This window comes from Caballeronia sp. AZ1_KS37, from assembly GCF_023631165.1.
Lineage (GTDB): Bacteria > Pseudomonadota > Gammaproteobacteria > Burkholderiales > Burkholderiaceae > Caballeronia > Caballeronia zhejiangensis.
The window spans coordinates 56,452-114,122 of the sequence record NZ_JALQDP010000040.1 but is presented as its reverse complement, the minus strand read 5'-3'; the positions used below and the strand labels follow the sequence as shown (position 1 = coordinate 114,122).

48 protein-coding genes, 1 tRNA gene and 2 pseudogenes (1 of these 51 running past the window's edge) are annotated in these 57,671 nt (G+C 63.4%); 38 read left to right on the top strand and 13 right to left on the bottom strand.

What is annotated here, in order from left to right:
* The first annotated feature begins 86 nt into the window (after positions 1-86).
* From tssF to NCS00_RS28030, 5 genes are all read left to right on the top strand, one after another.
* Positions 87-1,775, top strand: a complete 1,689-nt coding sequence (gene tssF / locus NCS00_RS28050) for a type VI secretion system baseplate subunit TssF (protein WP_350029736.1) — start codon at positions 87-89, stop codon at positions 1,773-1,775.
* A 99-nt stretch (positions 1,776-1,874) separates the two neighbouring features.
* Positions 1,875-2,795 carry a LysR family transcriptional regulator gene (locus NCS00_RS28045; protein WP_175981393.1) on the top strand — a complete coding sequence of 307 codons (921 nt, stop codon included), beginning with the start codon at positions 1,875-1,877 and terminating at the stop codon, positions 2,793-2,795.
* A 112-nt stretch (positions 2,796-2,907) separates the two neighbouring features.
* Complete coding sequence (locus NCS00_RS28040; protein ID WP_250441553.1) at positions 2,908-4,011, top strand: tartrate dehydrogenase; 1,104 nt, start codon at positions 2,908-2,910, stop codon at positions 4,009-4,011.
* Positions 4,012-4,013: 2 nt separating this feature from the next.
* A complete protein-coding gene (locus tag NCS00_RS28035) occupies positions 4,014-5,462 on the top strand; it encodes an aldehyde dehydrogenase family protein (RefSeq protein WP_250441552.1) in 1,449 nt (482 codons plus the stop codon).
* A 23-nt stretch (positions 5,463-5,485) separates the two neighbouring features.
* Positions 5,486-6,316: a Rossmann-like and DUF2520 domain-containing protein gene (locus tag NCS00_RS28030; protein WP_008347056.1), complete on the top strand. Its 831-nt coding sequence runs from the start codon at positions 5,486-5,488 to the stop codon at positions 6,314-6,316.
* A gap of 9 nt (positions 6,317-6,325) precedes the next feature.
* On the opposite strand, the pseudogene NCS00_RS28025 reads toward NCS00_RS28030, so the two are convergent.
* Positions 6,326-6,451, bottom strand: a pseudogene (locus tag NCS00_RS28025) (short-chain dehydrogenase/reductase); the annotation flags it as partial.
* A 491-nt stretch (positions 6,452-6,942) separates the two neighbouring features.
* Between NCS00_RS28025 and NCS00_RS28015 the strand changes: the two are divergent.
* Together NCS00_RS28015 and NCS00_RS28010 are read left to right on the top strand one after the other, a co-directional pair.
* The gene (locus tag NCS00_RS28015) at positions 6,943-7,308 is read left to right on the top strand and encodes a BON domain-containing protein (protein ID WP_250437445.1); all 366 of its coding nucleotides are present in this window, start codon (positions 6,943-6,945) and stop codon (positions 7,306-7,308) included.
* A 33-nt stretch (positions 7,309-7,341) separates the two neighbouring features.
* Positions 7,342-8,940, top strand: a complete 1,599-nt coding sequence (locus tag NCS00_RS28010; protein ID WP_008347047.1) for an MFS transporter — start codon at positions 7,342-7,344, stop codon at positions 8,938-8,940.
* Positions 8,941-8,969: 29 nt separating this feature from the next.
* On the opposite strand, the gene NCS00_RS28005 is transcribed toward NCS00_RS28010, so the two are convergent.
* On the bottom strand, positions 8,970-9,332 hold the full coding sequence (locus NCS00_RS28005) for an NUDIX hydrolase (RefSeq protein ID WP_250441551.1): 363 nt from the start codon (positions 9,330-9,332) through the stop codon (positions 8,970-8,972).
* A gap of 187 nt (positions 9,333-9,519) precedes the next feature.
* Here NCS00_RS28005 and NCS00_RS28000 point away from each other — a divergent pair, with 187 nt between their 5' ends.
* The 4 genes from NCS00_RS28000 (at position 9,520) to NCS00_RS27985 (ending at position 12,817) form a co-directional block, all read left to right on the top strand.
* Positions 9,520-10,332, top strand: coding sequence for a CHAD domain-containing protein (locus NCS00_RS28000; RefSeq protein ID WP_008347044.1), 813 nt, complete (start codon positions 9,520-9,522; stop codon positions 10,330-10,332).
* 41 nt (positions 10,333-10,373) lie between these two features.
* Complete coding sequence (locus NCS00_RS27995) at positions 10,374-11,123, top strand: DUF2278 family protein (protein WP_034470221.1); 750 nt, start codon at positions 10,374-10,376, stop codon at positions 11,121-11,123.
* Between the two features lie 141 nt (positions 11,124-11,264).
* The gene (locus NCS00_RS27990) at positions 11,265-12,503 is read left to right on the top strand and encodes a multidrug effflux MFS transporter (protein WP_175981403.1); all 1,239 of its coding nucleotides are present in this window, start codon (positions 11,265-11,267) and stop codon (positions 12,501-12,503) included.
* A 104-nt stretch (positions 12,504-12,607) separates the two neighbouring features.
* On the top strand, positions 12,608-12,817 hold the full coding sequence (locus NCS00_RS27985) for a hypothetical protein (RefSeq protein WP_008347038.1): 210 nt from the start codon (positions 12,608-12,610) through the stop codon (positions 12,815-12,817).
* A 16-nt stretch (positions 12,818-12,833) separates the two neighbouring features.
* Here NCS00_RS27985 and NCS00_RS27980 read toward each other — a convergent pair whose 3' ends face one another.
* Positions 12,834-15,020 (bottom strand): hybrid sensor histidine kinase/response regulator family protein, encoded by a 2,187-nt coding sequence (locus NCS00_RS27980; protein ID WP_250441550.1) that lies wholly within the window; start codon positions 15,018-15,020, stop codon positions 12,834-12,836.
* A 171-nt stretch (positions 15,021-15,191) separates the two neighbouring features.
* Between NCS00_RS27980 and NCS00_RS27975 the strand changes: the two genes are divergently transcribed.
* Both NCS00_RS27975 and NCS00_RS27970 read left to right on the top strand, forming a co-directional pair.
* Positions 15,192-15,458 (top strand): YlcI/YnfO family protein, encoded by a 267-nt coding sequence (locus NCS00_RS27975; RefSeq protein ID WP_033536447.1) that lies wholly within the window; start codon positions 15,192-15,194, stop codon positions 15,456-15,458.
* A 6-nt stretch (positions 15,459-15,464) separates the two neighbouring features.
* Entirely contained in the window at positions 15,465-16,448 is a 984-nt protein-coding gene (locus tag NCS00_RS27970) for an FkbO/Hyg5 family chorismatase (RefSeq protein ID WP_250441549.1), read from the top strand.
* On the opposite strand, the gene NCS00_RS27965 is transcribed toward NCS00_RS27970, so the two are convergent.
* Positions 16,440-17,309, bottom strand: coding sequence for a LysR family transcriptional regulator (locus tag NCS00_RS27965; RefSeq protein ID WP_008347029.1), 870 nt, complete (start codon positions 17,307-17,309; stop codon positions 16,440-16,442). The genes NCS00_RS27970 and NCS00_RS27965 overlap by 9 nt on opposite strands.
* A 156-nt stretch (positions 17,310-17,465) precedes the next feature.
* On the opposite strand from NCS00_RS27965, the gene NCS00_RS27960 reads away from it, so the two are divergent.
* Positions 17,466-18,314 (top strand): DMT family transporter, encoded by an 849-nt coding sequence (locus tag NCS00_RS27960; RefSeq protein WP_250441548.1) that lies wholly within the window; start codon positions 17,466-17,468, stop codon positions 18,312-18,314.
* 10 nt (positions 18,315-18,324) lie between these two features.
* Here the strand turns inward: NCS00_RS27960 and NCS00_RS27955 are convergent, their stop codons facing one another.
* On the bottom strand, positions 18,325-19,230 hold the full coding sequence (locus NCS00_RS27955) for a LysR family transcriptional regulator (protein ID WP_175981409.1): 906 nt from the start codon (positions 19,228-19,230) through the stop codon (positions 18,325-18,327).
* 125 nt (positions 19,231-19,355) lie between these two features.
* Here NCS00_RS27955 and NCS00_RS27950 point away from each other — a divergent pair, with 125 nt between their 5' ends.
* From NCS00_RS27950 to NCS00_RS27930, 5 genes are all read left to right on the top strand, one after another.
* Positions 19,356-21,485 (top strand): 3-hydroxyacyl-CoA dehydrogenase NAD-binding domain-containing protein, encoded by a 2,130-nt coding sequence (locus tag NCS00_RS27950; RefSeq protein WP_250441547.1) that lies wholly within the window; start codon positions 19,356-19,358, stop codon positions 21,483-21,485.
* A 35-nt stretch (positions 21,486-21,520) separates the two neighbouring features.
* Positions 21,521-22,711, top strand: coding sequence for an acyl-CoA dehydrogenase family protein (locus NCS00_RS27945; protein ID WP_250441546.1), 1,191 nt, complete (start codon positions 21,521-21,523; stop codon positions 22,709-22,711).
* Between the two features lie 12 nt (positions 22,712-22,723).
* Positions 22,724-23,863 carry an acyl-CoA dehydrogenase family protein gene (locus NCS00_RS27940; RefSeq protein WP_250441545.1) on the top strand — a complete coding sequence of 380 codons (1,140 nt, stop codon included), beginning with the start codon at positions 22,724-22,726 and terminating at the stop codon, positions 23,861-23,863.
* Between the two features lie 120 nt (positions 23,864-23,983).
* On the top strand, positions 23,984-25,507 hold the full coding sequence (locus NCS00_RS27935) for a sensor domain-containing diguanylate cyclase (RefSeq protein ID WP_051996395.1): 1,524 nt from the start codon (positions 23,984-23,986) through the stop codon (positions 25,505-25,507).
* A gap of 127 nt (positions 25,508-25,634) precedes the next feature.
* Positions 25,635-27,287 (top strand): ATP-binding protein, encoded by a 1,653-nt coding sequence (locus NCS00_RS27930; protein WP_250441544.1) that lies wholly within the window; start codon positions 25,635-25,637, stop codon positions 27,285-27,287.
* A gap of 13 nt (positions 27,288-27,300) precedes the next feature.
* Here the strand turns inward: NCS00_RS27930 and NCS00_RS27925 are convergent, their stop codons facing one another.
* The 3 genes from NCS00_RS27925 to NCS00_RS27915 all read right to left on the bottom strand — a co-directional run bounded on the left by NCS00_RS27925 (position 27,301) and on the right by NCS00_RS27915 (position 31,262).
* Positions 27,301-28,248: an amino acid ABC transporter substrate-binding protein gene (locus NCS00_RS27925; RefSeq protein ID WP_008347016.1), complete on the bottom strand. Its 948-nt coding sequence runs from the start codon at positions 28,246-28,248 to the stop codon at positions 27,301-27,303.
* 12 nt (positions 28,249-28,260) lie between these two features.
* Entirely contained in the window at positions 28,261-29,565 is a 1,305-nt protein-coding gene (locus tag NCS00_RS27920) for a dicarboxylate/amino acid:cation symporter (protein ID WP_008347015.1), read from the bottom strand.
* Between the two features lie 164 nt (positions 29,566-29,729).
* On the bottom strand, positions 29,730-31,262 hold the full coding sequence (locus NCS00_RS27915; RefSeq protein WP_033536446.1) for a complex I subunit 4 family protein: 1,533 nt from the start codon (positions 31,260-31,262) through the stop codon (positions 29,730-29,732).
* 349 nt (positions 31,263-31,611) lie between these two features.
* On the opposite strand from NCS00_RS27915, the gene NCS00_RS27910 reads away from it, so the two are divergent.
* Complete coding sequence (locus NCS00_RS27910) at positions 31,612-31,860, top strand: adhesin (protein WP_175981421.1); 249 nt, start codon at positions 31,612-31,614, stop codon at positions 31,858-31,860.
* A gap of 7 nt (positions 31,861-31,867) precedes the next feature.
* On the opposite strand, the gene NCS00_RS27905 is transcribed toward NCS00_RS27910, so the two are convergent.
* Complete coding sequence (locus NCS00_RS27905; protein ID WP_008347009.1) at positions 31,868-33,220, bottom strand: NAD(P)/FAD-dependent oxidoreductase; 1,353 nt, start codon at positions 33,218-33,220, stop codon at positions 31,868-31,870.
* A 112-nt stretch (positions 33,221-33,332) separates the two neighbouring features.
* Between NCS00_RS27905 and NCS00_RS27900 the strand changes: the two are divergent.
* Positions 33,333-34,262: pseudogene (locus tag NCS00_RS27900) on the top strand (LysR family transcriptional regulator); the annotation flags it as partial.
* A gap of 50 nt (positions 34,263-34,312) precedes the next feature.
* On the opposite strand, the gene NCS00_RS27895 reads toward NCS00_RS27900, so the two are convergent.
* Positions 34,313-34,397: transfer RNA gene (locus tag NCS00_RS27895), tRNA-Leu, on the bottom strand.
* Positions 34,398-34,549: 152 nt separating this feature from the next.
* Here NCS00_RS27895 and NCS00_RS27890 point away from each other — a divergent pair.
* Positions 34,550-35,758 carry a mechanosensitive ion channel family protein gene (locus NCS00_RS27890; protein ID WP_034470218.1) on the top strand — a complete coding sequence of 403 codons (1,209 nt, stop codon included), beginning with the start codon at positions 34,550-34,552 and terminating at the stop codon, positions 35,756-35,758.
* Here NCS00_RS27890 and NCS00_RS27885 read toward each other — a convergent pair.
* Positions 35,747-36,721, bottom strand: a complete 975-nt coding sequence (locus NCS00_RS27885) for a LysR family transcriptional regulator (RefSeq protein ID WP_250441543.1) — start codon at positions 36,719-36,721, stop codon at positions 35,747-35,749. The two genes, NCS00_RS27890 and NCS00_RS27885, sit on opposite strands and share 12 nt — an antisense overlap.
* A gap of 96 nt (positions 36,722-36,817) precedes the next feature.
* Between NCS00_RS27885 and NCS00_RS27880 the strand changes: the two genes are divergently transcribed.
* Positions 36,818-38,845, top strand: a complete 2,028-nt coding sequence (locus NCS00_RS27880) for an oxidoreductase (RefSeq protein WP_502801605.1) — start codon at positions 36,818-36,820, stop codon at positions 38,843-38,845.
* A gap of 51 nt (positions 38,846-38,896) precedes the next feature.
* Positions 38,897-40,474: an ABC transporter substrate-binding protein gene (locus NCS00_RS27875; protein ID WP_008347001.1), complete on the top strand. Its 1,578-nt coding sequence runs from the start codon at positions 38,897-38,899 to the stop codon at positions 40,472-40,474.
* Between the two features lie 7 nt (positions 40,475-40,481).
* Here the strand turns inward: NCS00_RS27875 and NCS00_RS27870 are convergent, their stop codons facing one another.
* The gene (locus NCS00_RS27870) at positions 40,482-41,354 is read right to left on the bottom strand and encodes a GNAT family N-acetyltransferase (RefSeq protein ID WP_008346999.1); all 873 of its coding nucleotides are present in this window, start codon (positions 41,352-41,354) and stop codon (positions 40,482-40,484) included.
* Positions 41,355-41,598: 244 nt separating this feature from the next.
* Here NCS00_RS27870 and NCS00_RS27865 point away from each other — a divergent pair, with 244 nt between their 5' ends.
* The 11 genes from NCS00_RS27865 (at position 41,599) to NCS00_RS27815 (ending at position 54,001) form a co-directional block, all read left to right on the top strand.
* Positions 41,599-43,077 (top strand): aldehyde dehydrogenase family protein, encoded by a 1,479-nt coding sequence (locus tag NCS00_RS27865; protein WP_250441542.1) that lies wholly within the window; start codon positions 41,599-41,601, stop codon positions 43,075-43,077.
* Between the two features lie 176 nt (positions 43,078-43,253).
* Entirely contained in the window at positions 43,254-43,922 is a 669-nt protein-coding gene (locus NCS00_RS27860; RefSeq protein ID WP_250441541.1) for a haloacid dehalogenase type II, read from the top strand.
* Positions 43,923-43,950: 28 nt separating this feature from the next.
* Positions 43,951-45,225, top strand: coding sequence for an NAD(P)/FAD-dependent oxidoreductase (locus NCS00_RS27855; RefSeq protein WP_250441540.1), 1,275 nt, complete (start codon positions 43,951-43,953; stop codon positions 45,223-45,225).
* Positions 45,226-45,305: 80 nt separating this feature from the next.
* Positions 45,306-46,928, top strand: a complete 1,623-nt coding sequence (locus tag NCS00_RS27850; RefSeq protein WP_008346991.1) for an ABC transporter substrate-binding protein — start codon at positions 45,306-45,308, stop codon at positions 46,926-46,928.
* An 80-nt stretch (positions 46,929-47,008) separates the two neighbouring features.
* Positions 47,009-47,965, top strand: a complete 957-nt coding sequence (locus tag NCS00_RS27845; RefSeq protein WP_008346990.1) for an ABC transporter permease — start codon at positions 47,009-47,011, stop codon at positions 47,963-47,965.
* The gene (locus NCS00_RS27840; RefSeq protein ID WP_250441539.1) at positions 47,962-48,894 is read left to right on the top strand and encodes an ABC transporter permease; all 933 of its coding nucleotides are present in this window, start codon (positions 47,962-47,964) and stop codon (positions 48,892-48,894) included. Before NCS00_RS27845 ends, NCS00_RS27840 begins: the two co-directional genes overlap by 4 nt.
* On the top strand, positions 48,891-50,738 hold the full coding sequence (locus NCS00_RS27835; protein WP_250441538.1) for an ABC transporter ATP-binding protein: 1,848 nt from the start codon (positions 48,891-48,893) through the stop codon (positions 50,736-50,738). Before NCS00_RS27840 ends, NCS00_RS27835 begins: the two co-directional genes overlap by 4 nt.
* A complete protein-coding gene (locus NCS00_RS27830) occupies positions 50,735-51,049 on the top strand; it encodes a (2Fe-2S)-binding protein (RefSeq protein WP_008346985.1) in 315 nt (104 codons plus the stop codon). The genes NCS00_RS27835 and NCS00_RS27830 overlap by 4 nt, the downstream gene beginning before the upstream one ends.
* The gene (locus tag NCS00_RS27825; RefSeq protein WP_250437415.1) at positions 51,034-52,422 is read left to right on the top strand and encodes an FAD/NAD(P)-dependent oxidoreductase; all 1,389 of its coding nucleotides are present in this window, start codon (positions 51,034-51,036) and stop codon (positions 52,420-52,422) included. Before NCS00_RS27830 ends, NCS00_RS27825 begins: the two co-directional genes overlap by 16 nt.
* A complete protein-coding gene (locus NCS00_RS27820; RefSeq protein ID WP_250441537.1) occupies positions 52,419-53,588 on the top strand; it encodes an NAD(P)/FAD-dependent oxidoreductase in 1,170 nt (389 codons plus the stop codon). Before NCS00_RS27825 ends, NCS00_RS27820 begins: the two co-directional genes overlap by 4 nt.
* Positions 53,585-54,001, top strand: a complete 417-nt coding sequence (locus NCS00_RS27815; protein WP_175981448.1) for a helix-turn-helix domain-containing protein — start codon at positions 53,585-53,587, stop codon at positions 53,999-54,001. Before NCS00_RS27820 ends, NCS00_RS27815 begins: the two co-directional genes overlap by 4 nt.
* Here the strand turns inward: NCS00_RS27815 and NCS00_RS27810 are convergent.
* Complete coding sequence (locus NCS00_RS27810) at positions 53,915-54,886, bottom strand: LysR family transcriptional regulator (RefSeq protein WP_250441536.1); 972 nt, start codon at positions 54,884-54,886, stop codon at positions 53,915-53,917. The genes NCS00_RS27815 and NCS00_RS27810 overlap by 87 nt on opposite strands.
* A 100-nt stretch (positions 54,887-54,986) precedes the next feature.
* On the opposite strand from NCS00_RS27810, the gene NCS00_RS27805 reads away from it, so the two are divergent.
* The 3 genes from NCS00_RS27805 to NCS00_RS27795 all read left to right on the top strand — a co-directional run.
* Positions 54,987-56,063, top strand: coding sequence for an ABC transporter ATP-binding protein (locus NCS00_RS27805; protein ID WP_008346979.1), 1,077 nt, complete (start codon positions 54,987-54,989; stop codon positions 56,061-56,063).
* Between the two features lie 72 nt (positions 56,064-56,135).
* Positions 56,136-56,849 carry an HAD-IA family hydrolase gene (locus tag NCS00_RS27800; protein WP_008346978.1) on the top strand — a complete coding sequence of 238 codons (714 nt, stop codon included), beginning with the start codon at positions 56,136-56,138 and terminating at the stop codon, positions 56,847-56,849.
* A 2-nt stretch (positions 56,850-56,851) separates the two neighbouring features.
* On the top strand, positions 56,852-57,671 hold the 5' portion of the coding sequence (locus NCS00_RS27795) for an NAD(P)/FAD-dependent oxidoreductase (RefSeq protein ID WP_250441535.1). It continues 494 nt past the right edge of the window; the window shows 820 of its 1,314 coding nt (coding positions 1-820); the start codon lies at positions 56,852-56,854; its stop codon lies beyond the right edge, outside the window.

Here is a 57,671-nt window from a genome sequence, read left to right as displayed (position 1 = left end):
GGTCGTGAAACAAATACCGATCAGCCGGGTTGACCTATTTGTGATGCAATCCTAAATTCATCGGTCCAAAGAAAAACGATTAATGCTTGAGTTCGTTGAACAGAATAAGGATCGCGGCGCGTCTACGTATGAAGCTCGATGACGGCGCTCCGGAATTCACGGAAACGCTGATCGACAACCTGTACGAACATGCGGCGCGCGCGATTCCATCGCTGTCGATCATCGAATGCACGCCGATTGGTCGCGGAGTTGCTTCGGCAACGCAGATTCCCGCGGGGGCCGCCGTGCGGTCGACGCCCGTCGGTCCGGATCAGATCAAGTGTCTCTATCGGACGACGCAGACGGTGAAGTTGTTGCCACTTTCGGTCGAAGATGCAGAGATCGCGGTCCGCGATGGCGGACGCACCGTGATTCGCCTTACGTTCCGGTTGTGGCTTGGCGAGCAACGCGAGGCGGTTGATTTGTCGCGCATCCGTCTTTACTTGCACGGCGACCGGCCTGCCGCCTCCGCGCTGTACGCGGCGCTGACGCGCCAAGTCGAATCGATCAGCCTGCGCCTGCCTACAGTGCGCGATGGCGAGTTGCAACCGCTCGAAGACGTGCGCTTCGAAGCGGCAGGCTTTGGTCCGTCCGCGCGGCTGTGGCCGGTCACGGAGCCCGAGCGTGACCGCGGGCTGGATCGCGAACAGACGCTGTTGGAATACTTCGTGTTCCCGCAGAAATTCAACTTCGTCGATCTATGCGGCTTCGATGCGTCGATGCTGCCGATGGGTGAATCGCAAATGACCTTCGAGATCGAACTGAACGCTCGCGTGCCTGGCGACTATCCGGTCAGTCGCGACAGCTTTCGTCTCTTCTGCACGCCCGTGATCAATCTGTTCGAAGTGGACGCGTTGCCGCTGCGGCCGACAGACCGGCATGACCGCGAGCATCGCGTACGTCTGCAGCAGGATGTGGCGGGGCACGTCGAGCCGTATCACGTGCTCGCGGTGACGGCGGCCGATCCGGAAGACAGCGCGCGCCACGCCTACGGCGCATTCACGAGCTTCCGCCATCGCGGCTGGACGCTGCGCTACGAGAAGCCTGAGCGGTATTTCCATACCTCGATGCGCTTTGGCGTAACCGGCCGCGAACTCTGGGTGACGCTTTCCGGTTCGCTCTGGGAGCGCTTCCATGCGGATACCCGACACGATGAGAATCGTCCAAAGCCGGACGGCTACCTGACGGTTCGCGCGCTCGCGAACAACGGACGCCTGCCGCGCATGGCGCTGTCCGAGGCGACGATCAACGAGACCGTGTCGGGTTTTACCGGCATCGCTTCCGTGCGCAATCTGACAGCGCCGACTTTGCCGCTCTATCCTCCGCGCTATCACCCGGAGTACGACTGGCGCGTGCTCGGGCACTACACGGCAGGCGGCGCGAATGAGTTGAACATGTTGGGGATGGGCGGCGCGGTGGTGCTCCGTGAGGCGCTGGAGCTCTACGACTGGTCACACGACGAAAGCATCGCGCGACGCATCGATGCGATTCGAGACGTGCGGCTGTCCGAGCATGAAAGCGTGGGAAAGGGGCCTATGCGCTTCGAGATTCGCGTTCACGTTCGGCTCGATGCGAGTGCGTTTGACGGACCCGGCGATGCGACGCTCTTCGGCGATGTGCTGAGCCGCTTCGTTGGCCGCTATGCAAGCTTCCATCACGCGACGCGGCTCGTGCTGAATATCGACGGCAAGGACACGCTTTTTCCGCTCATGGAATTCGAGGGTGCGCCTTTCTAATAGCCGCATCGCTCAGGGTTTTCCTGTATCCCTCCACGCCACAGCAACCCCAACTCAATGCCATACTCCCCGGAATAAACTTCCACGGAGCATCCGGTTTTGTTCGATCTCACGTCGCTGGCTCTCTTTCTGCGCGCCGTCGAAATGGGCAGCCTGTCCAAGGCGGCGCAGCAATCGCATATGTCGCTATCGACGGCGAGCCGGCGCATCGCGCTGCTCGAACATCACTTTCGCGTGGGGCTTCTGAATCGCACGTCGGCGGGTGTCGAGCCCACGCCGGCCGGCGAAGCGCTCGCGCGTCACGCCACGGAACTGCTGCTCAGGACCGACGCGATCTATAGCGAGCTATCCGATTACACCAAAGGCTCCGTCGGCCGCGTGCGCGTGTTCGCCAATATCTCCGCGATCAGCCAGGACTTGCCCGATCATCTGCGTGCGTTCTCCCAGCGCTATCAGGACATCAAGCTGCATATCAGCGAATTGCGCAGCATGGACATTCTTCAGGCGCTGCGCGAAGGGCGCGCGGATGTCGGCGTGGTGACGTCGCAGAGCGGCATGGAAGGCATTCGCCTCGCGCCATATTGCACGGATCGCATCAGCGTCGTCGTGCCCGAAGATCACGTTCTGCAAGGCGATCAGATCGATTTCGCCGCGCTGCTCGAGCACGATATCGTCGGTCTGGACGATAAGGCCGAAGTCACGCGCATGCTCGTCAAGGAAGCCGCGCTCGCGGGCCGCACGATCCGCTTTCGCGTACAGGTGCAAAGCTTCGAAGGCATGTGCAGGCTGATCGCGGCGGGGCAGGGCATCGGCGTGTTGCCCGAAGGCGCGGTGCGGCTCTTTCGCGAACCCATGCGTCTGCGCTTCATTCGCCTGACGAATCCGTGGGCCGAGCGCGTGATGTCGGTCGGCATACGCGTGGGCGCGGCGCCTTTGCCCGCGCGCAGGCTCTTCGATTATCTGAGCGGACTCGCGCCCGCATCGCTCGTCGCGCCCGGCGGGGAACGCGCCGCAAGCTGAGCCCTTGCGGATATTCGAAGACTCCCGTTTCTGGATTCGCACTTCCGCAGCAACAACGCCTCCGCTAGATTTCCCCTCAGATCAAACGTCGAAAACGAGGAGACAGAGCGCAATGGCAACGACACATCACATCGCCGTCATTCCGGGCGATGGCATCGGCAAGGAAGTCATGGTCGAAGGGCTGCGCGTGCTGAAGGCCGCCGCCGCGCGCTACGACATCGCGCTCGATTTCGACGAGTTCGCATCATGGTGCACCGAGCATTACGTCCAGCACGGCACGATGATGCCCGCCGACTGGGACAAGCAGATCGGCAAGCACGACGCGATCTTCTTCGGCGCGGTCGGCACGCCCGACATCGTGCCGGACCATACGGCGGTGTGGGAATCGATCATCAGGATTCGCCGCGAGTTCGATCAATACGTGAACCTGCGTCCCGTGCGGCTGATGCCCGGCGTGCCTTCGCCGCTCGCCAATCGCAAGCCCGGCGACATCGACTTTCTGGTCGTGCGCGAGAACACCGAAGGCGAGTATTCGTCGGTCGGCGGACGCATGTTCGAAGGCACGGAGCGCGAGTTCGCGACGCAGCAGGCGGTCTTCACGCGCACGGGCGTCGATCGCATTCTCGACTTCGCGTTCAAGCTCGCGCAGAGCCGTCCGAAGAAGCAGCTCACCGCCGCGACCAAATCGAACGGCATCTCCATCACGATGCCGTACTGGGACGAGCGCCTTGCCGAAGCGGCGAAGCGCTATCCGGACATCGCGATGAACAAGTTTCACATCGACATTCTGTGCGCCCATTTCGTGCAGCATCCTGACCGTTTCGATGTCGTGGTCGCGTCGAATCTCTTCGGCGACATTCTTTCCGATCTCGGTCCCGCATGCACGGGCACCATCGGCATCGCGCCTTCGGCGAACCTGAATCCCGAGCGGCGCTTTCCATCGCTCTTCGAGCCGGTACATGGATCGGCACCCGATATCGCGGGCAAGGGCATCGCCAATCCGATCGGGCAGATCTGGTCGGCCGCGCTGATGCTCCAGCATCTCGGACGCGGCGACGCGCGCTACGAAGCGGCGGCGAAGACCATCGTGTCGGCCATCGAAAGCGTGCTCGAAAACGGCCCGCGCACGCCCGACATGGGCGGCACGGCGAACACCATCGAAGTCGGCAAGGCGATCGCCGAAGCCGTCACCGAACATGCACTGATCACGGAGTAAGCATGGAATACCGTCACTTCATCGGCAACGCGTGGAAAGCGGGCGACAACGGCGAATCGCTCGATGTCATCGATCCGAGCACCGGCGAGCCGTTCGCGGCGATCGCACGCGGCAACGCCGCCGATATCGCCACGGCTGTCCACGCAGCGCGCAGCGCAATGGGCGATGCGCTCGACGGTCCGTGGGCGAAGCTCTCGCCTGTCGAGCGCTCGAACCTGCTGTTCGCCTATGCGAACGCCGTTCTCGAACACGCCGACGAACTCGCGCAACTCGAAGCGCGCGACACCGGCAAGGCGCTCAAGACCGCGCGCACCGATGCGGCCGTGCTCGCGCGCTATCTGCAGTATTACGCGGGTTGCGTCGACAAGCTGCACGGCGAAACGCTGCCCTATACGACCGGCTTTACCGTGCTGACGGTACGCGAGCCGATCGGCGTGACGGGCCACATCATTCCGTGGAATTACCCGATGCAGATCTACGGCCGCAGCGTCGGCGCGTCGCTCGCGGCGGGCAATGCGTGCGTCGTGAAGCCCGCCGAGGACGCGAGCCTGTCGATCCTGCGGCTCGCAGAAATCGCCGCCGACGTCGGCTTTCCGGCTGGCGCGATCAACGTCGTCACCGGACTCGGCAGCGAGGCGGGCGCGGCGCTGTCGGCGAACGAAGGCATCGGTCATGTCTCGTTCACCGGCTCGACCGCGACGGGCGCGCTCGTCGGACGCACGGCGGCGGAACGTCATTGCCCGAGCGTGCTCGAACTCGGCGGCAAGTCACCGCAACTCGTTTTCGACGATGCCGATCTCGACGAAGCCGTGCCCGTGATCCAGAACGCGATCGTGCAGAACGCCGGACAAACGTGTTCGGCGGGCAGCCGTCTGCTGGTTCAGCGCGGCATCTACGAAACCGTGATCGAACGTCTCGCGCAGCGTTTCGAAGCGCTGCGTTCCGGGCCGCCCGCGATGGACCTCGACATGGGTCCGCTCGTCAACGCGAAGCAACATGCGCGTGTGCGCAGCATCGTCGAGCAGGCGGAAGGTGAAGGCATTCGCGTCGCGGCGCGCGGCAAGATCGTCGTGGAAGCGTCGCGCAATGGCTTCTTCCAGGAAGCGGTGCTGTTTCGCGACGTGCCGCCGCAAAGCCGGCTCGCGCAGGAGGAAGTCTTCGGCCCGGTGCTCGCGGTAATGCCCTTCGACGACGAAGCCGAAGCCGTGAAGCTCGCCAATGGCACGAACTACGGTCTCGTCGCGGGCGTGTGGACGCGCGACGGTTCGCGCGGCCTGCGACTCGCGCGCAAGCTGCAGGCGGGCCAGGTGTTCATCAACAACTATGGCGCGGGCGGCGGCGTCGAGTTGCCGTTCGGCGGCGTGAAGGCGAGCGGGCATGGACGCGAGAAGGGCTTCGAAGCGCTGTACGGCTTCACGAGCCTGAAGACCATCGCGATCAGGCACGGCTGAGTCTCGCGCGGGTTCACATCATCATGGCGACTCTCAACATCATCGGCGCGGGGCGGGTCGGCGCGACGCTCGGCAATCTGATCGTCGCGAACCGCGTGCTCGATATCGGCGATGTATGCGACAGCGATCTCGCGCATGCGCATGAAGCGGTCGATTTCATCGGCGCGGGCCGGGCGCTCGACGACATCGCCGCGATGCATCCCGCGGATATCTGGCTGCTCTCGGTGCCCGATGCACGCATCGCGGACGTGGCGCAAGCGCTTGCGGCGCATCGCAAGCATGATGCGCCTACGATTGCCGTGCATTGCAGCGGCGCGCTCGACGCCGACACGCTCGCGCCCTTGCGCGCGCTCGGCTGGAGCGTGGCGAGCGCGCATCCGATGCTGAGCTTCGCGAAGCCCGGCACGGCCGTGTTCCAGTTCGAAGGCACGCCATGCGGACTCGAAGGCGATCGCGCCGCCCGCGATGCATGGAGCGAGATTCTCGCGGCCATCGGCGCGCGCTGCTTCGATATCGAGCCGGGCAGCAAGGCGCTTTATCACGCGGCGGCGGTCGTCGCATCGAACTTTCTGCCGATACTCGCGGCGATGTCCGTCGAGATGTGGCAGGCGGCCGGCATTCCGCAAGCGCTCATCGAAGACATGATGCACACGCTCACGCGCAATGCCGCCACCAACGTCGTTTCGCTCGGGCCGAAGGATGCGTTGACCGGTCCGGCGGCGCGCGGCGATCGCGCGGTCGTGGAAGTGCAATCGCAGGCGATCGGCGCGTGGGACACGGTATCGCGCGATGCCTACGACGCGCTCTCGACGCTCGCCACGCGCCTCGCGCTGACGGGCAAGGTGCGAGGGTAATTGGCGCGATCAAACAGCGAAATCCGTCGAACTCGATGACTCACGCCACGCGTCCGTTTCTGCTTCGACATGCGCGTTCTTCTCCGCGATGGCCTTCAGCGTGTCGGTGCCGAGCGCGAGGCGCAGCGGCGGCGTTGCGCATCGGCGAGCGTGATGAGCGGCGTGCGGTCATTGATCAGGGGATATCGCCGCAAGCCACAGCGCCTGTTGCAGAGCGTCGAACCGGCGCTTGCGGTGCTCACGTCTGCCATCGCGGATGCGAAGAACGCGAAGGAAGACATCGCCCGGCCGTTGCGCATCAGCGCGCCGAAAGCGCTCGGTATTTTTTTCGCCGTCGCGCATATCCGCGAAGGACGTCTCGTACCCTTGCTCACGCGTCAAATGACGCAGCGCGAATCGATCTACATCTACTATCGGCATCGAACGGAGCGGCCGCTTCGCGTGCGAACGTTCATCGACTTCACGATCGCAAAGCTCGCGGGAAACGCCGATTTCTGCCTTACGCCGACGCGATTGCGCGCGCTAGCGAAATGAACGGCCCGATTCCCTGCGATATCGCGAAGCGCCGATTAGAATCCATCTTGCCTTTGCATCCTCCATTTCACGCAAGCTACCGGAGCCACGCAATGAAGATGATCAATGCGCTCAGATTTGCCGCCGTTGCATCAGCGATAGCCTTTTCCGTCAACGTATGGTCGCAGACCAGCGATGCGGGATCGACCCAGTCCGCGACGCCTTCGGCGAGCGCGGGAAGCTCCAAATCGACGGCGCGCAAAGCCAACCGCGCGCTCAGCAAGAAGGTGTCTCAGGCATTGCAAAAAGGCGGCATCGACACGAACGGCATGAATGTGATCGCCAAGAACGGCGCGATCACGCTCGCCGGTCACGCAGCCGATGGCGAGCAGATCGACCAGGCGGCGTCGATCGCGAAAGGCGTGGACGGCGTGAAGTCGGTGAAGAATGTTCTGACGATTCAGGAAGGCGGGCAGTAACACACTGCCTCTGAGCGCGCGCTCGCGCATGTCATGAACTCGTTCCTGGATGTCGGCGATCGCGAACGGCAACGCCTGCCGTTTCGCGAATCGCTGCTCGCGATGCTCGGCATCGCGTTCGTCACGATGCTCGTCGCGCTCGATCAGACCATCGTCGGGACCGCGATGCCGCGCATCGTCGCCGAACTCAAGGGCTTCGATCTGTACGCGTGGGTCGCGACGTCGTACATGCTCGCGTCCGTCATCACGATTCCGATCTTCGGGCGGCTCGGCGACCTTTACGGACGAAAGCCGTTTCTGCTCGCGGCGATCGTGCTGTTCACGCTGGCGTCGGTGCTGTGCGGATTCGCCGACAGCATGCTGTTCCTGGTGATTGCGCGCGGCGTGCAGGGCATCGGCGGCGGCATTCTGCTCGGCACGGTGTTCGCCGCCGTCGCCGATCTCTTTCCCGATCCGAAGCTGCGTCTGCGCTGGCTCGTGCTCGTCACGTCGACGTTCGGCGTCGCCAACGTGATCGGCCCGACGCTCGGCGGCATGCTCACGCAGATGCGCGGCTGGCGGCTCGTGTTTTTCGTCAACGTGCCAATCGGCATCGTCTCGCTAATGTTCGTGCTGATGTTCGTGCCGAACCTGCATCATGCGAAGACGCGTGGACGGATTCAGCTCGACTGGCTCGGCGCGTGCGTCGTCGCGGTGACGCTCGGCGCATTGCAACTGCTGATCGAACTGCTGCCGAAAGAAGGCGTCTCGCGCACGACGATCGTGCTTGCGCTCGTCACGCTCCTGTTCGGCGCGACACTGTACTTCTGGGAAAAGCGCATGGGCTATCCCGTCGTGCCCGTCGACGTGCTGATGGACCGCAAGCTCGCCGCGCTTTTCGCGATCTCCGTGCTCGGCGGCTTCGCGCTCTTCTCGATGGCCTTCTACATTCCGCTGCTGTTTCAGGGCGGCTATGGCATGTCGCCGCACGATTCGGGCATGCTCATCACGCCGCTGCTGCTCGGCACGACCGTCGGCAGCATGATCAACAACCGCATCGTCACGCGCATCCCGCGTGCGAACGTGCTGATGTATGCGGGCTTCGCGCTTTCCGTGGCCGGCTGTCTCGCGCTCGTCTCGCTCGATGGTCACGAACCGCATGCCGTCTGGATGGCGTGCATGGGCGCGAGCGGACTCGGTCTCGGGCTCGTCGCGACGAATCTCACCATCTGCTCGCAACAGATCGTCGCGCGCGAGCAGATCGGCGCGGTCACGGCGTTGCTGCAATCGCTGCGCATTTTCGGCGGCATGCTGGGCACCGCGATCACCGGCGCGCTGCTCGGGCATCTCTATGCGCAAAACGTGCATCGTCCGCTCGATTCGTATCAGGCGACGCAGTGGCTCAAATCGTTCGCGAGCCCGGACCTGCTGATCGACCGTGCGGAACAGTCTGCGCTGATCGAACGCCTCGTCGCGGCGGGCCAAGCGGCCGATGCGATGACGATGATGCACTCGGCGCGCATGGCGCTCGTCGCGTCGATTCACGTCGGGCTCGTGGTCGCCGCGATGGCGGCGTTCGTCGGCCTCTGTCTCGCGTGGTTCGTGCCTGCGGTGCGCGTCGATTATGGCGATGCGAAAGGACAAAGCGCGTGACGTTTGCCGAACGACCATGCGAAACGGTGTCAGCGTTTGCCGCCGAGCGCCTTCACAATGTGTCTCGTCGGCTCGGTGGTCGCGAGTCGTGAAATTTCCGACATATGAACCCAGCGGCAGCGAGAGATTTCATTGCTCGCGCGCGGCTTTGCGTTCTTCGGCACATCGCAGAAGAAGACGTGATGATGCTTCTGCCTTCCACGATGCTGAAACAGGAATTTCGCCGACTTGCCCGCGAGACACGTTTCTTCCTTGAGTTCGCGAAGCGCGGCGTCCGAAAGATGCTCGCCTCGCTTGAGCATGCCGCCGGGCAGCGCCCACTTGGTGCGACGTCGCGCCACCAGAAGTATCCGGTTGCCCTTCCGACAAATGACGGTGGCTCGCTTCCTCAAACCGACTCCGTTATCTATAAGCTATGTCCTGTCAACGGACCCAGTGTACCCAACCGTTTTTTCATTGTGGAGCATCCGATGACAGCGGCATTTTCCGTATTGGGCATGAAGCAAGACATGTTCCGCTCGCCCCGCGCAGCGGGTATGCATGTTGCGTAACCGGGTCATTCGGTAACAGGGAGCGATCATGGACGATCGAACGCGCATCACGGCCGAAGCCAGATTCGGCGATCTCGCGTCGCCGCTGATCGACGAGGCGATGCAGCACGCTGCCACGCTCGACGGAAACACGGACCCGGAAGTGCTTCACAAGCTGCGTGTTGCGTTGCGCAGGCTGCGCACTTTGTTCTGGGCATACCGGCCTTTGCTGGACGAAGAATTCGATACGCGTCAGCGCGCGCTGTTCAGGTATCTCGCGACATCGGCGGGCAGCGCGCGGGACTGGGACATTCTGATCGAATTGCTGCATGAACTCGATGTCGAAGGATTCGACGAAACGGTGAAGGCGCATCGGGCTAACGTGCTCGCGACGAGCATCGAAAATCTCGCCAACGCGGACATGAAGCATGTGCTGCTGAGCGGATTGAAGGAAGCGAATCATCAGCTCAACACGGGACCGCAACGCGTGCCGGTCGAACGGTTCGCGAAGAAGCGCATCGGCGCGGCGCGCAGTCAGCTGAAGAAGCGCATCAAGCGGGCGTTGCGCGCGAAACAGTCGGACTATGCTGCGTATCACGAAGTGCGCAAGGCGGGAAAGAAGGTGCGTTATCTGATCGAGTTTTTCGAGCCGGATATCCCGGCGAAACTGCGCGCCGAGGTGAAGAGCCTCAAGCGGCTTCAAAAGCGCTTCGGCGCGTTGAACGATGTCGTTGCGAGCCGCGATTTGCTTTCGAATTCACGAGGCGAATTCGCCGACGATGCCAGCGAAAAGCACGCGTTACGTGCGCTGAAGGCGGAGCAGAAACATCGCTTCAAAGCTGCGAGAAAAGCGATTCGTTGATATCGTCGTGATCGCATATCTGCCGAAAGGATGTTGTCATCATGGCGCGCAACGAATACGTTGTCTTCAAGGGCACGGTCAAGCTCGGCGTCCCCTTTCTTCAGGGCTATAAGGGCGATCCGCATTACGTGATCGTCAGCGAGGACGCGAACGGCAAGCCATTCGACATCGTCACCAACGTGAAATCCGATAGCTCGCTGACGGGGCCAGCGGGTTATCTCGTGCTGTATGTCTGGAATCGATACTTCGATCATCCGATGACGGCCGATCTCGACAAGCTGTCGGCGGGTGTGTCGACAGCGAACTTCCCGAAGCTCGATTACGTGCACGATTCGCGACTCGTCGATCTCGACGCGATGCGCCCGATCCCGCTCGACACCAAGGACGAGAAGAACGATATCAATGCGCTTCTCAACGAGATGCTGCAACTGGACATGTCGGCGAACGGCGTCGATTACGTCTACGAAACGCCGAGCTATAGCGACGATCGCCTCGGATGGAAGCCGACGAAAGACGTGACCGTCTATGGCTTTGGCTTCCTGTTCGAGCCGGGGAAGGACGGGCTGCACGAGACGCATATGAATCAGGGCAACCCGAAGCCGGGCAAGGGCACGCATGTCAAGGACCACTCGAACGAGAACGGCGTGTTTCAGGACGGCGCGGTCATGATCGAAGTGGACGGCAAGTTTCAGGCGCTGTTCGTCGCGTTCCAGACGCAGCTCGTGCCGACGGACAGCCGTGGCCGCCCGATACCGGGCCAGTCGCATCCCATTCTGCATGGCAAGACGTGATCGATCGCGCGGGAAACGCGCAGGTTGACGTACGCGCGACGAGGGCTTTGAGCCGATTCGCGCGATGACAGGCACAATACGATGAATCCCCATCCGGATTCGCCCGCAGAGGCCGCCGGCCTTCGCTCATTCGTCGTTGTCATGAACCACGCTCATCCTTCGAAGAATTCCCCGCAATTCCTGCTGTTTCTGGTTTGCCTGTTCGCGTCGGCGGGGCAGCTCGCCATCGATATCTACGTGCCCGCGTTGCCCGCGATGGCGCGTTACTTCGCCACGTCGCCCCAGGCGATCCAGTCGAGCGTCTCCGGCTACATGGCGGCGTATGCGATCGGTCAACTGGTCTTCGGCCCCATCGCCGATGCGTACGGGCGCAAAAAAGTGCTGGCGTTCGGGCTCGTCGTCTTCACGCTCGGCTGCTTACTGTCGCTCGCGGCGACGAACCTCGAAACCTTCCTGCTCGCGCGGTGCCTGCAAGGCTTCGGCATCGCGGCGACCAACCTGCTCGCGAAGGCGATCATCACCGATTCGTTCAAGGGCCTGGCGCTGCTGCACGCGTTCACCTACATGTCGATCGCGTGGGGGCTCGCGCCGATCGTGGCGCCCGTGATCGGCGCGCACTTGCAGGAATGGTTCGGCTGGAAGTCGTGCCTCGTCTTTCTGCTCATCTATTCGATCGTGATGTGGACGCTCATATGGCGCTATCGCGAGACCTTGCAGAAGCCGGTGCATCTCGCGCCGCGCACGCTGTTCACGAATGCGGGCAAGGTGTTGTCGAGCCGCGTTTTCCAGAGCTGTTTTCTCGCGCAAGGGCTGTGCTACAGCATCCTGCTCGTGTTCAACATCGTCGGCCCCTTCATGGTGCAGAACACGCTGCACAAGCCGCCGACGTACTTCGGCTATCTCGCGCTCGCCATCGGCATGATGTATTTCCTCGGCGGGCTGTCGAACCGCGTGCATGGCGCGCGTCTGCCGAGCGCGGAGCAACGGCTGCGCATCGGCGCGCGCGTGATGGCGGGCGCATCGGTCGTCATGCTGCTGCTCTCGCTGACGGTCGGCCTCACCGTATGGACGTTGTCCGCGCCGGTGCTCGTGATGGGCTTCTGCGCCGGCGCGATGTACCCGACGCTGATGGCAAAGGGCAATTCGCTCTTTCCGCATATCGCGGGCCTTACCGCGGCGATTCTCGGCTGCTCGCTCTTGCTCGTGTCGTCGGTGATGATGGGTCTCGCGGGCTTCGTGTCGGTGCAGATTCTCACGCCCCTCGCGGCGTTCTTCGTGATTCTCGCGTTCACCGTCGTCGCGATGGTGACGTTGCTGCTGCGCCATCTGGAGCAGTCGCAGGCCACGGGCACCGTGCGGGAAGGCGTCGACGCAGCCTGATGCGCCAAAGCGGTGCGGCCTGCAATGCATTGCAGAAAAGCTTGTTTGTCCAAGTCTTTTTGAAGGCTTAGATTCGAGCTGTTCATGCATCGAGGAGGCGAGCCATGCCGCACTTCCTGACTCACTACTGGCAGGCGCTTTCGGGCCCTTCGCAGCGTGCGCGTGAGCGTTCGGCCAACGACGCTCACGCCGCGAGCGAAACCACGCGCGCCGAGCAGCTCGAGCACATTTCCGTCTACGCGCGCGCGGGATATTTCAACATGGGCTATACCGTGGATGCGTTTCAGTTGCCCGGAGAATCGCCGCTGCACTGAAGCGCACGAACGAGACTCACCGCGCGGCGCGCATCGACAGGCCGTTCAGCAGCCGTTGCAACTCGTCGATATTGAAAGGCTTCGCGAGTATGGTGAAGCCGGTGCGGCGCGCCTCGTCGAGCTGATCGGCGTAACCCGTCATCAGCGTGACCGGCTGATTCGGGCGCGTCGACTTGATCCATTCCGCGAGCTTGATGCCGTCGTAACTACCGGGCATCTGGATGTCGGAAAGCACGAGATCGAATTCATCGCCGGCTTCGAGCATCTGTCTCGCGGCATCGCCTGACGATGCGTGGCGCGCTTGCCAGCCGAGCACGTCGATCACGGCGCACAGGCCCGCCGCGACTTCCTCGTTGTCTTCGACGATCAGCACGGTGGACGATGGCGCTTCGCGATCGACGGTCTCCACAGGCGGCGCATCCGCAGGCGCATCGACTTCGCCGGTCCAGTGCGGCAGATAGATGTCGACTGTCGTGCCGAAGCCCCATGCAGAATTCACGCGCGCCGTGCCGCCCGCCTGCTCGGACATCGCGAGCACTTGCGCGAGTCCGAGCCCTGTCCCGGCGCCCGCGCCCTTGGTGGTGAAAAGCGGTTCGAACGCTTGTTTTGCGACGTCGGTGCGCATGCCGACGCCGCTGTCCTTGCACGAGATCACGACGTATTCGCCGGCGCCGAGACCTTCATGCGTAGACGTATAACGCACGTTGTTGCACTCGATGCGAAAGTCGCCGCCGTGAGGCATCGCGTCCTTCGCATTCACGGCGATGTTGATGAGCGCCGAGGTCAGCTCCGTCGCATCGACGCGCACGGTCCACGTCGATGGCGGCACGCGCGAGCCGAACGTGACCTTGTCGCCCACCGACGCGCGCACGAGCGGCTCGGAGTCCATCATCCAGCGATCGAGGCGGATGACCTGCATCTGAAGCGGCTGACGTCGCGCGACGCTCAGCAGGCGGCGTGCGAGCGATTGCGCATTCTTCGATGCGCGCTCGACCGCCGCGACTTCCTTCTCGAGGCCGTTGAAGCCCTTGCGCCGCGCCAGTTCCATGTTCGACGTGACGACCATCAGCAGGTTATTGAAGTCGTGCGCGACGCTCGCGACGAGATTGCCGAGCGCGCCCATGCGTTGAAGCCGCCGCGTGGCCGCGACGGCCGAGCGGCGCAGCGCAAGTTCGCCGCGCCAGTTGTGCCATGCCGCTTCTTCCGCTTTGAGGCGTCGCAGCGAGAAGCCGATCAGCACCCACAGCGCGATGCACGGAATCAGTGCGATCGACGCGATCGATACATCGCGCCGCCACCATGCGAGGCGCACGTCATTAATCGAAAAGCCCGCCGCCGCATAGACGGGATAGTCGCCGACACGCCGCCACGCCGCGAGCTTTTCATCGTTGTCGAGCGGCGATATGTAACGCATCAGACCCGTGGGCTTGCCTTGCGCGAATGCGCTCGCCAGCACCGAATGGCGATCGGGCGCATTGGGCGCGGACGCCGGCGGAAAACGCGCGAGCACGGCGCCGTCGTCGCGATGTAGCGCGAGCGGGAGCGCGGGATCGCTCACAATGAGTTCGCGATAGAAATCGAACAGATAATCGCGCCGCACGGCAATCGCGATTTCGCCGAGAAAGCGGCCGTCTTTCGCATAGCGTGCGCTCAGCGTGTTGACGATGTCCGTGTTCTTCACGCGCCCGCGCTCGGGCATGGAAACATGAAAGCTCGAATGCGTATCGCGCGTCGCGATGAAATCCGCACGATCGCTGACGGAGACATCGGGCGCGGGAAAAAAGCGGCTGCTGAGCACGAGCCTGCCGCGACTGTCGAGCACGGAGAGCGCCGCGATCTGTTCATGAGCCGCCGCGAGACGCGCGAGCTTGTCGTGCAGCTCCGACTGGCTGCGCGCGATGAAATCCGCGTCGCCGCTGCCGAGCATCTCGTCGATGCGCGAGATCAGTTCGCGGTTGATGCTGAAAACGGTGTTGGCCTTTTCGTCGACGATACGCACGAGCCGTTCGAGCGACTCGCCGGTTTCGGCGAATGTGCGTCCGTAAGTGTAGTAACCGTACAGGCAGAAAAATGCGAAGGGAATGACGATCGACGCAACGAGTGCAGCGAAGAGCCGTCTGCGCGCCGCGCGAAAGTCGAGCGGTGGCAGAGAGGGCAGGGTCTCTGCGGTGCCTGAAGCGGAGTGTTCTTCAGATTCGTTCATGGCGCGTTGCAAGGCGTGCGCGAGCGCCGAAACGCTCGTTTCGATGGTAGCACGCAGGTCTGTCATCGCCATGCATGAGTGCGCATCGGTCGTCGCGCAATCAGGCTGTGGTATAAGCACCGCATGCGCGCGCCCGCTCGCGGCGCGCAACGAACGTAACAGGAGCATGCAGTGAGAAGGACCGCCGAAAACAAGCTAAAGGTGGTCGCAGTGCGGGTCGATCCACAATTCGAACAACGGCTGCGACTTCTGGCGGAAGTGACGGGGCGCAAGCAATCGTTCTTCCTCCAGCAGATGATCGAGAACGGCATCGGCGCAATGGAAGAAACCTGGTTGCCGCCGGACGTGCTCGAACAAGTGAGGAGCGGTGCGTTGCCGCCGTTGCAGCAGGATCGCGTCTCGACCGCGGACCTCTTCGGCGATCAGGCCGATGAATGATCGATGATGGCGACGCCCCGATCGCGCTTCATCGCGCATGACGCGACATGCGAAGACGATGTGCTCGCGCGCATCGTCTTCGGTGCGGCGAGCGGCGGGCCGTGCATCGAAAGCGGTGTGCCGACGCTGCGCCTCGCGATGTGCGACGACTCTCACGACGGCTTCGCCGAAATCTGGACAGGCAACGGGCCGATCCGCAGCGGACGCTTCAACGATCTCGTCTTCGCGCACGACGACGCGTTTCTCTTTTGCGCGGGCTTCATCGCGTCGTCCGGCCGCTATACCGAAGCCACGCGACAAGCGTATGGCGATGCGTTCGCGCTCGTCGGCGAGCTGGACTTCCCGAAGATTTTCCGCATGTGGAACTTCATCCCGCACATCAACGGGGCGAATCGGGAAGGGCTCGAGGTGTATCGCGATTTCTGCCGTGGACGCGCCATCGCGTTCGAGCAGGATTACACGGGCGCATCGGGTATGCCGGCGGCGACCGGCATCGGCACGTCGGGCGATGGCGTCGGCTTCTATTTTCTGGCGTGCCGCGCAAATTCGCCGCGGCATATCGAGAACTCGCGACAAACGCCCGCGTATGAATATCCGCAGCGATACGGTCCGAAGTCGCCGAGCTTCGCGCGCGGCACCTTGTTGGACGATACGTTGTACGTCTCGGGCACCGCGAGCATTCTCGGACACGAGACCGTGCACGAAGGCGATCTCGACAAGCAATGGCATGTCGCGATCGGCAATATCGCGCATCTGATCGGCATCGAGAATCTCGAAGCGCAGAACGTGAGCGGCGGCTATACGCTGCGCGACCTCGATCAGATCAAGGTGTATTACCGTCATGCGGCGGACTTGCCGCGCGTGATGAAACTCGCGCAGACCGCGTTTCATGCGGATGCGAACATCCGCTATGTCAAGGCCGATATCTGCCGCGCCGATCTGCTCGTCGAGATCGAGGGCATTGCTTCATATCGTCGTCGATCAGACTGACGCCGATTGCCTGAGCGTCTTCACGAGGAGGCTATACAGGCCGTCCACCGCTTTGGAGCCGCGCGAATCGCGACTGCGATAGACAGCGACTTCCATCGGTTCGAGCGGACCCAGGCCTTCATCGTTGCCCAGAATGCGGAGATGGTCCGGCGCGCTGCATTGCGTCAGCACCGCGACCGCGAGACCGCTTTCGACGGCGGCAATCTGCCCGGCCAGACTCGAACTGTTGTAGACCACCTTGTAGCGGCGGCCTTGCTGCGCGAGCGAATGAATCGCGCTGCGCCGCGCGAGGCTCGCGCTTTCATAGACGGCGATCGGCAACGGATCGCGTCTCCATAATTCGAATTGCGCCGCGCCGACCCAGACCATCGGCTCATGGAACAGCAGCGTGCCGCGCCGGCCGTGATCGCGCGATACGAGCGCGATATCGAGCTCGCTATTCGCGATGCGCGGAATCAGCGATGTCGATTGCTCGCAGATCAACTCGATCTCGACGCCGCTGTGCCGCGGCGCAAAGCGCTTCAGCACGGGTGTCAGATATTTGGCCGCGTAGTCGTCGGGCACGCCGAGGCGCACGCGGCCGGTGAGTTGCTCGCCCTGAAGCGCGACCTGCGCCTCGGCATGCAGATCGAGAATGCGCCGTGCATAGCCGAGCAGCGTTTGCCCGTCGTGAGTCAGTTCGAGCGCGCGCGAGCCGCGTTCGATGAGCCGCAATCCGAGCGCGCTTTCGAGCTTCTTCAATTGCATGCTCACCGCCGATTGCGAACGATGCACTTCGCCCGCCGCGCTCGACAGCGAACCCGCATCGACGACGGCGACGAAGCACTTGAGCCAGTCCATCTGCAAATCGTGTTGTTTCATGGGTCTGATCGGCGATTTCGAAAATCGAATGGATGATCTTCGAATTATGCGCTTTTCGTTCTATCGATCGCGGCACACACTTGGGGCATGAACACGAACGCGTCATCCTCTTCCCGTACAACCGCGCGCAGTGAAGCACGATCTGCGGCAGGCGCGTTGCCCTTTATCGTCGGCTGCGCGCTGCTCGGCACGATCGGTGTTTTCCTGCACGAAGCGAATGCCGATCCGCTGACCGCGACATGGTTTCGCTGCGCTTTCGGGCTTCTGGGCATGAGCGCGTGGCTCATCTCGCGCGGACAGACCCGCTTTCTGCGCCTCACGCGCAGCAACGTTCTTTGGGTGCTCGCGGCGAGCCTGCTGATGGTGTCGAGCTGGGCGCTCTTCTTCAGCGCGGTCGAGCGCATATCGGCGGGCGTCGCCATCGTTCTGTTTCATGTGCAGCCGATGTGGGTGCTGCTATTCGCATCGTTGTGGCTCAAAGAGGCGATCGGCGGGCAGCGCGTCATGGCCGTGGCAGTCGCGATGTGCGGACTCGTGCTCGCGACGGGCATCGCCGGACACGCGTCGGACGGCTCTCTGCAGCCCGCGTACTGGACGGGCGTGGCCGCATGTCTGGCCGGTTCGCTGTGCATGGCGGGCGTGACGATCACCGCGCGACGGCTGCGCGATCTGCCTGCGGGCGTGCTCGCGTGGTGGCAGTGCGCCATCGGCACGCTGTCGTTATGGATCTGGCCGATGCAGCACGGGTGGCCCGCATGGGGCATGTCGTGGGCGTGGCTCGCGGGCCTCGGGCTGATTCACACGGGCTTTGCGTACACACTGATGTATATCGGCATGGCGCGGCTCGACACCGCGCGCGTCGCCGTGCTTCAGTTCATCTATCCGGCGGTGGCCATCGTCATCGACTGGCTGGTTTTCGATCAGCGTTTGAGCGGCGCGCAGATGACGGGCATTGCGTTGATGTCGGTGGCGATAGGCTTTGCGGAGCGCGTCCGCAAGGCGTGACGCAGATGCTTCAATGACGCCCGCGCCCCGCCATTCGCGCGCGGTCGAGCATGAACTCGATGAACGCCAGCGTCGCGCGCGTGTGATGCCGGTTCGGCATGTAGAGCATGTACATGTGCGTGCCGAAGATGCTGAGCCGCCATTCGTCGAGCGCGGTGACGATCGCGCCGCGCCGCATGTCTTCCGACACGACGTAATCCGGCACGATGCCGACGCCGAGACCCGCGAGGATCGCATCGCGCAAAAACAGGAAGTTCTCGGAGATGAGGCTCGGTTCGAGGAGCACTTCGTGACGTTCATCGTCGAGATAGGCGGCGACGCGCGTCTGCTTGCCGACGACCGTCGCGGTGATCACCGGCACGACGCCCAGTTGCTCGAGCCGCGTGGGCATGCCGTGCGTTTCGGCATACGCGGACGATGCACACGCGACGTACCGCACCGGCCCCATGTCGCGCGCAACGAGACTCGGCGGCGGCTCGGGCATCACGCGCACGGCGATATCGACTTCGTCGCGCAGCAGGTCTTCGACGCGGTTTTCGAACATCACGTCGAGCACGATATCCGGGTACTCGCGCTTGAACGCGATCAGCCATTCCGACATCACGAGCTGTCCATAACCGCTCGGCACCGATAACCTCACGCGCCCCTGCAATCCTTGCCCGAGCGTCGATACCGATTCCTGCGCCGCGAAAAGCGCGTTGCGGATCGAACGGCCGTGCTCGTAGAGCTTGAGGCCGAGCTCGGTCGGCTCGACGCGTCGCGTGGTTCGCCGCACGAGCTGCAAGCCGACGGACTTTTCGAGCTGATTCAGGTGATAGCTGACATTCGCGCGCGTCATCTTGAGGCGGCGCGCCGCTTCGCTCAGATTGCCCGCATCGAGGATTTCGACCAGCAGCGTGAGTTCGTTGACGTCCACGGCATGGTTCGATTGTCAAAAGAGATTTGACAGTCTGTCAATCGAGCCTGTGATTGTCAAGGATGCCTGTCCCCGCGAGAATGCTTCCACGTAAAACAGGAACATCGACTCAGGAGACTTCATCCATGACGCTTTCGAGCGCGCCCGAAACCGCATCCGCCGTTCAACACGAATTGCGCGGCAGCGTTATTGTCGTGACGATCGATCATGCGCCCGTCAACGCACTCAACGCTGCCGTGCGGCGCGGTCTCATCGATGCAATCGAAGCCGCCGATGCAGATGCCTCCGTGCGCGCGGTGCTGATCGTCGGCGCGGGCCGGAACTTCATCGCGGGCGCGGACATTCGCGAGTTCGGCAAGCCCGCCGTGCCGCCGTCGTTGCCGGAGGTGTGCAACCGCATCGAGCGTTGCGAGAAGCCCGTCGTCGCGGCGATACACGGCGCGGCGCTTGGCGGCGGACTCGAAGTCGCGCTGGCGTCGCATTACCGGATCGCGGTCGCCGGCGCGAAGCTCGGCCTGCCCGAAGTGCAACTGGGACTCTTGCCGGGCGCGGGCGGCACGCAGCGCTCGGCGCGTCTGATCGGCGCACAGGCCGCGTTGTCGATGATGTTGAGTGGCCGTCACATCGGCGCGGAGGAAGCGCTGCGTCTGGGTCTCGTCGACCGCGTCGGCCAGAGCGACGACGTGTTCGCCGAAGGCCTTGCTTTCGCGCACGAACTCATCGCGACGAAGGCCGCGCCGCGCCGCACGAAGAACGCGCGCGGACTCGCGGACAAGGAAGCGAGCGTGGCAGCGATCGCCGCCGCGCGCGCCGAGACGCAGAAGAAGTCGCGCGGATTGCTGTCGCCGCTGAAGATCGTCGATTGCGTGGAAGCGGCGTTGAATCTGCCCTTCGACGAAGGCTTGCGCTTCGAACGCGAGCAATTCCTCGAATGCCGCGAGAGCCCGCAACGCGCGGGTCTCGTGCATGCGTTCTTCGTCGAACGCGAAACGCAGAAGTCGCCCGAAACGCGCGACGCACAGCCGCGCGCGCTCGATCGCATCGGTGTGATCGGCGGCGGCACGATGGGTGCGGGCATCGCCGTCGCGCTGCTCGACGCGGGTCTCGCGGTGACGATGATCGAGCGCGACGAAGCCTCGCTCGAACGCGGAAGCGCGCATGTCGAGAAGGTGTACGACGCGCTGATCGCGAAGGGCCGCCTGACGCACGAATCGAAAACACGCGCGCTGCAACGCTTTCATGGCGACACGAAATACGACGCGCTCGCCGATGCCGATCTCGTCATCGAAGCCGTGTTCGAGGACATGGCCGCGAAGAAGGCCGTGTTCGCGCAACTCGATCGCGTGTGCAAGCCGGGCGCGGTGCTCGCGACGAACACGTCGTATCTCGACATCGACGAGATCGCGGCGAGCATCTCGCGTCCGCAGGACGTGCTCGGGCTGCACTTCTTTTCGCCCGCGAACATCATGAAGCTGCTCGAAGTGGTCGTGCCCGCGCGCGTGAGCGCCGATGTCGTTGCGACCGGTTTCGAACTCGCGAAGAAGCTGAAGAAGGTGGCGGTGCGTGCGGGCGTGTGCGATGGATTCATCGGCAATCGCATGCTCGCGGTGTATCGCGCGGCGGCGGATCATCTGATGGAAGACGGCGCGTCGCCGTATCAGATCGATCGGGCCGTGCGCGACTTCGGCTTTCCGATGGGACCGTATCAGGTCATCGATCTGGCTGGCGGCGATATCGGCTGGGCCGCGAGAAAGCGCCGCGCCGCGACGCGCGATCCGAACGCGCGTTACGTGCGTATCGGCGATGAACTGTGCGAGCGCGGCTGGTTCGGCCAGAAAACGGGACGCGGTTTCTATCGTTACGAAGACGGTGCGCGCACGGGCACGCCGGATGCGGAAGTCGAGTCGATCATCGATGCCGAGCGCGAGCGTGCGGGCGTCAAGCCGCGACCATTCACCGATGAGCAGATCGTGCGCCGCTACCTGGCCGCGATGATCAACGAGGGCGCGAATATCGTGCACGAAGGCATTGCGCAACGTCCGCTCGATGTCGATGCCACGTTGATGCACGGCTTCGGTTTCCCGCGCTATCGCGGTGGCCCGATGCATTATGCCGATACCGTGGGTCTCGACAACGTGCTCGCAGATATCCGCGCATTCGCGCAGGAAGATCCGCTCTTCTGGCGCGCGTCGCCGTTGATCGTCGATCTCGTGGCGCGCGGGAGGAATTTCGCGAGCCTGAATCAGACGGCCTGACGCGTGGCCTTTCAATCACTCATGGAATCGCAGTCATGGACCTGACATTCAACGCAGACGAAGAAGCCTTTCGCGCCGAAGTCCTAGCGTTTCTGCGCACATCGCTGCCAGAGCATGTTGCGCAGAAGGCGCGCACGGGCGAGCGCCCGACGCGCGACGACATGGCGCAATGGCACGCCACGCTCAACGCGAAGGGCTGGCTCGCGAATCACTGGCCGAAGGAGTATGGCGGCCCGGGCTGGACCGCGGTGCAGAAGTTCATCTTCGAGAACGAATGTGCGATTGCGGGCGCGCCGCGCATCGTGCCTTTCGGTGTGAACATGCTCGGGCCGGTGCTCATCAAATACGGGAGCGAGGCGCAGAAGCGTCACTGGCTGCCGCGTATTCTCGATGGCTCGGACTGGTGGTGTCAGGGCTATTCGGAGCCGGGCGCGGGTTCCGATCTCGCATCGGTGCGTACGACAGCCGTTCGCACGATGGAGAACGGCAGCGAGTATTACATCGTCAACGGACAAAAGACGTGGACCACGCTCGCGCACTTCGCGAACATGATCTTCTGTCTCGTACGGACGTCGCAGGATGCGCGCAAGCAGGAAGGCATCAGCTTTCTGCTCATCGACATGAATACGCCGGGCGTCGACGTGCGTCCGATCATCACGCTCGACGGCGAGCACGAAGTCAACGAAGTGTTCTTCACGGACGTGCGCGTGCCCGTTGCGAATCTCGTCGGAGAGGAGAACAAGGGCTGGACGTATGCGAAGTATCTGCTGACCTACGAGCGCACGAACATCGCGGGCGTGGGCTTTTCAGTGGCCGCGCTGAACCGGCTGAAGGCTGTTGCGGGCAAGGTGCAATGCAACGGCCGCGCGCTCATCGACGATCCTTTGTTCGCCGCGCGTCTCGCGCGTGTCGAGATCGATCTGGAGAACATGAAGACGACGAACCTGCGCGTGATCGCGGCGGTCGCGGGCGGCGGCGCGCCAGGCGCGGAAAGCTCGATGCTGAAGATTCGCGGCACGGAGATTCGCCAGGAAATCTCTTCGCTGATGCGTCGCGCGATGGGTCCGTACGCGCAGCCGTTGATAGACGAAGCATTCGAAGATGACAAGGATGCCGAAACATTCGATGCGGCGTCGGAGTACTTCAACAATCGCAAGCTGTCGATCTTCGGCGGCTCAAACGAAATACAGAAGAACATCATCTCGAAGATGATCCTCGGTCTTTAAAGGACGCGCACGATGAATTTCCAGCACACGGAAGACCGGCGGATGCTCGCGGATTCGCTGAACCGCTTCATCGCCGAGCAATATGGCTTCGATGTGCGCGACAGGATCGCGCGTTCGCAAGAGGGCTTCAGCCGCGATATGTGGCGACGGTTTTGCGAGCTTGGCATCGTCGGCGCGTTCTTCGATGAATCGATCGGCGGCTTCGGTGGCGACGGGTTCGATGTGTCCGTCGTGTTCGAAGCGCTCGGTCGCGGGCTCGTCGTCGAACCGTTTCTCGATACGTTGATCGTCGGGCGCGCACTTGCTTTCGCGGGCGATGAGCGGCAGCGCGAGATCGTTGCGAGCATGATCGACGGGACGGCGATCGCAGCATTCGCGCATGACGAACCCGGCTCGCACTACGAGCTTGCACGCGTGAACACGCGCGCGACCCGGCATGGCGATGGATGGATGCTCAACGGCGCGAAGGGCGTCGTGCAGCAGGGCGAACATGCGGACGTGCTGCTCGTGTCGGCGCGCACGTCGGGCAACGAGTACGACGAAGCGGGCATTTCGCTCTTTATCGTGCCGCGCGATGTGCAGGGCGTGAAGATGCGCGGCTATCGCAAGATCGATGGCGGACGCGTGGCGGAAGTATCGCTCGAAAACGTGACGCTCGATGCCAATGCGCTCGTCGGCAATGAAGGCGATGCCTACGCGACGCTCACGCATGCGATCGGATATGGTCTCGTCGCGCTTGTGTCGGAAGCGGTCGGCGCGATGGATGTCGCGAAGGAGCACACGCTCGAATATTTGCGCACGCGTAAGCAGTTCGGCGTGCCGATCGGCGCGTTTCAGGCGTTGCAGCATCGCATGGCCGATGTGCTGCTCGAGATCGAGCAGGCGCGTTCCGCTGCGATCAATGCGGCGGCGGCGGTCGGCGCATCGGGTGTTGCGCGCGAGCGAGCGTTGTCGGCGGCGAAGCATTCGGTCGGGCGCATCGGCACGCTCGTCGCGGAAGAGTCCATTCAGATGCATGGCGGCATCGGCATGACGTGGGAGCTGCCGCTTGCTCATTACGCGAAGCGGCTCGTGATGATCGATCATCAATTGGGCGATGAGGATCATCATCTCGCGCGGTATATCGCACTGGGGCGGGGGGCGCTTCGCTGAAGCTTCACTACTTCAAGCCGGGATCATACAAATAGGAGACAATGACGCCCTAGCTCGCAACCCAAGGACCATGCAGAGCAACAGATAAACTCGCGAGCCAGGTTCCCGGACCTCCAGATAGTGGCAACCGAAAATATCTACAACCCGAGTCTCAACGCACCCGCCCCGGCACGCGCGCGAAGCTCGACGCCGAACGTCATCGTGCTGTGCGGCACGCTCATCGCGCTTCTCATGGTGGCGCTTTGCGCGCTGGTCCTGTATCAGGGCCGGGTCGATGCGCTCGATCGCGCGCGCGACACGTCCCGCAATCTCGCGTTGCTCGCCGAGCGCGACATCGAGCGCAATTTCGAACTCTACGAACTGTCGCTGCAAGCGGTCGTCGAAGGCGTCGAACGCGACGACGTAATGAGCCTTCCGCCCCGCCTGCGCAACGACGTGCTGTTCGACCGGGCGGCCACAGCGCGCGATCTCGGGTCGATCCTCGTGCTCGACGAGAACGGCAAGATCATCATCGATTCGGGCAGCCTCGTGCCCCGGCCGGGCGATTTCGCGGATCGCGGCTATTTCACGGTCCAACGCGACCGGCCAGACGCCGGGCTTTACATCAGCGGCCCGTATGCGTCGCGATTGCGCGGCGGCGCGCCCAGCATCGCGTTGAGCCGCAGACTCTCGCGTCCCGACGGGTCCTTCGCGGGCGTCGCGATGCTCGCCATCAACCTCGAATACTTCCGCAATCTTTTCGCGGGGCTTTCGCTCGGGCCGCACGGCGCGGTGTCGCTCATCAATCACGACGGCCTGATGATCATGCGTCAGCCGTTCGATCCGCGCGTGATCGGCCGCGACATCAGCCAGGCCGATACCTTCAAGAAATTTCGGGCGGCGGAGCAGGGCAGCTTCAGCGAAACATCGTCGATCGACGGGAGGCGCCGCCTCTACTACTTCCGGAACTTCCCGAATCTGCCGCTCATCATCATGGTGGCCGAAGGAGAAGAGGACATCTACGCGGCATGGCGGCGGCGCGCGATCATCATCGGCTCGTCGATGGGCGTGCTCGCTATCGGATTCATCGCGTTGTCGTTCGTGCTCGCCGCGCAATTCAGGCGGCGCATGCGCGCGGAGTCGGAGCTACAGTTGCTCGCGCGCACCGATGGACTCACCGGGCTGCACAATCGCCGCACGCTGGGCGAGATTCTCGATCAGGAATGGCGCAGGGCGCGCCGCACGCGCAGTCTCTTTTCGCTGCTGTTCGTCGATATCGACCGCTTCAAGGCCTTCAACGATGCCTACGGCCATCAGGCCGGCGACGACGCGCTCGCGGCCGTCGCACGCTGCATCGGCGACAACATACGGCGGCCCGTCGATACCGCCGCGCGCTACGGCGGCGAGGAGTTCGTCGTCGTATTGCCCGACACGCCCGCCGACGGCGCCGCGAAAATCGCCGAGAAGATTCGCGCGGCCATCAGCGATCTGTCGATCGAGCACGCGGGCAGCGAGTTCGGCCGCGTCACGGCGAGCATCGGTCTCGCGAGCTGGCGGCCGGAACGCGACGACGACGTAAGCGCGCTCATTCGCGCGGCCGACGAGGCGCTCTACGATGCGAAAGCGCGCGGGCGCAACCGCATCATGCAGGCAAGTTTCGTCTGAGACGGTGGACGAAAGTTCGTCGCGCAACGGCCGGGCATGTGCGTGCACGCAAAATGCTTGTTTTGCCGTAAGCTCTCGACGCCGCGCGGGCCGCCCGCCCACGACGCGACCGACCCGAACCCTTCCGATGACCCAAACGCCCGATCCCGAAGCCCGCCGCCTCGCCACGCTGGCGCGCTACCACACGCTCTTCAACGCGATCGATGACGGCTTTTGCATCATCGAATTCATCGATGGCCCGCACGGACCGCTCAGCGATTATCTGCACGTCGAGGCCAATCCGGGATACGAGCGGCACTCGGGCATTCGCGACATCGTCGGCAAGACCTTGCGCGAGATCGATCCGACCGATGCCGACGGCTGGGTCGAAATCTACGGCGACGTTCTGCGCACCGGCGCGACCGCGCGTTTCGAGCGCTACTTTCTGTCGGCGGGGCGGCATATCGAGGTGTCGGCGTCGCGCGTCGAACCGCCCAGCCTGCGGCAAGTGTCGATCCTCTTTCGCGACATCTCCGCGCGCAAGAATGCGGAGGAAGAACGCGATCGCGCGATCGCGTCGCTGCGCGCGTTCAACGAAACGCTGGAGCAGCGCGTCGCCGAGCGCACGGCGGAATTGATGCGCGCGGAAGAACAACTCCGTCAGGCGCAGAAGATGGAAGCGGTCGGTCAGTTGACGGGCGGCCTCGCGCACGACTTCAACAATCTGCTGGCGGGCGTGTCGGGCTCGCTGCAGTTGCTCGGCATTCGGCTGAGCCAAGGACGGATCGCGGAGGTCGACAAATACGTCGTCGCGGCGCAAGGCGCAGTGCGGCGCGCGGCGGCGCTGACGCATCGGCTGCTGGCGTTTTCGCGGCGGCAAACGCTCGATCCGCGTCCCACGGACGTCAACGCGCTCGTCAACGGCATGACCGAACTGATCCAGCGCACGGTCGGCCCGGGCATCAAGGTGGAGTCTGTCGGCGCGACGGGCCTGTGGCCCGCGCTCGTCGATTCGGGACAACTGGAAAACGCGCTGCTCAACCTGTGCATCAATGCACGAGACGCGATGCCCGATGGCGGGCGCATCACCATCGAAACGGCCAACAAGTGGATCGACCACCGCGCGGCCCAAAGCCACGACATGCCCGAAGGCCAGTTCCTGTCGCTGTGCGTGACGGATACCGGCACCGGCATGACGCCCGATGTCATCGCGAATGCGTTCGATCCGTTCTTCACGACCAAGCCGATCGGCATGGGCACGGGCCTCGGTCTATCGATGATCTACGGCTTCGCGAAGCAATCGGGCGGCCAGGTTCGGATCTATTCCGAAGTCGGGCAGGGCACGACGGTCTGCATCTATCTGCCGCGCTTCTATGGCGGTGTCGATGACGATGCCGCCGATCAATCCGCATCGCCGATCTCCGGCGCGGAGTCGGGAGAAACCGTGCTCGTCGTCGACGATGAACCGAGCGTTCGCATGCTTATCGTCGATGTGCTGGAAGAGGCCGGCTACGCGGTGATCGAAGCCGCCGACAGCATCGCGGGCCTCAAGCTGTTGCAGTCGAATGTGCGGATCGATCTGCTCATCAGCGATGTCGGCTTGCCCGGCGGCATGAACGGACGCCAGATGGCCGATGCGGCGCGCGAGGCGCGTCCCGATCTGAAAGTGCTCTTCATCACCGGCTATGCGGAGAATTCGGTGATCGGCAATGGACGCCTGGAGCCCGGCATGCAAGTGCTGACCAAGCCGTTCGCGATCGAAACGCTGGCCGCGCGCGTGCGCCAGCTCGTCGACGAGTAAGGACGCCCGCGCGCTACTGCGCCTCGCCGCCCGCCATCGACTCGATGATGCTTTCGAGTTGCGCGCTCATCGGCATGTCGAGGCTTTTTCCCGACGGCAGACGTTGCAGGAACCAGCGCTTGTATTGACGCTCGATTTCGCCATCGGCGGCGAGGTTCTGGAACGTATCCTTCACGACTTGCGCAAGCTGGGGATCGTCCCTGCGATACATGATGCCGTACGGGTCATACGACAGATAATCGCCGATCACCTGATACGCGCCGCCCTTCGCCGCGTTCTCCGCGATGAGGCCGTAGAGCAGCACGTCGTCGGTGGCGAAGGCATCGGCCTCGCCGTTCGCGACGCGCGCGAAGCCTTCCGCGTGATCCGGCACGATCTGCAACTGCAGGCCGAGCGCGAACTTCCGGTCGAGATCGCGCAGCGCCTTCTCGTTCGTCGTGCCTGCCGTCACTGCGACCTTCTTGCCCGCGAGATCGCGAAACGAGCGGATCGGCGAACCTTTCCTGACCATCACCTTGGTGCCGGCCACGAAGAAGATCGGCGAAAAGGCCACGCGTTTCTGCCGCTCGACGTTGCTCGTGGTCGAGCCGCATTCGAGATCGACACGGCCATCGACGACCGCTTCGATGCGATTCTCCGGCGTCACGGGCACCCACCGGATGTTCAGGTTCTTGTGCACCGCATTGCCGATCGCGGCGACGATCGACTTGCAGAGTTCGATCGAATAGCCGATCGGCTCCTTGCGCGCGTTCAGATACGAGAACGGCACTGAGGCATCGCGATAGCCGATCGCGATCGTGCCCGTGTCGCGCGCCTTGGCGAGCGTGCCGGTCAGCGTCGCGGGCGCGTAGGCGTCGTTGTCGGGCGGCGGTGTCTGCACGTCGTCGGCCGCGCGCGCGTTCGGAGCGATCGCGATCAGGCTGGCCGCAGCCAGCGCCGACCAGAAGCGCTGCGTCTTCATGGCTCGCCTCCGTCAGACCTGCGCGGGATGCGCGAGCGACGCGTCCTGTTCGGCCTCGATGCGCGCCGCGTTCTTCGCCGCCTCCGATTCCGTCAGCAGCTCGCCTTCCCACTTCGCGACGACCGCGCTCGCGATCGAATTGCCGACGGCGTTGGTCGCCGAGCGCCCCATGTCGAGGAAGGTATCGACGCCGAGAATCAGCAGCAGTCCCGCCTCGGGAATGTTGAAGTGATTAAGCGTGGCCGCGATCACGACCAGCGACGCGCGCGGCACGCCGGCCATGCCTTTCGATGTCAGCATGAGGATCAGCAGCATCGTGATCTGCGTGCTGATCGGCAGATGAATGCCGTACGCCTGCGCGATGAAGAGCGTCGCGAACGTGCAATACATCATCGAGCCGTCGAGGTTGAAGGAGTAGCCCATCGGCATCACGAAGCTGGAGATCTTGCGCTTCACGCCGAAACGATCGAGCGCGTCGAGGATCTTCGGATACGCGGCCTCCGAGCTCGCGGTCGCGAACGAAAGCATGAACGCTTCCTTGATGAGCGACAGCAGCTTGAACACGCGCCGCCGCAGAAACAGGAAGCCCGCGAGCACGAGCAGGCCCCACAGCAGAAAGAGGCTGATATAAAAGTCGGCCATGAAGACCGCGAACTTCAGAAGGATCGTCAGCCCGTTGACCGCGACGGTCGCGGCCATCGCGGCGAGCACGGCGAGCGGCGCGAGCTTCATCACGTAGCCGGTGATCTTGAGCATGACGTGCGATAGCTGATCGATCGCGGCGAGCAGGATCTTGCCGCGTTCGCCGAGCGCGGCGAGCGCGACGCCGAAGAACATCGAGAACACGACGATTTGCAGGATCTCGTTGTTGGTCATCGCTTCGGCAAACGAGCGCGGCACCATGTGACTGACGAAGTCTTTCAGCGTGAACTTCGATGTGGCGAGATTCGCTGATGCGCCGATGTCGGGAAGCGGCAAGCCGAGGTTATCGCCGGGCTTGAGCAAGTTCGACATCACGAGGCCGAGCAGCAGCGAAATGAGCGACGCGGTGAGGAACCAGCCGAGCGCCTTGGCGAACACGCGTCCGACCGAGGCGGCGTCGCCCATGTGCGCGATGCCGACGACCAGTGTGGAGAACACGAGCGGCCCGATCAGCATCTTGATGAGGCGCAGGAACACGTCGGACACGAGGGAGATGTAGCCGGCGATCTCCGTGGCGGTCTTCTTGTCGGGAAAGCTCGTGAAGATCATGTAGCCAACCACTATGCCGATGACCATCGCGCCGAGAATCCAGATGGCTGCGGAGTTCTTCTTCATGTCCAGGCCTCCATTGACTGCATATCGAACGAATGCAATGGCGAATTTCGGATGGATCAGGCGATGCAAAAACGAACGCGGCGCCGCTCAGTATAGAGCGGCGCCGCGGCGTGTGTCCGCGAACACTCGAAATGTTAGCGGCGTAGTTCCATCTTTGCCGGAACTCAGCCCGGCGTGCGCTCCGAAACCGCTTCGCGGCGCGCGTTGTAGGACGGCGCGCTGCCGTCGTCGGGCAGCGTCGAGCTTTGCGCCGCCGCGAGCAGTCTTTCGACGGACGGGCCCATCGCGTCCGTGAAGGTCTTCGGATGCACGCCGATACCCAGCACCAGCACGGCCATCGCGCCGAACAGCACGAGTTCGCGCTTGCCGAGATCGCGCAGACCGGCGACGCGCTCGTTCTTCACCGCGCCGAAAATCACACGCTTGACCATCCACAGCGTATAGGCCGCGCTCAGGATCAGCGACGTGGCCGCAGCCGCGCCGATCCAGAAGTTCAGGCGGATCGCGCCCATCAACACTAGAAACTCGCCGACGAAACCCGAGGTGCCCGGCAGGCCGACATTGGCCATCGCGAACAGCATCGCGCAGACCGCGAAGCGGGGCATCGTGTTGGCGACGCCGCCGTAGGCATCGATCGAGCCATTTTTCGTGCGCTCGACGAGCACGCCGGTGCACAGCAGCATCGCGCCGGACACGATGCCGTACGACAGCATCTGCACGACCGCGCCTTCGGTGCCGAGGCGGTCGAAGGTGAAGAGGCCGAGCGTCACGAGACCCATGTGCGCGACTGCCGAGTAGGCAAGCAGCTTGCGCATGTCCGTCTGCGCGAGCGCGACGAGGCTGCCGTAGATCACCGCGACGAGCGACAGCGCGATCATCGCCGGGGCGAAGAAGTGCGATGCGTCGGGCACGATCGGCAACACGTAGCGCAACATGCCGTAGCCGCCGATCTTCAGCATGCCGAGCAGCACCGCCGCGCCCGTCGGACCTTCCGAGTTCACGTCGGGCAGCCAGGTGTGGACCGGCCACATCGGCACCTTGACCGAAAAGGCCGCGAGGAAGCAGACGAAGACGACGATCTGCGGCGTGAAGCCGAGCTTCAGGTTGCGCCATGCGTCGATATCGAAGGTATGCGCCTGCGTCCACAGATAAACGAGCGCGGCCAGCATTGCAAGCGAGCCGAGCAGCGAGAAAAAGAAGAAGCGAATCGCCGCGTACACGCGCCGCTCGCCGCCCCACGTGCCGATCAGCAGATACAGCGGAATCAGCGAAGCCTCGAAGAACACGAAGAACAGCATGCCATCCAGCGACGCGAACACGCCCTGCATGCAGCCCGACAGCACGAGGAACGCGCCGTAGTATTGCGCGACCTGCTTCGTGACGGAGCGCCACGACGCGACGAAGATGATGAGCGTGGTGACGGCCGTCAGCACCGTGAACCACAGCGAAATGCCGTCGACGCCCAGATGGTACGAAATGCCGAACTGCGGCAGCCACTCGACGCGCTCGACGAACTGCATCGCGCTGGACGACGCGTCGAAGCGGGAGAGCAGCGGCACGACGGGCAAAAGGCTGAGAATCGCGCCGAACAGGGCGACGGCGCGCGAGAGCGTCGCGGATGCGCTGAACGTCAGCACGAAGATGCCCGACACCACTGGAATCCAGATAAGAAAACTGAGAACTGACGGCAGATGCATAGCTCGGTCGAAATCGGGCGCAAAGCACGGCCAGCACGCGAAGAAACGTGCTCGCTGGGAAGGCGCTGACAGTGGAATGTAAGGCAGGACGAGTGCGCGGAGGCTTGAATCCGGCGCGCAGCCCGAATGACTTAGGCGTATTCCTAAGGGTTAACGAGGATAACTCAAAAGAATAGTTTTTTGTGCATTGCGGCGTATCAAATTCATTGCGCCGAACGACCTTGACTTTTTTACCGATTCCGGCTCGGCGGCACGTCGACGTGAATGAATCGTTCGTTCGCTTCGGGCTTGCCCTGATTTGCCGGAAGCCGCGTGGCCCTTAGCCTAGAACGCAAGGAAGGAGACAAGCATGAAGAAAACATTCAAGGCCGTCGTCTTTGCGCTCGTCGCGTATCTCGTCGCCGATCGCGCCATGCTCCACGCGCAGGGACGCGACCTGGCCGCGTCGTCGTGCGCGCAGAGCGCGGCGCAGATCGAATTCGACGCCCTGAGCAAGGGCTTCAGCCACGCCGCCGCGAGCAGCCAGCGCGACGCGTTCCGGTCCCAATGCCTCGTGTCGGGCCGCGCCGAGTCCGGCACGGCTGTCGCAATGCGCTGAAACGGCGTCAGTTCAGCTTCACGGTAGGCCGCACGCGCTCGCGCAGCCATTGGCTCGCGGCGTACATCAGCGCCCGCTTGACGCCCGTCAGCCCCATGATGTGCCGGCGATACAGATGCCGGTAGCACGACGCCGCGAACCATCCGTCGATGAACAGCGGCCGGCGCAGCAACTCGCTCATCAGCGCGCCCGCCGCGCCTGCGCGTCCGAAGGAGACGAGCGTGCCCTGATCGCGGTACGCGAAGAGCGGCACGGCGCGTTCGTCGAGGCGGCGCGCGAGGGCATCGGCGAGATAGACGGCCTGCTGAAACGCGGCCTGCGCGCGCGGCGGCACGAGCGCGTCGCCTTTCGCTGCGGCGCACGCGGCGCAGTCGCCCATCGCGTAGATGCCTGAGCCGGGTTCGACCTGCAAGGTTGCATCGACGATCACCTGTCCCAGCCGGTTCAGCGGCAATCCTTCCAGCGTGCGCAACACCGGCGCGCCTTCCACGCCCGCGGCCCAGATCGTGATGTCGCTTGTGAGCGTTTCGCCATCCGCGGTCGATACGGCGTGCTCGTCCACCGAACGCACGCGGCAACCCAGCCGCACTTCCACGCCGAGCTTGGCGAGCACGTCCTGAGCGCGCGTCGAAATGCGTTCGGGCAGCGCGGGCAGCACGCGCGGCGCGCCTTCCAGCAGACGAATGCGGATGTCGCTGGCCGGGTCGATCGACGCGAGGTGATACTCGCGCAGCATTTCCGCCGATCCGCGCAGCGCGGCGGCCAGTTCGACGCCCGTCGCGCCGCCGCCGATCACCGTCACCGAAACCGGCGTGCGCGCCGCGCCGGGCGTCGCCTGCCGCGCATGACTCGAACGCAGAAGGCTCGACAACAGGCGCCGCCGGAACGTTTCCGCCTGCTCCACCGTTTCGAGCGTCAGCGCATGCTGCGCCGCGCCGGGAATTGAGAAGAAGTTAGTCACGCTGCCGAGCGCGAGCACGAGCGAATCGAAGGCGAGCGTTCGCTTCGGCAGGAGCGGACGTCCGTCGATATCGGTCGTCTCGTCGATGACGATCTCGCGGCGTCCACGATCGATGTTCGCGAGCGCGCCCTGCTCGAAGCGAAAGTGATTCCACTTCGCGTGCGCGGCGTAATCGATCTGATGACTCGATGCATCGATCTGTCCCGACGCGACTTCATGCAGAAGCGGCTTCCAGAAGTGCGTCGGAAAGCGGTCGATGAGGATCACCTCGGCGCGCCGCCGCTTGCCGACGCTATTGCCCAGACGCGTCGCGAGTTCCAGCCCCGCGGCGCCGCCGCCGACGATCACGATGCGATGAGGCGAATCGACCTGCCGTTGCGCGTAAGGATTCAACATCATGGCTCTCCCGGAAGTGCTGTGTGGATGCTTGACGACCTCGTTGGGAAAAATATAAGGTCCCGAAAACATATGCGCTATTTAGTATTTATCGCCGACTCATAAGTTTTCACTAATGTTAAAGACCACGACCTTCCGTCAGTTGCGCACGCTGCAGACCGTCGCGCGCGTGGGCAGCATCTCGGGCGCCGCCGATGAACTGCATCTCACGCAGCCGGCGGTCTCGTTGCAAATCTCGTTGCTCGGCGAAGCCGCGGGCACGCCGCTTTTGCGCCGCGTCGGCCGCGAAGTGCAGCTCACGGCTGCGGGCGAAGTAATGGCGCGTTACGCGAACGAAATCCTGAGCCTTTGGAACGAAGCGGGCGAAGAAGTGGCGGCGTTGCGCGGCGAACTGGGCGGCACGTTGCGCATCGGTGCGATCACGACGGCGGAATATCTCGTGCCGCCGCTGCTCGTGCGCTTCACGAAGGAGCGGCCCGGCGTGAAGCTGCAGTTTCGCATCGGCAATCGCGATGACATCGTCCGCATGCTCGCGACGAATGAAATCGATCTCGCGATCATGGGACGGCAGCCGCGCGAACTGCGCACGAGCGCCGCCGCATTCGCGAAGCATCCGATGGCGTTCGTCGCCGCGCCTTCGCATCCGCTGATGCGCGCGAAGCGCCTGCGTCTGACCGATCTCGAATCGGCGAATCTGCTCGTCAGAGAGCGCGGCTCGGGCACGCGCGTCGCGATCGAAGGGCTGTTCAAGGAAGCGGGTCTGAAGCTGCATGCCGCGTCCGAGTTATCGAGCAATGAAGCGATCAAGCAGCTCGTCGAAGCGGGACTCGGCGTGGCGTTTCTTTCGCTGCACGCGTGCGCGCTCGAAATGCAGGCGGGCTTGCTCGCGACGCTTCCCGTGCCTTCGACGCCGATCGAGCGCGCTTGGCATGTCGTGCATATGTCGGAGCGACGCCTGCCTCAGGTCGCCAATGCGTTCAGGGAATTCTTGATTCAGTCGGGAGCGGCCGTCGCGGGCCTGACTGTGCCGCCGGAAACGCACAAGCTGCGTTCGACGCGCAGAGAGAAGAAAACAGAAGTCGTTGCGGATGCAACTGGTGCCCAGGTCGGGACTCGAACCCGAACGCCTCGCGGCGCTACCCCCTCAAGATAGTGCGTCTACCAATTCCGCCACCTGGGCAAGGGGACCGAATTGTAGCGGGAAAATCGGGAAATGCGAAGGGCTTCGATCATCGCGTGCATCGTCGCGACGCTACTACAATATTCGGCAAAGCAACGGTCTCGTCCGATTCGCCTGAATAATCACATCGGTTCGCCCATACGGGAGCGTCCATGTTCGGCAACAGCTTGCGTTTCGAAGTGGGACCCGACTGGCAGGTCAACGTCGCCACCGATAGCTGGCTCATCGCGACGCTTCTCGTGATCGCCATGCTGCTGGCGATTTTCCTCGCGAGCGTCATCTGCTACTACCTGACGCGCTGGATCATGCTCGTGATCGTCAACCGGCTCGCACGCAAGGAAGGGCGCAAGTGGCTGATCGCGGCGGAGCGACATCGCGTGTTTCATCGGCTTGCGCCGCTCGTGCCTGCCGCTATCGTCTATGCCGCGGCGCCGTTGCTCACGGGGCTCACGTTTCCGGTGATCCCGGCGCTCGGCAAGCCGCTCGCCATACTCGCGGCCTGCTACATGGTCTACACGATGGTGCGCGCGGCGCTTGCATTGCGCGACAGCATCGACGAGCGCTATAGCCACTTTCCTTCGGCGAGCGAGCGGCCCATCAAGAGCTTTCTGCAGATCGCCACGATCGTCGTGTATCTCGTCGCGCTGATCGCGGTCGTTTCGCTGCTGCTCGAGCGTTCGCCCGTTTATCTGCTCACCGGTCTCTCCGCGATCACGGCGCTGCTCATCATCATTTTTCGCGACTCGCTGCTCGGCTTCGTCGCCAGCATCCAGCTCGCCGCGTACGACATGCTGCGCGTGGGCGACTGGATCGAAGTGCCCGGATATGTCGCCGATGGCATCGTCATCGATATTGCCTTGAACACGATCAAGGTGCGCAACTTCGACAACACCGTCGTCATGTTGCCGAGCCAACTGCTGCTGACGAACAGCGTGAAGAACTGGCGCGGCATGGTCGCGTCGGGCGCGCGACGCTTGCGGCATGCGATTCACTTCGACGTGGACACGATCCGCTATCCCGACGACGCGTTGCTCGCGCAATTGCACGCAGCGATAGAACAGCCGCTCGTGACCGTCGAAGGCGAGCGCCGCACGAACCTCGGTTTGTATCGGCACTATCTCAGCGGATATTTGCGCGCGCACCCGGCCGTGCGTCGCGACATGCCGCTCGTGATTCGCCACGTCCAGTCCACGACGGCGGTCGTGGCACTGGAGATCTGCGTGTTCATCGACGAGATTCGCTGGGAGCGCTACGAGGCGTTGCTATCGGACATGCTCGATCACGCTTATGGCGTCGTGCCGTTTTTCGGCCTGCGCTGCTGGCAGCGCGAGCGTTCGGTGTCCGCGCCCTCAGGAAGGTGATCGAACCATGCTTGCGTGATCGGCGCGGTGCTTGGGCACCGCTTTCAGCGGCGCGAGCACGCGACGAGCATCCTCGAGTTCCTTCCTCATCTCGTCGATGAGCCATTGCGCCACCGCGCGCGTACTCTCCGACGGATTCGACGAGCGATGTTCGAGCACGTAATTGCAGCCCGTTTCGATGTATCGGTCCCACGCGGGAATGACCTTGCCCTCGTTCAACGGCGCCGCGATCGCGAGCAGCCAGCCGAGCACGACGCCTTGTCCGAGCATCGCGCATTGCACGGCGAGTCCGGGATCGGTGTGATGCACCGCTTCGCCGATGCCCTTGTCGGACAGCCCCGTCGCACGATGAAAATCCGCCCAGGAAAGCGTGGTCACGTCGAGATGAATATAGGCGTGACCTTCGATGCTCGCCGGCGTATCGAGCGGGCCGAATTCGGCGAGATAGTTCGGACTACAGACAGGAACGATGATCTCCGGACAAAGAAGAAGCGGTTCCTTCTCCGAACCCGGACCATGCAGCCGGATGCCGAGGTCCGCATCTTCGAGCGGTCCGTAGAGCCGCCCGGCCATCACTTGCAAGCGCAGATTGATGGAAGGAAACGCGCGGCGAAACCCCGCATAACGCGGCAAGAGCCACAACGCGGCGAAGCCGCTCGCGAGCGACAGCGTGACGATCTCGCCTTGCGCATGATCGCGCTTGAGTTCATCGATGGTATCGCCGATCTGCCCGAAACCCGATGCAACGGCGCGCTGCAATGTTGCGCCGCGATCGGTCAGGGTAAGCCCTAGCTTCGTGCGATCGAAGAGCCTGAAGCCGAGCGCGTCTTCGAGACGCGCCACCATGCGGCTCACGGCGACGGGCGTCACGTTGAGTTCGCCGGCCGCCTTGGTGAAGCTCAAGAGCCGCGCGGATGTTTCGAAGACGAGCAGTGCCTGAAGGGACGGAAGTCGCAGACTCATACAACACCATGTTAAGGGGCGTGCATCCATTTGTAATTTGACGGCGCATATTGACCTCCTTACCTTGAGTCCGACGCTTACTTCTTCTCGCAGGCCATGACCACTGCTTCGTCGGACCCGTTGCTTCAGCCCTTTGCCCTCAGGCATCTCGTACTCAGAAACCGTGTGATGAGCACGAGTCACGCGAGCCGTCTCACGCGTGATGAATTCCCTCAGGAGGTTTATCAACGGTATCACGAGGAAAAGGCGAAAGGGGGTATCGCGCTGACGATGTTCGGCGGCTCGTCGAACGTCAGTCTCGACAGTCCCAATACGTTCCAGCAGATCAACGTCTCGACCGATGCCGTGGTGCCGCATCTGCGGCGCTTTTCCGATCGCGTCCATACGCACGGCGCAGCGCTCATGTGCCAGATCACACATCTCGGGCGGCGCGGCGATGCATACACGGAACCGTGGCTGCCGATGATCGCGCCATCGGCCGTGCGCGAAACGCTGCATCGGGCGATGCCGCAGGCTATCCACGATGCCGACATCAAACGCGTGATCCGCGACTTCGGCCTTGCGGCGAAGCGCTGCCGCGATGGCGGTCTGGACGGCATCGAAACGCATGCGGGCGGGCATCTCATCGGCCAGTTCATGGACCCGACCGTGAACCTGCGCACCGATAAATACGGCGGTTCGACGGCGAATCGCGTGCGCTTCGCAATCGAGGTTCACGAAGAAATACGCAAGCAGGTGGGCGACGATTTCATCGTCGGCTTTCGCTTCGCGCTCGAAGACGGATGCAGCTTCGAGGAAGGGCTGGAGATGTCGCGCATCCTGCAGAGCACGGGTCTGTTCGATTTCTTCAACGTCACGTTCGGGCGCATGGACACGAAGATGTCGCTCGCGGTCAACTCGATGCCGGGCATGTTCGTGCCGTCTGCACCGTGGCTGCCCAAAGCGGCCGCGTTCAAGCGCGCGGTCGATCTGCCCGTCTTCCACGCAGCGAAGATCGCCGATCTCGCCACGGCGCGTTATGCGATACGCGAAGGTCTGCTCGACATGGTCGGCATGACGCGCGCGCATATCGCGGAGCCGCATCTCGTGAAGCTCGTCGAAGCAGGCAAGGAGGATGAAGCGAGGCCGTGCGTCGGCGCATCGTTCTGCCGCAACTTTCGCGCGACGTGCATTCATAACCCGGCGACATCGCGCGAGACGTATCTCACGCATGACATACCGGAGGCCGCGCAGAAGAAGCGCGTGCTCGTCGTCGGCGCGGGACCTGCGGGCCTCGAAGCCGCGCGCATCTGCGCGACGCGCGGCCATGACGTCACCGTGCTCGAGGCGAACTCGGAGGCGGGCGGACAGATGTTGCTCGCGGCGACGGGAAGCTGGCGGCGCGATCTTATCGGCATCGTCGACTGGCGCGTGGCGCAACTCGACAAGCTCGCTGTCGATGTGCGCTACAACCACTACGCCGAGTTGAGCGACGTGCTCGATCATGGCGCGGATGTGGTCATCGTCGCGACGGGCGGCCTGCCGAATCTCGATGCGTTGCCGGGCGGCGAGCTCTGCAAGTCCGTCTTCGATGCGCTCACCGAAACGCCGCCGCGCGAAGGCAGCGTGCTCGTCTACGACGGCACGGGCCGGCATAACGCGTATCTCTGCGCCGAGCGTTATGTCGATGCGGGCCTTGCTGTATCGCTCGCGCTCATCGACAGCGTGCCCGCGCAGGAAACCGGCGGACGCGGCGACGATCAGGTCTGGATGCGCAATATCGCGCGCTGGGATGTGCCGGTCCGCACGAACATCGAATTGATCGAAGTGAGCGCGACCGATGGCGGCAAGCGCCGCGCCGTGTTCCGTCATCATCTGACGAACGAGCTCGTCGAGATGGAAGCGGATCATGTCGTGGTCGAGCGCGGCATGCTCGCGGTCGAGGATCTCTTCGAAGCGGCGCGCATGTATTCGGCCAATGACGGCTACACCGATCTCGAAGCATTCGCGACAGGCAAGCCGCAACCCGAAGCGAAGGAACGCGAGGAAGGACAGTTCCACTTGTACCGCATCGGTGATGCCAGCGCGTCGCGCGATATCCATACGGCCATCTATGACGCCTATCGGCTTTGCATGGCGCTGTGAAGGCAGGTTGCATCTCATCCGTTGAAACGACAATGAACGAGCGAGGCTCACATGACATTGCCGAAGGACTTCGTAGTTGCCGATCCGAGCCGCCGCAAGGCGATCAAAACGCTTGCCGCGGCGGGTGCGGCGACGCTGATCTTGCCGGGCGCATCGTCGCTTGCATTCGCCGCGAACGAGCCCGCGCCGCAACGCGGCGGACGCATCCGCGTGGCGCTCGCGAATCAGTCGCTGATGGACTCGCTCGATCCCGCGAAGGGAACGCATACCGGCGATTACGCTCGCGCGTACATGTTCTATAGCGGCCTCACCGAACTGGACGCCGACTTCAAGACGCAGAACGCGCTCGCGGAGAAGCTCGAATCCGACGACTTCACGACATGGACCGTCACACTGCGGCCCAACGTGCATTTCCACGACGGCAAGCCGCTGACATCCGACGATGTCGTGTTCTCGTTGATGCGCCACAAGGACCCGGCGACCGGCTCGAAAGCGAAATCGATAGCGGATGGCATCAGCTCGGTGAAGGCGGCGGGACCGTTGAAAGTCGAGATCACGCTGACCGAGCCGAACGTCGATCTTCCCGCGCTGCTCGCGATTCCGCATCTCGTGATTGTCGCCGCGAACACGACCGATTTTTCGAAGGGCAACGGCACGGGACCGTTCACATGCAAAGAGTTCACGCCGGCGCAACGCTGCATCGGCGCGCGCAATGCGAACTTCTGGAAGCCGGGGCGTCCGTATCTGGATGAGGTGGAGATCATCGGCATCGGCGATGATGCAGCGCGCACCAATGCGCTGCTCGCGGGCGATGTGCAGCTTATCTCGCCACTGCCCGCGCGCGACGTCGACCGCGTGAAGCAGACCGGCAAGGTGACCGTGCTCGAAAGTCCGTCGCAACTCTATTCCGATCTCGCGCTGCGGCAGGACATGCTGCCGACGAAGAGCGCGGACTTCAACGAAGGCATCAAGTATCTGCATGATCGCCAGCGCATCGTGAACGTGATGTTGCGCGGACACGGCACGCTCGCGAACGATCATCCGGTGCCCGAGTGGCATCCATACTTCATGAAGGGATTGCCTCAGCGCACGTTCGATCCGGACAAGGCGCAGTTCCACTTCAAGAAGGCCGGCACGCCGGGCGCGCGTGCGGAGATCATCGCGCCGCCATCTGTCGAGACCGCGCTCGATTCCGCGATGCTGATCCAGCAGGCGGCGAAACAGGCGGGCGTCGACATCAACGTGCGCCGCGTGCCCGCCGATGGTTACTGGACGACCTACTGGATGAAGTATCCGATGACCTACGGCTCGATCCTGCCGCGCCCGACGCTCGATCTGCTGTACACGCAGTTCTTTCGCTCGAACGCGAACTGGAACGAGTCCGGCTGGAAGAACGAGCAGTTCGATCAACTGTTGATACAGGCGCGCCGCGAACGCGACGAAGCGAAGCGCAAGCAGATGTACGGCGACATGCAGACCATCGTCTACGAGAAGAACAGTCTCGTGATTCCGGCCTTCATCAACTTCATCGACGCGCAAAGCTCGAACTTGCGCGGCTTGAAGGGGACGCCGTCAGGACGCGTGATGGGCTATCGGTTCGCGGAGTTCGCGTGGCTCGCGAAGGCGTGACGATCGATTACCACACGGCCTGGCTCGTCAGCGCAAATTGCGTGAACGTCGCATCGGTGGATGGCTTGCCGTTGAGCGCCATCTGCTCGATGGTATCGACGAGCGGCAGGCCGAGTCCTTCCAGCCACGAGGAAAGGCCGTAACGCAAGGGCGTATCGATGCGCACGAACATGCCCGCGTTCAGCGCGAGCCAATAGCTGATCAGCGCTTTGGCGCGGCTCTGGTCCGCCGACTCGGGCGCGACGACCGGGCCGATCACGTGACCATCGCCGAAACGTCGGAAGAGCGCGAAGCCGATCAGTTCGCCATCGCGATCGAGTGCGATGCCGCTCGCGACATCGAGCAATTGCGGCATGAGTTCCGTGCGATCCAGCCCGCTTGCGCGCGATGCCAGCGCGGCAAGACGCGGCGTATCCTTCGCGCCGATCGGACGGAGCCGTTCGCCCGGCGGCAGCGAAACGAGCGGCGGCTGAAAGGCCGCGCCCTGATGTTGATGAATGGTGTCGATGGTTTCGAAGCCGCGTTCCACGCAAAGCGGTTTGCCTTCGTTCGATGCGTGGATCAGCAGCATGCGCGGACCGAGCTTCGCACGCAGGCGGTCGAGCAGTCCGCGCCCGATGCCGCGCCGCTGATGTTCCGGCGACACGATGAACATGCCGAGCGTCGCCGCATCCGCGCCGAACTGAAACGCGAGCGCCGTACCGACGAGCGCACCGTTCTGATCGACCGCCGCGAAGCCGCTGCCGATACGCGCCGCGAAACGCCAATCGTCCGCGCGATGCCGCCATTTCACGGACGCGGACAACGCGTGCGCTGCAGGAAGGTCGTCGAGCGTGAAAGCCCGGTATTCGACCACTTCGTTATTGTTCGAGTCAGGCACGCGGCCTCCTCAGTTTGAAGACATTTACCGTGACTTTGACACCGCGCAGCGCGCATGGCTAGGACGATCTTCCTGTCCCGCACGGCGCGAGATTCCGCCGCGTGGTGCAACGCAAAACCGCAGGTTATCGCGGCAAGAACGCGCGCGCTGTGCTGAATCGGCAATTTTGTCGGCGAAATATGCCGGCGCGCTGGCCCTACGATGGAGTCATGTCAACGCAACATGCCGAGGAGGACTCACGCATATGGACCGGTTCGATCCCGCCAGCATCGTCATCAGAAGCGGGCACTTCATCGGCGGCGAACTGATCGATGCGGGCGCGTCGCGTATCGAGGTAACGCGTCCGTCGGATGGCGTCGCGTATGCCTCGGTGCCCGTCGCCGATGACGCGATGATCGACTACGCCGTGCAGAACGCCTACAGCGCGTTCAAAAAGAGCGACTGGGCCCGCCGCGCGCCACGCGAGCGCGCACGCGTGCTGCGCAGGTTCGCCGATCTCGTCGCTGCCGACGCTGCGAATCTCGCGCCGCTCGAAGCGATCGGCTCGACGCGCCCGGTGCGCGACGCATACAACTGGGACGTGCCGTTCACCGCCGAGAGCATTCGCTTCTATGCGGAGCTTGCCGACAAGATCGGCGGCGATGTTGCGGCAACGGATCATCGACATCTCGGCATGACGATCGCGGAGCCGTATGGCGTGATCGGCGCGATTGCTCCGTGGAACTTTCCGCTCGTGATGGGCATATGGAAGACCGCGCCCGCGCTCGCGGCGGGCAACGCGGTCGTGCTGAAGCCTTCGGAGATGACGCCGTTCAGCGCGTTGCGTCTCGCCGAGCTCGCGCTCGAAGCGGGCGTGCCGCCGGGCATCTTCAACGTCGTTCAGGGCGATGGCCGCACCACCGGCGATGCGCTCGTGCGTCATCCCCGCATCGGCAAAGTGACGTTCACCGGATCGACGCACACCGGCGCCGCGATCATGGCCGCATGCGCGCAAAGCGGCACGAAGCCGGTCACGCTGGAACTGGGCGGCAAGAGCCCGCAGATCGTGTTCGCCGACGCACCGCGCATCGATGAGGTCGCACGTCGCATCGCGGGCGCCATCACGGGGAATGCGGGGCAAGTGTGCGTCGCGGGATCGAGGCTGCTCGTGCAGCGCGGCATCGCCGAAGAACTGACGGATCGCATCGCGCAAGCATTCGGCGAACTGAAAGCGGGCGCGACCTGGGCTGCGGGCACGACCTTGCCGCCGATCATTTCGGAGCCGCAGGTGCAGCGCATCGATGCGATCGTTCAGCGCAGCATCGCGAACGGCGCGACCTTGCGTTGCGGCGGAAAGCGTGCCGATGCCGCGACGCCCGGCGCGTTCTATTCGCCAACGTTGCTGTGCGACGTCACGCAGGAGAGCGACGCCGTGCGCAATGAAATCTTCGGCCCGGTGCTCACCGTGCAGTCGTTCGACACCGAAGAAGAAGCGTTGGAACTCGCAGCGCATCCGGACTACGGCCTTGCTGCGGGCGTGCATACCGCGGACATCGGTCGCGCGTTGCGCATGGTACGCGGCATCGAAGCGGGCACGGTATGGGTGAATCGCTATGGACGTACCAGCGATTTCGTGATTCCGACGGGCGGCTACAAGCGCTCTGGCATTGGCAAGGATCTCGGACGGCAGGCTTACGAAGCGAATCTGCGCTTCAAGAGCGTGCTCATCGATACGGAAGTCTGAAGCGCACGATCGTTCCAAACGTGCGCCGCATTTTCTGCTGTGGCGACGCCTCAAAACGCATGACTTGTATCGTCGCGAGGCACGCATTCAACGCCATCAGTCATTTTTGCCTTGTTTAAATTTTCTCGACACTTCGCTGTTTCTTGTTTCAACCAACACACGACAGGACTGACATCATGATCGATTTCGAGCCGAAGTACATCACGTTCGACTGCTACGGCACGCTGACGAAATTCCGCATGGCCGACATGACCCGCGAGATGTACGCAGACCGCCTGCAGGGCGACGACCTCGAACAATTCGTCAAGTTCTTCGCGGGCTATCGCCGCGACGAAGTGCTCGGCGCGTGGAAGCCGTATCGCGACGTGATCGTCAATTCGGTGCGCCGCGCGTGCGAGCGCATGAACGTCGAATTCAACGAAGCCGAAGCCGAAAAATACTACCTCGCCGTGCCGACGTGGGGCCCGCATCCGGATGTGCCGGAAGGTCTCTCGCGTCTCGCGAAGAAGTACAAGCTCGTGATTCTGTCGAACGCATCGGACGATCAGATTCAGAGCAACGTCGACAAGCTCGGCGCGCCGTTTCATCGCGTGTTCACGGCGCAGCAGGCGCAGTCGTACAAGCCGCGCATGCAGGGCTTCGAGTACATGTTCGATCAATTGAGCTGCAATCCGGAAGACGTGCTGCATGTGTCGTCGAGCCTGCGCTACGACCTGATGACCGCGCACGACATGGGCATTAAGCACAAGGCGTTCGTGAAGCGCGGCCACGAGCCGGGCACGCCGTACTACGAGTATTACGAAGTGGACACCATCGGCGATCTCGCCGGTCAACTCGGTCTGTAATCGAAGCCACTTCACGCGAGCAATGCCGATGAAACTCGACTCCTACTGGCTCGATACCGCGCCTTCGATCATCTCGACGTGCGAAGGCCCGGCGGATGGCCAGGCCGATGTCGCCGTGATCGGCGGCGGGTTCACCGGTTTGTCGGCGGCGCTCGCGTTGGCGAAGCGCGGCGCGTCGGTCGTCGTGCTCGATGCCGGGCGCATAGGCGGCGGCGCGTCGGGACGCAACGGCGGTCAATGCAATACGGGCGTCGCGCAGGATTATGCGGCGCTGCGCTCGCAACTCGGCGTGGAGCGCGCGCAAGGCTGTTATCGCGCGTATGCGGCGGCGGTGAGCACGGTCGAACGTTTGATCCGCGAAGAAGACATCGATTGCGACTATCTCGCGTCGGGCAAGCTGAAGCTCGCCGCGAAGCCGCATCATCTCGACCATATCGCGACGACCGCCGAGTTGATCCGGCGCGAAGTCGATCCGGATATCGATTTGCTCGATCGCGAGCAGGTCCGCAATGAAGTGCAGTCCGATGCCTTTCACGGCGGGCTGTTGCAACGTCACGGCGGGCAGATGCATATGGGCAAGTTCGCCGTCGGCCTCGCGAATGCAGCGGCGAGGCAAGGCGCGCGTCTCTATGAGCACGCTGAAGTCACGGCGATCGCGAAGGAAGGCGGCGCCTATCGAATCGATTCGAAGCGCGGCACGTTGCGCGCAAGGCAAGTGCTGATCGCGACAGGGCCTTCGAAGCATGGACCGTTCGCGTGGTATCGGCGCAGGCTTGCACCGGTCGGCTCGTTCATCATCGTGACGGAGCCGCTGCCAGCAGAACAACTGAAGCAACTGTTGCCGCAGCGCCGCTCGTACACGACGAGCCGCCTGATGCACAACTATTTTCGCGTGACGCCCGATTCACGTTTGCTGCTCGGCGGACGCGCGCGCTTCACCGCGTCGGAACGTCCATCGGACGCGAAGAGCGGACGCATCCTGCAGGCGAATCTCGCAGCTATTTTCCCGAGTCTCGCCAGTGCGCGCATCGACTATTGCTGGGGCGGTCTCGTCGATATCACCGCGGATCGCCTGCCACGCGCGGGCCAGCACGATGGCATCTATTTCTCGATGGGCTACAGCGGCCACGGCACGCAGATGTCGACGCACATGGGCCAGATCATGGCCGACGTGATGAACGGCAACGCCGATGCGAACCCGTGGCGCGATTTCGACTGGCCCGCGATTCCGGGCCATACGGGCAAGCCGTGGTTCCTGCCGCTCGTCGGCGCGTATTACTCGATCAAAGACGTTTTCTATTGAAGCATCGAAAGCAAAGACAGACGGCCTTCATCCAATAACCAAGCCGTCGAACATTCACAGTCCCTATCGCGGAGAAGTTCATGAGCATCGACAAATCGCCTGAAGCACTCGTTCACGCCGATGCCGGCAAACGCCTGGAAGAACTGACGCGCCGTGGCGCGTCCCGGCGCAATGTCCTTCGCGCGATGGCCGCGGGCGGACTCATGTCAATGACGGGCGCGGGTCTGCTCACCGCGAGCGGCGCGGCTTTCGCGCAGGACAAGCCGAAGCAGGGCGGACGCATTCGCGTGGCGACGCAGTCGTCGTCAGCCGCCGATACGCTCGATCCGGCGAAGGGCGCGCTCGGCACGGACTACGCGCGCGGCTTCATGTTCTACAGCGGCCTGACCGAACTCGACAATCATCTCGGCGCGAAGATGGCGCTCGCCGAATCGCTCGAAACGAAAGACGCGACCGTGTGGGTCGTGAAGCTGCGCAGCGGCGTGCAGTTCCACGATGGCAAATCGCTCGCGCCGCAGGACGTCATCTATTCGCTGATGCGCCATAAGGATCCGGCGGTCGGCTCGAAGGCGAAGACGCTCGCCGATCAGTTCAAGGAAATCAAGGCGACCGGCCCGAACGAGCTCACGATCACGCTGACGGGCGCGAACGCGGACCTGCCCGTGATTCTCGCGGACTCGCACTTCCTCATCATCAAGGACGGCACGACGGACTTCAAGACGGCGGTCGGCACGGGCCCGTTCAAGCTGAAGGAGTTCTCGCCGGGCGTGCGTACCGTCGGCGTGCGCAACGAGAAGTACTGGAAGCCGGGCATGCCGCATCTGGACGAAGTGGAGCTGATCGGCATCGCGGACGAACCCGCGCGCGTGAACGCGCTGATGTCCGGCGACGTGCAGCTCATCAATGCAGTGAGCGCGCGCTCGACCGAGCGGATCAAGGGCACGCCGGGCTTCGCGGTGCTGGAAACGAAGACGGGCCAGTACACCGACCTCATCATGCGCGACGATGGCGGCATCACCGGCAATGCGGATTTCCGCCGCGGCATGATGTACCTGATGGATCGCGAGCAGATGCGCAAGACGATCTTCCGCGGCTATGGCGCGATCGGCAACGATCAGCCTATCGATCCGAGCAACAAGTACTACATGTCGGGTCTGCCGCAACGCGGCTTCGATCCGGACAAGGCGAAGTTCCACTTCCAGAAGGCGAAGCTCGGCAGCACGCCGATCCAACTGTACGCATCGCCGGCGGCGGAAGGTTCCGTGGAGATGGCCGTGCTGATGCAGCAGGTCGCGCCGCAAGCGGGCATCAATCTGCAAGTGACGCGCGTGCCGGCGGATGGTTACTGGTCGAATCACTGGATGAAGCATCCGCTCGGCTTCGGCAACATCAACGCGCGCCCGAGTGCGGACGTGATCTTCACGCAGTTCTTCAAATCCGATGCGCCGTGGAACGAAGCGAACTGGAAGAGCCCGCAGTTCGACCAGATGCTCGTCGCCGCGCGTGGCGAACCGGACGATGCGAAGCGCAAGAAGATTTACGGCGACATGCAGGAGCTCGTGCATACGGACGGCGGCATCGGCATTCCGATGTTCCAGAGTTCGCTCGACGCGCATACGACGAAGCTGAAGGGCTTGGGCGGCATTCCGCTCGCGGGCCTGATGGGCTGGATGTTCGCGGAGAACGTGTGGCTCGAGGCATGAGCATGCTTTGAAGCGCGATGTGCGCCATCTTCCGATGGCGCGCGCAGTCAAACCTTCAACGAGAGAGAGGCGTTTATCCGATGAAAGCTCATGCGCAACGACTCGTCGCCGCGCGCCTCGGCCTCGCGCTGCTCACGCTGCTGATCGTGTCGATGGTGGTGTTCGGCATCACCGGTCTCTTGCCGGGCGATGCCGCGCAACAGGCGCTCGGTCAGGCGGCGACGCCCGAACAGGTGGCGGCGCTGCGGCATCAGTTCGGCCTCGATCAGCCTGCCGTCACGCGTTATCTGCAATGGCTTCTGCATGTGGTGACGGGCAACTTCGGCACGTCGCTGTCGAACAATCTGCCGGTCAGTGAACTCATCTCGACGCGTCTGCCGAATTCGCTCGTGCTCGCGGGATTGACCGCGCTGGTGTCGGTGCCGATCGCGTTGTTCATCGGCATTCTCTCGGCGATGTATCGCGGCTCGCTCGTCGATCGCGTGCTCAACGTGCTCACGCTTTCGACGGTGGCGGTGCCGGAGTTTCTCGTCGCGACCATCGCGGTGCTGATCTTCGCGGTGAAGCTGCGCTGGCTGCCGGCGTTGTCGTATCTGTCGGATGTATCGTCGTTCGGCGCGCTCGTGCGGACCTATGCGATGCCAGTGATGACGCTCTGCTGCGTGATCGTCGCGCAGATGGCGCGGATGACGCGCGCGGCGGTGCTCGATCAGCTCAACGCTTCGTATGTGGAGATGGCGGTCCTGAAAGGCGCCTCGCCCATGCGCGTCGTGTTGCGGCATGTATTGCCGAACACCATCGGGCCGATTGCAAATGCGGTTGCGCTCTCGCTTTCGTATCTGTTCGGCGGCGTGGTGATCGTCGAATCGATCTTCAACTATCCCGGTCTCGCGAGCCTCATGGTCGACGCCGTCACCAATCGCGACATGCCGCTCGTGCAGGGCTGCGTGATGGTGTTCTGCGCGGCTTATCTCGCGCTCGTGCTCATCGCCGATCTGGCTCAGATCGTCTCCAACCCGAGGCTGCGTCAACGATGAATCGGAACGTCACTTCTCACGCCACGACCGTGCTATACGATCAGCCGCCCGCCGATGCCCCGCAGGAGCAAGCGCCCGTCGTCGTCAGGCGCGGCCTCATGAGCCGCCTCGTCAACCGCTTTTCGGTGCTGGGTCTCATCGGTCTGTTCATCGTCGTGTTCTGGCTCGTGATCGCGTTCGTCGGGCCGGTTGTCGCGCCTTATAAAGGCGGCGCGTTCACATCGACGGAAGTGTTCGGCTCGTATAGCGCGGCACATCTGCTCGGCACCGACTACCTCGGCCGCGACATGCTGAGCCGCATTCTTTACGGCACGCAATACACGGTCGGCCTCGCGCTCGCCGCGACGGTGGCCGCGAGCGTCATCGGCACGTTCTTCGGTCTCGTGGCCGCCGTGTCGGGACGCTGGGTCGATGAAGCGCTGAGCCGCCTGTTCGATGCGCTCATTTCGATCCCGAGCAAGATTCTTGCGCTCGTCGTGATTGCCGCATTCGGCTCGTCCATTCCGATGCTGATGATGGTCGCCGCACTCGCCTATATCCCCGGTGCCTTCCGCATCTCGCGCTCCCTCGCGGTGAACATCATGACGCTCGAATACGTGCAGGTCGCGAAGGCGCGCGGCGAGAAGCTCTTCTATATCGCACGCGTCGAAGTGCTGCCCAACATGATTCACCCGATGCTCGCGGACTTCGGCCTGCGCTTCGTGTTCATCGTGCTGCTGCTTTCGGGCCTGAGCTTTCTCGGTCTCGGCGTGCAGCCGCCGAACGCGGACTGGGGCTCGCTCGTGCGCGAGAACATCGGCGGGCTGGCGGAAGGCGCGCCCGCGGTGCTGATGCCGGCAGTCGCGATCGCGACGCTGACTGTAGGCGTGAATCTGCTCATCGACAGTTTGCGTCGTCATGGCGCGCGTTCGCATGGAGGCGGCCAATGACATCGAACACAGGCACGAACATGATCGAAGTGAAAGGCTTGCGCGTCGTTGCTGGCGCGGCGCCGGATCCCGTCGTCGAGATTGTGAAGGGCGTCGACTTCACGGTGAAGAAGGGCGAAGTGCTCGCGCTGATCGGCGAGTCGGGATCGGGCAAGACGACCATCGCGCTCGCGCTGCTCGGTCATGCGCGCGGCGGTTGTTCTATCGCGGGCGGCTCGGTGAAGATCGGCGATACCGATGTGTTGTCGCTCGACGCGAAGGGCCGTCGCGCATTGCGTTCGCGCACCGTCGCGTATGTCGCGCAGAGCGCATCGGCGGGCTTCAATCCGGCGCGCACGATCATGGATCAAGTCACGGAACCCGCGCTGCTGCACAAACTCATGACGCCCGCTGTCGCGCGTGAGAAAGCGATCAGCCTGTTTCGTTCGCTCGCGTTGCCGAATCCCGAGACCATCGGCGATCGTTATCCGCATCAGGTGTCGGGCGGCCAGTTGCAGCGCTTGATGGCGGCAATGGCGCTGATCACCGATCCCGCCGTCGTCGTGTTCGATGAACCGACCACCGCGCTCGACGTGACCACGCAGATCGAAGTGCTCGCCGCATTCAAGGGCGTGGTGCGCGAGCTGGGCACGACGGCCGTGTATGTGTCGCACGATCTCGCGGTCGTCGCGCAGATGGCGGATCGCATCGTCGTGTTGAACGGTGGACGCGTGCGCGAGAACGGCGCGACCGCGCAAGTGCTCGACGCGCCGGCCGACGAGTACACGCGCCAGTTGCTCGCGGCAACGCGCCGTCCCGAAGTGGAACGCGCAACGCCCGACGATGCGCGCAAAGTCCCGCTGCTCGAAATCCGCAATCTGAGCGCGGGCTATGGACGCATCGATGCGAACGGCGTGCCCGCCGTGCGCGTGCTCGATGATGTGAGCCTGAAGATCGCGCGCGGCAGCACGCTTGGCGTGATCGGCGAATCGGGCTCGGGAAAGACGACGCTCGCGCGCGTGATCGCGGGTCTCGTCGATCGCGCGCACGGCGACGTGCTGCTCGACGGCAAGTCGTTGCCAGCGAAACTATCGGAACGCACGCTGGATCAATATCGTCGCGTGCAGATCGTGTTTCAGAACGCCGATACCGCGTTGAACCCGAGCCGCACCATTGCCGATATTCTCGCGCGGCCCATGAACTTCTATCACGGTCTGCGGGCCGCGGCCGCGCAAAAGCGCATGCTGGAGCTGCTCGATCTCGTGAAGCTGCCTGCATCGATCGCGAAGCGTCAGCCGGGCGGCCTGTCGGGAGGGCAGAAGCAGCGTGTGAATCTTGCGCGCGCGCTCGCGGCGAATCCCGAGCTCATTCTCTGCGATGAAGTGACGTCCGCGCTCGATACGGTCGTCGGCGCGGCGATTCTCGATCTGCTCGCCGAGCTGCGTCGCGAACTGAATGTGTCGTACATGTTCATCAGCCACGACATCTCGACCGTGCGCGCCATCTGCGATGAAGTCATCGTGCTGTATGCGGGCCAGTGCGTCGAAGCGGGCCAGCGCGATGCGCTTTCGCATCCGCCGTATCACCCTTATACGGGCTTGCTCGTCGATTCGGTTCCTGCGTTGCGTCCCGGCTGGCTCGATTCGCGTCGTGCGATGGCGCTCGGCGCATTGCCCGCGCTCGGTCCGGAAAGCGATGCGCCCGAGTTGTGCAGCTTCCGTTCGCGCTGTGCGGCGCGCATCGACGGCAAGTGCAACGTGACGCCGCCCGCGAAGAAGACTTTGCCTTCGGGCGCGCACATCCTGTGTCATCACAGCGCCGACGATCTCGCCCGCATGCAGTCGATGGAAACGGTGACGGCATGAGCGGACGCTTCGTGAGAGTCGCCGAGAAAGGACGCAGGACGTTCGAGATCGTCATCGACGGCAAGCGCGCGCTCGCAGCCGAAGGCGACACGCTGATGGTCGCGCTGCTCACATCGCAGGAAGCATTGCGCGACTCCGAGTTCGGCGATGGCCGCCGCGCGGGCTTCTGCGTGATGGGCGCATGCCAGGACTGCTGGGTGTGGACCGCTAACGGCGAGCGCGTGCGCGCGTGCACGACGCAGGCGGCCGAAGGCATGTCGATCGTCACGCGTCTTGCAGAAGCGCAGGAGGGCGTATGGCCGCGACTGTGATCGTGATCGGCGCAGGACCGGCGGGCGTGCGTGCGGCGCAGGCGCTCGTCGAAGCGGGCTTGCGTCCCGTCGTTATCGATGAAGGCAGACGCGACGGCGGGCAGATCTATCGTCGTCAGCCGGAAGGATTCAAGCGCACGTACGAGACCTTGTACGGCACGGAAGCAACGCGCGCGCGTGCATTGCACGATGCGTTCGATGCGTTGCGCCCGAAGATCGACTACGTGCCCGATACGCTCGTCTGGAACATCGAGCCGAATGCACTGCACACGGTGAGCGGCACGCGTCATCGCAAGCTCGCGTTCGATGCGCTCATCATTTGCAGCGGCGCGACCGATCGGCTGATGCCCGTTCCCGGCTGGCATCACGCGGGCGCGTATAGCCTCGGCGGCGCGCAGGTCGCGCTCAAATCGCAGGGCTGCGCGATCGGTTCGCGCGTCGTGATGATGGGCACCGGTCCGTTGCTCTATCTCGTCGCCGCGCAATACGTGAAGGCGGGCGCGACAGTAAGTGCGGTGCTCGATACATCGACGTTCGCGCAGCGTCTGCGCGCGTTGCCGCAACTGCTCGCGATTCCATCGGCGTTAAGGAAGGGCGTTGCGTTGATGCGCGTACTGAAAGATGCGCGCGTGCCGGTTCATCGCGGCATCACGCCGGTCGAGATTCGAGGCACGCCCGAGCATGGCGTGCAAGGCGTGCGCGTCAGGCAAGCCGATGGCGCGATGCTGCAAGTCGGATGCGATGCCGTCGCGCTCGGCTATCACTTGCGCCCTGAAACACAGCTCGCCGATCTCGCGGGCTGCGAGTTCCGCTTCGATCAGGCGTTGCAACAGTGGCTTCCCATCGCCGATGTGGATGGCCGCAGCAACGTGAAAGGCATCTATCTTGCCGGCGATGGCGCGCGCGTGCGCGGCGCGGATGCCGCCGAGCGCGCGGGACGTCTTGCGGCGCTCGCGGCGTTGAAGGACATCGGCATGACGTGCAGCGAAGACGAAGCCAACAAGTTGCGCTTGCAACTAAATCGCTTCACGCGTTTTGCTTCCGGCTTGCGCACCGCGTTTCCGTGGCCCGCGCGCTTTGCCGCCGCCTTGCCGGATGAAACCATCGTGTGCCGATGTGAAGCGATAACGGCAGGCGACCTGAGGCGCGTCGTGAACGACATGGGCGCAAAGGAAGCGAATCGCGCGAAGGCTTTTTCGCGCGTTGGCATGGGCCGATGCCAGGGCCGCTTCTGCGCACATGCGGGCGCGGAAGTCATTGCAGCCGAAGCACGCGTGCCGCTGGAAGCGGTCGGCCGCTTGCGCGGGCAGGCACCGGTGAAACCTCTGCCCATGGCGCTCGCGCCGCACAAGGATCTGGAGACCAGCGAATGAACGAGCGCGCCGATGTGATCGTGATCGGCGGGGGCATCGTCGGCACGACGACCGCCTTCTTTTTGCGCCGTCGCAAGCGTTCCGTGATCCTGCTCGAACGCGGCTTGACCGGACAACAGGCGAGCGGCGTGAACTTCGGCGGCGTGCGTCGCCAAGGCCGCGCGCTGGAGCAACTCGCAATGTCGAATCGCGCGCTGCAAACGTGGCGGCGTTCCCGCGAACTGCTCGGCGAAGATGTCGAGTTCTTGCCATCGGGGCATACGCGCGTGTGCTATCACGCGCATGACGCGGAATACTTTCATCGCTATGCCGCCGATGCGCGCGCTTACGACCTCGATCTAGAAGTGCTCGAAGGCGCGGCCATGTTCGAGCGCTTTCCTTTTCTGGGCCGCGACGTGATCGCCGCATCCATCTCGCCGCTCGACGGCCACGCGAATCCGCGTCTTGCCGCGCCCGCGTTCGGGCGTGCCGCCGCGCGGCTCGGCGCGCGCGTCGTCGAGAACACGGAAGTGGTGCGCGTAGAAAAGGAAGCGGGCGGCTTTTGCGTGGAAAGCGCGGCGGGCGATGTGTATCGGGCGGAGCAAGTGCTGATTTGCGCGGGCGCGTGGGCCAATACGCTATCGACGCAATTCGGCGAACCCGTGCCGCTCGTCGCGCGCGGCCCGCAAATGGCGGTGACCGAACCCGTGCCTTACGTGTTCAAGGCTTCGATGGGCGTGTACACGTCGATCAAGGAAGAGAGCGTTTATTTCCGGCAAGTGGAGCGGGGCAATATCGTGCTCGGGGGCGGACCGCCCGGACCCGCGGACGCAGACACGCGACGCGCTTCCGTCCTGCCCGAGAACACCGTCGCGCAACTGGCGCAGTTCCGCCGCATGGTGCCCGCGATGCGCCCGCTGCATGTGATTCGCGTGTGGAGCGGCGTGGAAAGCTATCTGCCGGATTCGGAGCCGGTGATCGGTCCGAGTTCGAAAGCCGATGGCCTGTTCTACGCGTTCGGCTTCAGCGGATCGGGCTTTCAGATCGGACCGGGCGTGGGCGAGACGCTTGCCGAATTGCTCGATGCGGGCAGCACGCCGATCGATCTCTCATCGTTTTCCATCAGACGATTTCAGCGCGCTTCGTCGACGCACGCGCAATCGCTTACTTCCGAGACTTCGCCATGAGCCAAGCCAATCTGGTCGACGCGCTCGCCTACATCGAAGCCAATTTCGACAAGACCGTGAGCCTCGCGCAACTCGCGGATCTTTCGGCGCTGAGCGTGTCGCGCTTCGCGACCGTGTTTCGCGAGCAATTCGGACTTTCGCCGTACAAGTACCTGTGCGAGTTGCGCGTGCGGCGCGCGCAGACGTTATTGCTCGCGGGCGTGCCAGGATCGGTCGTCGCGACGGAAGTGGGCTTCTTCGATCAGAGTCATCTGGCGCGGCATTTCAAGCGCCTGTGCGGCATGACGCCGAGCGCGTTCGTCGAGCGCGCGCGCAGAAAAGCGCGCTCAGCCGAGCTCGATGCCGGTCTGGGCAAGCGCGTCACGCAAGCCCAGCCGCGGGTATTTGCTTTCGACGGAGCGCATGTCGCTTAGCGCTTCCTGGATGATCCATTCGCGCACGCTGGCGACGATGGGCCGCATCGACTTGTTCGGCGGCGTGAGCAGACAGCAACGCCGGCTCGTGGCCACCAGTTCTTCTTCGGCAGGCACGAGCGCGCCTTGCGCGAGCCAGTGCGACGTCACGTTGAGCCATCCGAGCGCGATGCCTTGTCCGAGCAACGCCGCCTGCACGACGATCGCGTAATCGTTGAAACGCAACATGCCCGCTGCATGGCGCTCCTTTGAAGCGAACGCATGAAAACGCTCGTGCCAGCCGCGTTCTTCATCGTCCATCACGATGACGGTATCGCCATGCGCGCGCGCCGCATCGGTCTCTGCGAGTTCGTGATAACGCGGATTGCAAAGCGGCAAGAGCATCTCGGGCATCACGAGCACCGCGTGCTCGTCGATCTCTTCGTCGTGAACAAAGCGCATGCCGAGATCGACATCGACGAGCGGCCCGCCGATGCGCCCCGATATCAATTGAAACCGCAGATCGACCGATGGAAACGCCTGATTCAGACGGCTCATGCGCGGCATGAGCCAATGCGTGGTGAAGCCGGTCGATACGGAAAGCGTGACGGTCTCGATGCCCGTCGCGCGCGCCTCGATTTCGCGGATCGCACTTTCGATGCCGCTGAAGCCTTCGGAAATCTTGCGATAAAGAATCTCGCCGCTCTCCGTGAGTTCGATGCCGCCGCGCACGCGCTCGAAAAGCCGCACGCCGATATGGTCCTCCATGCGCGCGAGCATGCGGCTCACCGCGGGCTGACTCACATAAAGCTCCTGCGCGGCGCGCGTGAAATTACCGCAGCGCGCGGCCGCTTCGAATACGAAAAGCGCATTGGCGCTCGGCAGTTTCTTGCGAAGGTTTGGCATGACTTCATGTTATGCCCGATCCAACAATTTTGGAATTGCCGTCAAAAACATCGCGACTTAGTATTTTCCCAACCCATCTATTTCCGACGAGACGAACGACATGGACGCACGCGCTAAAACGGGAGTGTCGATCAGGTCCGCGACGAAGCGCTATGGCGCGGTGACGGCGCTCGATGACGTATCGCTCGATATCGCGCCGGGCGAATTCGTCTCGCTGCTCGGGCCTTCTGGCTCGGGCAAGACGACGCTGCTCGGCATTCTCGGCGGCTTCGTGCAGCCGAGCTCGGGCAGCGTGTGGGTCGGCGAGCGTGACATTACATTTGCGCCGCCGCACAAGCGCGATATCGGCATCGTGTTTCAGAACTACGCGCTCTTTCCGCACATGACGGTAGGCGAGAACGTCGCGTTCTCGCTGCGTGCGCGGCGCGAGCCGAAATCGACATGGGCGAAGCGCGTCGCCGAAGCACTCGCCATGGTCGAACTCAAAGGTTATGAAAGCCGCAGCATCCATCAGCTTTCAGGCGGACAGAAGCAACGCGTGGCGCTTGCCCGCGCAATGGTGTTTCAACCGCAACTCATTCTGATGGACGAGCCGTTGTCCGCGCTCGACAAGCAACTGCGCGAGACCATGCAAATCGAATTGCGCAGACTGCATCGGCAGCTCGGGGCGACCATCGTCAACGTGACGCACGACCAGCGCGAAGCACTCACGATGAGCGATCGCGTCGCCGTGTTGAAGGACGGCAGGCTCGTGCAGATCGACACACCCGAGCGCCTGTACGACCGTCCTTGCGATGCGTTCGTCGCGAGCTTCATCGGCGAAGCGACGATGCTCGATGTCACGCGCGCCGGCGACGATGCCGTGCGTCTCGGCGATACGATTCTACGCACCGCGCATCCATTGCCGCGCGGCGAGAAGCTATTGCTCGCGGTGCAAACGGAAAAGCTCGTCATCGACGGCGAGAACCGTCATGCGGATGCGAACCGTCTTTCATGCCGCGTGACCGAAGTGCTCTATCAAGGCGAGAGCCTGCGCGTGTTCGCCGCTCTCGCCGACGGCACGGCGATCAGTCTTCGGCAACCCGGCAGCCACGACGCGCGCAAGCGCATCCCCGAGCCGGGCGCATCGATGACGGTCGCGCTCGATCCGCAAGACACGATCGTCGTGTCGGCCTGATTTCTTCTCACCGCCTGTGCACGGGCGATTTCGACTGCAAACGTAGATACGCAACCCGTAAAGGATGACGCAATGAATCTCACCGATTTCAAGGTCCTGACCTTCGATGTCGTCGGCACGCTGATCAACTTCGAAAAGGGCGTGCTCGATTCCGTGCGCCGGCTGGGCGGAGCGAAGGCAAAGGACCTGACCGACGATCAGATCTTCGAGCCGTACATGGAAGGGCGCGCGAAGTATCCGGGCAGATCGAGTCATGAAATGGCGAACGTGTATCTGCATCTCGCGAGCAAACTCGGCTTGCCCGACGATGCGCAATCCGCCGCGGCATTCCAGCGCGATGTGCTTGAATGGCCCGCATTCGAAGACTCGGTCGCGGCATTGAAGCGTCTGCGCAAGCACTTTCGTCTTGTCGCGATGACCAACGCGGATCGCGTTGCGTTGTCGGCCTATGCTCACACGCTCGGCAATCCGTTCGACGATACCGTCTGCTGCGATGAGACCGGCGTCGCCAAACCCGATCCGCAATTCTTTGCCTATAACCGTGGACGTCAGGCGGCGTTCGGCTATAAGTTCGAAGAGATCCTGCATACGGCGCAGAGCCAGTATCACGATATCGGCATCGCAACGAAGCTCGGTTATTCGACATGCTGGATCGAGCGGCGCCAGGGCATGAAGGGCTTCGGCGCGACACCCGTGCCCGAGAGCGTGACGACGCCGACGTGGAAGTTCGCGACGCTCGCCGCGCTCGCGGATGCCGTCGACGACGAACTCCGCGCCGCCGCCTGACCATGCGCGCCCCGACGACACCGCTGCGCCCGCAACCGGACTCGTTGTGGCGGGCGATAGCCGCGCCGATGAGCACCGGCGCACCGCTCGCACGCGATATCGATGTCGAAGTGGCGATCATCGGCGCGGGCTATTCGGGCTTGAGCGCCGCGTATGCGCTGCAAAAGCGCGGCGTCGAATGCGCGGTGCTCGATGCGAATCCGATCGGCTGGGGCGCAAGCGGACGCAATGGCGGCGTGGTGTCGTCGAAGTTTCGTCTCTCGTTTCCGACGATCGCGAGCACGCATGGCATCGATGTCGCGAAGCGCATGCATCGGCTCGCGCACGATGGCGTGCGCACCGTCGAGGCGTTCGTCGACGAGTTCAAGCTCGAACGCGCGCGCTTCGAACATACGGGCAGCCTGCGTTGCGCGCATACGGAACGTGCGCTCGCATCGATATGCGCCGAGGCGGACTGGGTTCGCACGACGCTCAACGATACGTCGATGAGCGTGCAATCTCGTGCTGAAGTCGAACATGAGACAGGCTCGAAGGGCTTCGTCGGCGGCGTGTTGAGCGCGGACGCGGGCACGATCCTGCCGCTCGAATACGTGCGCGGCATCGCGGCCGGTCTGATCGCGCGCGGCGTGCCGATCTACGAAGCGACGCCTGTCATCGACATGTCGCGCGAACAGGACGGCCGCGTGCTGTTGACGGCGCCCGGCGGCACGGTGCGCGCGAAGCAGGTCATCGTCGCGACGAACGCCTATTCGAATCTGACCGAGGCAACCGCTTCATATCATCGCGAGCTCGTGCCGTTCAGAAGCGCGATGATCGCGACCG

Coding starts and splice junctions, on each gene's coding strand:
- NCS00_RS27910 (WP_175981421.1), top strand. CDS start 31,612: ATGAAGAAAACATTCAAGGCCGTCGTCTTTGCGCTCGTCGCGTATCTC.
- NCS00_RS27865 (WP_250441542.1), top strand. CDS start 41,599: ATGGACCGGTTCGATCCCGCCAGCATCGTCATCAGAAGCGGGCACTTC.
- NCS00_RS27920 (WP_008347015.1), bottom strand. CDS start 29,565: ATGAAGAAGAACTCCGCAGCCATCTGGATTCTCGGCGCGATGGTCATC.
- NCS00_RS27990 (WP_175981403.1), top strand. CDS start 11,265: ATGAACCACGCTCATCCTTCGAAGAATTCCCCGCAATTCCTGCTGTTT.
- NCS00_RS27985 (WP_008347038.1), top strand. CDS start 12,608: ATGCCGCACTTCCTGACTCACTACTGGCAGGCGCTTTCGGGCCCTTCG.
- NCS00_RS27930 (WP_250441544.1), top strand. CDS start 25,635: ATGACCCAAACGCCCGATCCCGAAGCCCGCCGCCTCGCCACGCTGGCG.
- NCS00_RS28040 (WP_250441553.1), top strand. CDS start 2,908: ATGGCAACGACACATCACATCGCCGTCATTCCGGGCGATGGCATCGGC.
- NCS00_RS27830 (WP_008346985.1), top strand. CDS start 50,735: ATGAGCGGACGCTTCGTGAGAGTCGCCGAGAAAGGACGCAGGACGTTC.
- NCS00_RS28010 (WP_008347047.1), top strand. CDS start 7,342: ATGAACTCGTTCCTGGATGTCGGCGATCGCGAACGGCAACGCCTGCCG.
- NCS00_RS27905 (WP_008347009.1), bottom strand. CDS start 33,220: ATGATGTTGAATCCTTACGCGCAACGGCAGGTCGATTCGCCTCATCGC.
- NCS00_RS27835 (WP_250441538.1), top strand. CDS start 48,891: ATGACATCGAACACAGGCACGAACATGATCGAAGTGAAAGGCTTGCGC.
- NCS00_RS27805 (WP_008346979.1), top strand. CDS start 54,987: ATGGACGCACGCGCTAAAACGGGAGTGTCGATCAGGTCCGCGACGAAG.
- NCS00_RS28030 (WP_008347056.1), top strand. CDS start 5,486: ATGGCGACTCTCAACATCATCGGCGCGGGGCGGGTCGGCGCGACGCTC.
- NCS00_RS27850 (WP_008346991.1), top strand. CDS start 45,306: ATGAGCATCGACAAATCGCCTGAAGCACTCGTTCACGCCGATGCCGGC.
- NCS00_RS27815 (WP_175981448.1), top strand. CDS start 53,585: ATGAGCCAAGCCAATCTGGTCGACGCGCTCGCCTACATCGAAGCCAAT.
- NCS00_RS27875 (WP_008347001.1), top strand. CDS start 38,897: ATGACATTGCCGAAGGACTTCGTAGTTGCCGATCCGAGCCGCCGCAAG.
- NCS00_RS27820 (WP_250441537.1), top strand. CDS start 52,419: ATGAACGAGCGCGCCGATGTGATCGTGATCGGCGGGGGCATCGTCGGC.
- NCS00_RS27840 (WP_250441539.1), top strand. CDS start 47,962: ATGAATCGGAACGTCACTTCTCACGCCACGACCGTGCTATACGATCAG.
- NCS00_RS27885 (WP_250441543.1), bottom strand. CDS start 36,721: ATGAGTCTGCGACTTCCGTCCCTTCAGGCACTGCTCGTCTTCGAAACA.
- NCS00_RS28015 (WP_250437445.1), top strand. CDS start 6,943: ATGAAGATGATCAATGCGCTCAGATTTGCCGCCGTTGCATCAGCGATA.
- NCS00_RS27970 (WP_250441549.1), top strand. CDS start 15,465: ATGGCGACGCCCCGATCGCGCTTCATCGCGCATGACGCGACATGCGAA.
- NCS00_RS27855 (WP_250441540.1), top strand. CDS start 43,951: ATGAAACTCGACTCCTACTGGCTCGATACCGCGCCTTCGATCATCTCG.
- NCS00_RS27800 (WP_008346978.1), top strand. CDS start 56,136: ATGAATCTCACCGATTTCAAGGTCCTGACCTTCGATGTCGTCGGCACG.
- NCS00_RS27810 (WP_250441536.1), bottom strand. CDS start 54,886: ATGCCAAACCTTCGCAAGAAACTGCCGAGCGCCAATGCGCTTTTCGTA.
- NCS00_RS27980 (WP_250441550.1), bottom strand. CDS start 15,020: ATGAACGAATCTGAAGAACACTCCGCTTCAGGCACCGCAGAGACCCTG.
- NCS00_RS27940 (WP_250441545.1), top strand. CDS start 22,724: ATGAATTTCCAGCACACGGAAGACCGGCGGATGCTCGCGGATTCGCTG.
- NCS00_RS27950 (WP_250441547.1), top strand. CDS start 19,356: ATGACGCTTTCGAGCGCGCCCGAAACCGCATCCGCCGTTCAACACGAA.
- NCS00_RS27845 (WP_008346990.1), top strand. CDS start 47,009: ATGAAAGCTCATGCGCAACGACTCGTCGCCGCGCGCCTCGGCCTCGCG.
- NCS00_RS28035 (WP_250441552.1), top strand. CDS start 4,014: ATGGAATACCGTCACTTCATCGGCAACGCGTGGAAAGCGGGCGACAAC.
- NCS00_RS27860 (WP_250441541.1), top strand. CDS start 43,254: ATGATCGATTTCGAGCCGAAGTACATCACGTTCGACTGCTACGGCACG.
- NCS00_RS27965 (WP_008347029.1), bottom strand. CDS start 17,309: ATGAAACAACACGATTTGCAGATGGACTGGCTCAAGTGCTTCGTCGCC.
- NCS00_RS27995 (WP_034470221.1), top strand. CDS start 10,374: ATGGCGCGCAACGAATACGTTGTCTTCAAGGGCACGGTCAAGCTCGGC.
- NCS00_RS27825 (WP_250437415.1), top strand. CDS start 51,034: ATGGCCGCGACTGTGATCGTGATCGGCGCAGGACCGGCGGGCGTGCGT.
- NCS00_RS27925 (WP_008347016.1), bottom strand. CDS start 28,248: ATGAAGACGCAGCGCTTCTGGTCGGCGCTGGCTGCGGCCAGCCTGATC.
- NCS00_RS27880 (WP_502801605.1), top strand. CDS start 36,818: ATGACCACTGCTTCGTCGGACCCGTTGCTTCAGCCCTTTGCCCTCAGG.
- NCS00_RS27945 (WP_250441546.1), top strand. CDS start 21,521: ATGGACCTGACATTCAACGCAGACGAAGAAGCCTTTCGCGCCGAAGTC.
- NCS00_RS28000 (WP_008347044.1), top strand. CDS start 9,520: ATGGACGATCGAACGCGCATCACGGCCGAAGCCAGATTCGGCGATCTC.
- NCS00_RS27915 (WP_033536446.1), bottom strand. CDS start 31,262: ATGCATCTGCCGTCAGTTCTCAGTTTTCTTATCTGGATTCCAGTGGTG.
- NCS00_RS27890 (WP_034470218.1), top strand. CDS start 34,550: ATGTTCGGCAACAGCTTGCGTTTCGAAGTGGGACCCGACTGGCAGGTC.